The sequence below is a fragment of the Myroides sp. DF42-4-2 genome, from assembly GCF_030326445.1.
In the GTDB taxonomy this organism is placed as follows: Bacteria; Bacteroidota; Bacteroidia; order Flavobacteriales; family Flavobacteriaceae; genus Flavobacterium.
In genome coordinates this window covers 1-40,761 of sequence record NZ_JACAKI010000025.1, presented here as the reverse complement: position 1 = coordinate 40,761, position 40,761 = coordinate 1, and the positions used below count along the sequence as shown (strand labels likewise).

General features: G+C 38.4%; 45 protein-coding genes and 1 tRNA gene. 25 read left to right on the top strand and 21 right to left on the bottom strand.

The window, feature by feature from the left end; genetic code table 11:
• Nucleotides 1-171: 171 nt before the first annotated feature.
• From HX062_RS14595 to HX062_RS14565, 7 genes are all read right to left on the bottom strand, one after another.
• Nucleotides 172-954: an ABC transporter permease gene (locus HX062_RS14595; protein ID WP_286467915.1), complete on the bottom strand. Its 783-nt coding sequence runs from the start codon at nt 952-954 to the stop codon at nt 172-174.
• On the bottom strand, nt 947-1,654 hold the full coding sequence (locus HX062_RS14590) for an ABC transporter ATP-binding protein (protein WP_182626448.1): 708 nt from the start codon (nt 1,652-1,654) through the stop codon (nt 947-949). Before HX062_RS14590 ends, HX062_RS14595 begins: the two co-directional genes overlap by 8 nt.
• Nucleotides 1,638-2,891 carry a nitrous oxide reductase family maturation protein NosD gene (nosD, locus tag HX062_RS14585; protein WP_182626449.1) on the bottom strand — a complete coding sequence of 418 codons (1,254 nt, stop codon included), beginning with the start codon at nt 2,889-2,891 and terminating at the stop codon, nt 1,638-1,640. Before nosD ends, HX062_RS14590 begins: the two co-directional genes overlap by 17 nt.
• Before the next feature lie 27 nt (nt 2,892-2,918).
• Nucleotides 2,919-3,356: a nitrous oxide reductase accessory protein NosL gene (locus tag HX062_RS14580; protein WP_286467914.1), complete on the bottom strand. Its 438-nt coding sequence runs from the start codon at nt 3,354-3,356 to the stop codon at nt 2,919-2,921.
• A gap of 1 nt (nt 3,357) precedes the next feature.
• Nucleotides 3,358-3,966 carry a hypothetical protein gene (locus HX062_RS14575; protein WP_286467913.1) on the bottom strand — a complete coding sequence of 203 codons (609 nt, stop codon included), beginning with the start codon at nt 3,964-3,966 and terminating at the stop codon, nt 3,358-3,360.
• 77 nt (nt 3,967-4,043) lie between these two features.
• Nucleotides 4,044-6,002, bottom strand: coding sequence for a Sec-dependent nitrous-oxide reductase (nosZ, locus tag HX062_RS14570; RefSeq protein WP_286467912.1), 1,959 nt, complete (start codon nt 6,000-6,002; stop codon nt 4,044-4,046).
• Nucleotides 6,003-6,018: 16 nt separating this feature from the next.
• On the bottom strand, nt 6,019-6,534 hold the full coding sequence (locus tag HX062_RS14565) for a c-type cytochrome (protein WP_182626453.1): 516 nt from the start codon (nt 6,532-6,534) through the stop codon (nt 6,019-6,021).
• A gap of 313 nt (nt 6,535-6,847) precedes the next feature.
• Here HX062_RS14565 and HX062_RS14560 point away from each other — a divergent pair, with 313 nt between their 5' ends.
• From HX062_RS14560 to HX062_RS14545, 4 genes are read left to right on the top strand one after another with little or no spacing between them, the layout of a single operon-like run.
• A complete protein-coding gene (locus tag HX062_RS14560) occupies nt 6,848-8,977 on the top strand; it encodes a cbb3-type cytochrome c oxidase subunit I (protein ID WP_286467910.1) in 2,130 nt (709 codons plus the stop codon).
• A gap of 9 nt (nt 8,978-8,986) precedes the next feature.
• The gene (locus HX062_RS14555; RefSeq protein WP_286467909.1) at nt 8,987-10,003 is read left to right on the top strand and encodes a cbb3-type cytochrome c oxidase subunit II; all 1,017 of its coding nucleotides are present in this window, start codon (nt 8,987-8,989) and stop codon (nt 10,001-10,003) included.
• Nucleotides 10,000-10,287 carry a hypothetical protein gene (locus tag HX062_RS14550; protein WP_182626456.1) on the top strand — a complete coding sequence of 96 codons (288 nt, stop codon included), beginning with the start codon at nt 10,000-10,002 and terminating at the stop codon, nt 10,285-10,287. The genes HX062_RS14555 and HX062_RS14550 overlap by 4 nt, the downstream gene beginning before the upstream one ends.
• Nucleotides 10,271-10,681, top strand: coding sequence for a cytochrome C (locus HX062_RS14545; protein ID WP_286467908.1), 411 nt, complete (start codon nt 10,271-10,273; stop codon nt 10,679-10,681). The genes HX062_RS14550 and HX062_RS14545 overlap by 17 nt, the downstream gene beginning before the upstream one ends.
• A gap of 92 nt (nt 10,682-10,773) precedes the next feature.
• Here HX062_RS14545 and HX062_RS14540 read toward each other — a convergent pair whose 3' ends face one another.
• Nucleotides 10,774-11,004 (bottom strand): thioredoxin domain-containing protein, encoded by a 231-nt coding sequence (locus tag HX062_RS14540; RefSeq protein ID WP_286467907.1) that lies wholly within the window; start codon nt 11,002-11,004, stop codon nt 10,774-10,776.
• Between the two features lie 209 nt (nt 11,005-11,213).
• Between HX062_RS14540 and HX062_RS14535 the strand changes: the two genes are divergently transcribed.
• Nucleotides 11,214-11,285 (top strand) — tRNA-Cys (locus HX062_RS14535).
• A gap of 124 nt (nt 11,286-11,409) precedes the next feature.
• On the top strand, nt 11,410-12,075 hold the full coding sequence (locus tag HX062_RS14530) for a phosphatidylserine decarboxylase family protein (protein ID WP_286467906.1): 666 nt from the start codon (nt 11,410-11,412) through the stop codon (nt 12,073-12,075).
• 14 nt (nt 12,076-12,089) lie between these two features.
• Here the strand turns inward: HX062_RS14530 and pdxR are convergent, their stop codons facing one another.
• Nucleotides 12,090-13,523, bottom strand: coding sequence for a MocR-like pyridoxine biosynthesis transcription factor PdxR (pdxR, locus tag HX062_RS14525; protein ID WP_286467905.1), 1,434 nt, complete (start codon nt 13,521-13,523; stop codon nt 12,090-12,092).
• Between the two features lie 204 nt (nt 13,524-13,727).
• Here pdxR and HX062_RS14520 point away from each other — a divergent pair, with 204 nt between their 5' ends.
• Nucleotides 13,728-14,612 (top strand): DUF6268 family outer membrane beta-barrel protein, encoded by an 885-nt coding sequence (locus HX062_RS14520; protein ID WP_430530050.1) that lies wholly within the window; start codon nt 13,728-13,730, stop codon nt 14,610-14,612.
• 77 nt (nt 14,613-14,689) lie between these two features.
• On the opposite strand, the gene HX062_RS14515 is transcribed toward HX062_RS14520, so the two are convergent.
• The 5 genes from HX062_RS14515 to HX062_RS14495 form a co-directional block, all read right to left on the bottom strand.
• Nucleotides 14,690-15,430: a LytR/AlgR family response regulator transcription factor gene (locus tag HX062_RS14515; RefSeq protein WP_286467903.1), complete on the bottom strand. Its 741-nt coding sequence runs from the start codon at nt 15,428-15,430 to the stop codon at nt 14,690-14,692.
• A complete protein-coding gene (locus HX062_RS14510) occupies nt 15,417-16,490 on the bottom strand; it encodes a sensor histidine kinase (RefSeq protein WP_286467902.1) in 1,074 nt (357 codons plus the stop codon). Before HX062_RS14510 ends, HX062_RS14515 begins: the two co-directional genes overlap by 14 nt.
• A 165-nt stretch (nt 16,491-16,655) precedes the next feature.
• Nucleotides 16,656-17,246 carry a porin family protein gene (locus tag HX062_RS14505; protein WP_286467901.1) on the bottom strand — a complete coding sequence of 197 codons (591 nt, stop codon included), beginning with the start codon at nt 17,244-17,246 and terminating at the stop codon, nt 16,656-16,658.
• Nucleotides 17,247-17,377: 131 nt separating this feature from the next.
• The gene (eptA, locus tag HX062_RS14500) at nt 17,378-18,913 is read right to left on the bottom strand and encodes a phosphoethanolamine--lipid A transferase EptA (RefSeq protein WP_286467900.1); all 1,536 of its coding nucleotides are present in this window, start codon (nt 18,911-18,913) and stop codon (nt 17,378-17,380) included.
• Nucleotides 18,900-19,727 carry a phosphatase PAP2 family protein gene (locus HX062_RS14495; RefSeq protein WP_286467899.1) on the bottom strand — a complete coding sequence of 276 codons (828 nt, stop codon included), beginning with the start codon at nt 19,725-19,727 and terminating at the stop codon, nt 18,900-18,902. Before HX062_RS14495 ends, eptA begins: the two co-directional genes overlap by 14 nt.
• A gap of 415 nt (nt 19,728-20,142) precedes the next feature.
• Between HX062_RS14495 and HX062_RS14490 the strand changes: the two genes are divergently transcribed.
• The 5 genes from HX062_RS14490 to HX062_RS14470 all read left to right on the top strand — a co-directional run bounded on the left by HX062_RS14490 (nt 20,143) and on the right by HX062_RS14470 (nt 23,359).
• Nucleotides 20,143-20,340 carry a hypothetical protein gene (locus HX062_RS14490; protein WP_182626467.1) on the top strand — a complete coding sequence of 66 codons (198 nt, stop codon included), beginning with the start codon at nt 20,143-20,145 and terminating at the stop codon, nt 20,338-20,340.
• A gap of 149 nt (nt 20,341-20,489) precedes the next feature.
• Nucleotides 20,490-21,776, top strand: coding sequence for an adenylosuccinate synthase (locus HX062_RS14485; protein WP_286467897.1), 1,287 nt, complete (start codon nt 20,490-20,492; stop codon nt 21,774-21,776).
• Between the two features lie 50 nt (nt 21,777-21,826).
• A complete protein-coding gene (locus HX062_RS14480; protein WP_286467896.1) occupies nt 21,827-22,393 on the top strand; it encodes a Crp/Fnr family transcriptional regulator in 567 nt (188 codons plus the stop codon).
• A 523-nt stretch (nt 22,394-22,916) separates the two neighbouring features.
• Nucleotides 22,917-23,081 carry a lmo0937 family membrane protein gene (locus HX062_RS14475; RefSeq protein WP_286467895.1) on the top strand — a complete coding sequence of 55 codons (165 nt, stop codon included), beginning with the start codon at nt 22,917-22,919 and terminating at the stop codon, nt 23,079-23,081.
• An 83-nt stretch (nt 23,082-23,164) separates the two neighbouring features.
• On the top strand, nt 23,165-23,359 hold the full coding sequence (locus tag HX062_RS14470) for a CsbD family protein (RefSeq protein ID WP_286467894.1): 195 nt from the start codon (nt 23,165-23,167) through the stop codon (nt 23,357-23,359).
• 356 nt (nt 23,360-23,715) lie between these two features.
• Here HX062_RS14470 and HX062_RS14465 read toward each other — a convergent pair whose 3' ends face one another.
• Nucleotides 23,716-24,222, bottom strand: coding sequence for a hypothetical protein (locus HX062_RS14465; protein ID WP_286467893.1), 507 nt, complete (start codon nt 24,220-24,222; stop codon nt 23,716-23,718).
• A 242-nt stretch (nt 24,223-24,464) separates the two neighbouring features.
• Here HX062_RS14465 and HX062_RS14460 point away from each other — a divergent pair, with 242 nt between their 5' ends.
• Both HX062_RS14460 and rlmF read left to right on the top strand, forming a co-directional pair.
• Nucleotides 24,465-25,052 (top strand): HPP family protein, encoded by a 588-nt coding sequence (locus HX062_RS14460; protein ID WP_286467892.1) that lies wholly within the window; start codon nt 24,465-24,467, stop codon nt 25,050-25,052.
• Nucleotides 25,053-25,248: 196 nt separating this feature from the next.
• A complete protein-coding gene (gene rlmF, locus HX062_RS14455; RefSeq protein WP_286467891.1) occupies nt 25,249-26,157 on the top strand; it encodes a 23S rRNA (adenine(1618)-N(6))-methyltransferase RlmF in 909 nt (302 codons plus the stop codon).
• A 118-nt stretch (nt 26,158-26,275) separates the two neighbouring features.
• Here rlmF and HX062_RS14450 read toward each other — a convergent pair whose 3' ends face one another.
• Together HX062_RS14450 and HX062_RS14445 are read right to left on the bottom strand one after the other, a co-directional pair.
• Nucleotides 26,276-26,773, bottom strand: coding sequence for a DUF2480 family protein (locus HX062_RS14450; protein ID WP_286467890.1), 498 nt, complete (start codon nt 26,771-26,773; stop codon nt 26,276-26,278).
• A 51-nt stretch (nt 26,774-26,824) separates the two neighbouring features.
• On the bottom strand, nt 26,825-27,448 hold the full coding sequence (locus HX062_RS14445) for a superoxide dismutase (protein WP_286467888.1): 624 nt from the start codon (nt 27,446-27,448) through the stop codon (nt 26,825-26,827).
• A 197-nt stretch (nt 27,449-27,645) separates the two neighbouring features.
• Between HX062_RS14445 and HX062_RS14440 the strand changes: the two genes are divergently transcribed.
• The 6 genes from HX062_RS14440 (at nt 27,646) to HX062_RS14415 (ending at nt 31,793) form a co-directional block, all read left to right on the top strand.
• On the top strand, nt 27,646-28,272 hold the full coding sequence (locus tag HX062_RS14440; protein WP_286467887.1) for a helix-turn-helix transcriptional regulator: 627 nt from the start codon (nt 27,646-27,648) through the stop codon (nt 28,270-28,272).
• Nucleotides 28,273-28,454: 182 nt separating this feature from the next.
• Nucleotides 28,455-28,784: an ArsR/SmtB family transcription factor gene (locus HX062_RS14435; RefSeq protein ID WP_286467886.1), complete on the top strand. Its 330-nt coding sequence runs from the start codon at nt 28,455-28,457 to the stop codon at nt 28,782-28,784.
• Between the two features lie 61 nt (nt 28,785-28,845).
• Nucleotides 28,846-29,298: a DUF6428 family protein gene (locus tag HX062_RS14430; protein ID WP_286467885.1), complete on the top strand. Its 453-nt coding sequence runs from the start codon at nt 28,846-28,848 to the stop codon at nt 29,296-29,298.
• 17 nt (nt 29,299-29,315) lie between these two features.
• Nucleotides 29,316-29,930, top strand: coding sequence for an arsenate-mycothiol transferase ArsC (locus HX062_RS14425; protein ID WP_286467884.1), 615 nt, complete (start codon nt 29,316-29,318; stop codon nt 29,928-29,930).
• A 3-nt stretch (nt 29,931-29,933) separates the two neighbouring features.
• Nucleotides 29,934-30,968 (top strand): ACR3 family arsenite efflux transporter, encoded by a 1,035-nt coding sequence (arsB, locus tag HX062_RS14420; protein ID WP_286467883.1) that lies wholly within the window; start codon nt 29,934-29,936, stop codon nt 30,966-30,968.
• Nucleotides 30,969-30,980: 12 nt separating this feature from the next.
• Nucleotides 30,981-31,793, top strand: a complete 813-nt coding sequence (locus tag HX062_RS14415; RefSeq protein ID WP_286467882.1) for an NAD(P)-binding domain-containing protein — start codon at nt 30,981-30,983, stop codon at nt 31,791-31,793.
• A 460-nt stretch (nt 31,794-32,253) separates the two neighbouring features.
• On the opposite strand, the gene HX062_RS14410 is transcribed toward HX062_RS14415, so the two are convergent.
• The 4 genes from HX062_RS14410 to HX062_RS14395 all read right to left on the bottom strand — a co-directional run bounded on the left by HX062_RS14410 (nt 32,254) and on the right by HX062_RS14395 (nt 36,946).
• Entirely contained in the window at nt 32,254-34,593 is a 2,340-nt protein-coding gene (locus HX062_RS14410; protein WP_286467880.1) for a TonB-dependent receptor, read from the bottom strand.
• A gap of 895 nt (nt 34,594-35,488) precedes the next feature.
• Nucleotides 35,489-36,415, bottom strand: coding sequence for a HipA domain-containing protein (locus tag HX062_RS14405; protein ID WP_286467879.1), 927 nt, complete (start codon nt 36,413-36,415; stop codon nt 35,489-35,491).
• Complete coding sequence (locus HX062_RS14400; protein WP_286467878.1) at nt 36,408-36,743, bottom strand: HipA N-terminal domain-containing protein; 336 nt, start codon at nt 36,741-36,743, stop codon at nt 36,408-36,410. The genes HX062_RS14405 and HX062_RS14400 overlap by 8 nt, the downstream gene beginning before the upstream one ends.
• Entirely contained in the window at nt 36,743-36,946 is a 204-nt protein-coding gene (locus tag HX062_RS14395; protein ID WP_286467877.1) for a helix-turn-helix transcriptional regulator, read from the bottom strand. Before HX062_RS14395 ends, HX062_RS14400 begins: the two co-directional genes overlap by 1 nt.
• Nucleotides 36,947-37,573: 627 nt before the next feature.
• On the opposite strand from HX062_RS14395, the gene tnpA reads away from it, so the two are divergent.
• The 5 genes from tnpA (at nt 37,574) to HX062_RS14375 (ending at nt 40,716) form a co-directional block, all read left to right on the top strand.
• Entirely contained in the window at nt 37,574-37,714 is a 141-nt protein-coding gene (tnpA, locus tag HX062_RS16255; protein ID WP_430530046.1) for an IS66 family insertion sequence element accessory protein TnpA, read from the top strand.
• 51 nt (nt 37,715-37,765) lie between these two features.
• Nucleotides 37,766-38,428: a hypothetical protein gene (locus HX062_RS14390; RefSeq protein ID WP_286467876.1), complete on the top strand. Its 663-nt coding sequence runs from the start codon at nt 37,766-37,768 to the stop codon at nt 38,426-38,428.
• A 120-nt stretch (nt 38,429-38,548) separates the two neighbouring features.
• Nucleotides 38,549-39,607, top strand: coding sequence for a hypothetical protein (locus tag HX062_RS14385; RefSeq protein WP_286467875.1), 1,059 nt, complete (start codon nt 38,549-38,551; stop codon nt 39,605-39,607).
• Complete coding sequence (locus HX062_RS14380) at nt 39,600-39,941, top strand: hypothetical protein (RefSeq protein ID WP_286467874.1); 342 nt, start codon at nt 39,600-39,602, stop codon at nt 39,939-39,941. The genes HX062_RS14385 and HX062_RS14380 overlap by 8 nt, the downstream gene beginning before the upstream one ends.
• A gap of 79 nt (nt 39,942-40,020) precedes the next feature.
• Complete coding sequence (locus HX062_RS14375) at nt 40,021-40,716, top strand: hypothetical protein (RefSeq protein ID WP_286467873.1); 696 nt, start codon at nt 40,021-40,023, stop codon at nt 40,714-40,716.
• Nucleotides 40,717-40,761 lie beyond the last annotated feature (45 nt).

Here is a 40,761-nt window from a genome sequence, read left to right as displayed (position 1 = left end):
TAAAAACGGTCAACCATATTTAGGGATGTACACCACTCACCACTCACCACTCACCACTCACCACTCACCACTCACCACTCACCACTTACCACTCACCACTCACCACTCACCACTCACCACTTACCACTCACCACTCACCACTCACCACTCACTACTCACCATCTTCAATATTTAAAAATTCTTTTTCTTCCCTGTTCTGTAGATCAACAGAATAGGCAGTACAGTCCAAAGGGCAAGCAGGGCAAAGGATAGTAAGCTACCCAATCCGCTGCCGAAGAACTTTTTAAATACGGCTCCAGTGTAGCCCAATAGAGCAGAAATATCGAGTTTGAGTAAGATTAAAATACGCGATAAGTCGATGGGGTTCAAAATCGTGCCAATCAAGGAGATATTCTCCAATGGATAATCTCCAAACACGAGGAGAATACTCAAAAAGATACCGTCATATACAACGGCTAAGAACAACCATAATAAGATAGCAAATCCGAATCCCTTGATTTTATTTTCGTTTCTCAAACCAATATTATAGGCTAATGCGCTGAATATAAAGGTTAAGAATGCACCTATGCCTAAAAGGAGTAGAAATTCGAAAATAATGTCCGACTCAAAAAGGCCGTAACAAATAAAAGGAATGCCCAAACCGATGAGTAAACTCATGGATAAAGACAAGGCAACGCCCAAATATTGTCCTATGAAAATAGACGAACGCCTGATCGGCAAAGCGAGTAGTAGTTCTGTAAATTCCTTGGAATCATAGTAGTACATAATACCGAAAATCGTACTGATTAAAGGCACAAGAACAATGATCACATTCATCAACGTGATAATGGCTTTTCCAATATCGCGATTGAGAAATAGCAAGACAAATCCAAGGGCAAGATAAAAGAACAAGTAGAAGTAGCTCCATCTGCTGCGCATTAAATCGAAAAAGCTATATTTTAGAATTTTAAGCATAAGAATCAAGTAAAAGGTTAGCAATAGCATGTTCAAAGTTGTCTTGTTTCGTCCTTTCTTTTAGTTCATCTATAGTGCCTTTGAAGTATAGTTTACCTTCAAGAATAAAGATGATCTGATCGGAAATTTCTTCGACAAAGCTCATAATGTGAGAGGTAACGATAATGGTTTTTCCCTTTTTTTTTTCGTTGATAATCAGTTGTTTCAATAGAATCATGGCGGCGGGATCTAATCCAGTTGTGGGCTCATCGAGAATTAAAATTGGATTGTCAAACATAAAGGCCAATAGGATGTTTACTTTTTGTTTAGTACCTCCCGACAGTTTATTGATTTTTTTGTTGAGAAAAGGCGAGAGTTTGAATAAGTCAACCAGGGTTTGGTGGTCTTTTTGGTTGTCATTTCTCAGATCTTTGATCATGTGAATCAATTCAAGTACGGTTAGGGTATTGGGAAAACTGGCTATTTGTGGCAAATAGTCGATATTGCTTCGGTATTTCCATTGCTTAGCGATATTTTCTCCCTGAATTTCTATGCTGCCACAATCGGGATGTACCATAGATAAAATGCATTTATTGAGGGTAGTTTTACCGCTTCCGTTAGGGCCTAAAATAGCGAGTACGCCTTGACCAATTTCGAGGTCAATTCCTTTTAGTACTTGATTCTCGGCAAATTTCTTATGTAAATTAGTTATCGTAATCATGCTGAATTTGTTTAATAAAAGGTTGGGCATCTACTAAGTTATCTGGCGTAAATACGGGAGCTACTTTTTCTGAGAAATCAATGATATCGACAAATAGACTACGCAGAAAAATAATGGATTCAGGCGTTTTATTCACGATATAAGAAAAGAGCTTAATCGGTCGATGGGGAACATCTCCAATGCCGTCTTTGTCTAAATCATAACCCGTATAATTACTCCAATAGTTGTGGTCAAAATTGTTTTGATTGAGTTGACCTTGGTAGAGTAAATCAAATGAATTGTTTAGAAAATTATTGTAGTTTACCGTGTTCTGATAATTGGCTCCTCTGGAATTTAACGCCCATCCATTGCTAATAAAATCATTGTGTAGGTACTGTACGCGGTTGGATCCTTCTATATTAATAGCTGTGGTGTTGTTTTTAAATATATTGCGGCTAATTTCCGTATCATTGACTTCCTTTAGCAACACCCCATAGGCAGCAGATCCCCAATTATCACTGAACAAGTTGTAACTCATTTTCATGAATTTGGAAAACATAATGGCCACACCAGCTCCATTGTTGGTATAAGAGCAATTGGTTACCACATCGTGATTGGAAAACATAAAGTGCAAGCCATAGCGCACATTGTTTTTACTGATATTGTTGTGAATGGTACAGTAATTAGAAAACTCTAAATAAATCCCATCGCGTACACGTTCGACGTAATTGTCTTTGATTTCAATGTTGTTACAATACCACAGCTGAATGCCATTGCCTGAATTGAATTCACTTTTGGCTTTGCCATATATCTTATTGGAGAGGATCTTTCCTTCCTTGGATTTTTCGAGGTAAATACCAAAAAACAGCTCTTTAATGGTGTTGTTTTCAATGATAAAGTGTTTGCTTTCCCTTACGCGTATTGCGGCATAATCTTTTATGTAACTGCTTCCTACATTGATGATGGTAAAGTTTTTTACCGTGACATAATCCGCTTGGATAATAAAGATTTCTCCTTTGTTTTCTCCATCAACGATGGCGTTTTTACTCAGGAGGGTGAGTGGTTTATTTATGTGAATATCCGTTTCTTTATAGGTTCCTGCTTCAACGACAATCAGATCATAGGAATCAGCCATTTCGATGGCTTTTTTGATTGTGTTAATTGCGGAATGAGGTTGAACAGTAATGGTTTTGGCCTTTATATTCCAACCTAAAAGAAGGAAAAGGAGAATACATAGTAGTTCAAGCGTTTTTTTCATAGCGTTAAAGAGGTTAAAGCCTGCTTTTTATTGGTGCGACAGCTGTTGACGTATGGTGGTGAAGGTGTAGTGATCGCCTGTAAATTCGTCTATTAGTTGATCTGCCTCTTCCTTGGTTTGTGTTGCGGAAAGAAAGGCTCCCATTGGACTGGGGATGTTTTTGGATACAATGAAATTCGCCTGTTCAGCGGGTATTAATGTACCGGGATTGAGCACATCAGCAACTAAGAGGTGTGTGTATTCCTTTGCTGGTTTTGCGGTATCGGCAAGGTAGTGCAACATACACTCAATCGCGTCAAATTTGTAGTTTTTGCCTTTGGTTGTTACCAATTGAGCAGCGTGTTTTGCATCTACAATGCCCATTTTGCAAAAGTCACAAGCGTCTGTGCCATATTCAATGGGTTGCACTTTGACTGTACAAGAGACAAACAGAAGGCTTAGCATAAGAAATGTGAGTGGTTTCATACTATTTTTTTTTAGATTTCATTCCAACGAGATAAGCGATAAAGACTAAGACCATACCCAAGGCCATGAGATAGGCGCCTAGGTGAGGGTATGAATAGGCGTCAAAGTTTAGTATTTTTCGATGTCCAAATAGCGGAGGTTCATAGGTTAAGGGGTTGCCGTGGGCATCGACCATTTTCATAATGGCATGAGGATCTAAATCACTTCCGTAGTCGATCAACCACAAGTTGAAATCGTACATTCCGGCAATGCCTAGTATTCCCATAACAAGCAGCCAACCTAAGAAATAGATGGGTTTTACTTTTTTGAAATAACCACCAATGCCCAAGGCAATACCCAGGATAGCCATGGAGGCAATGACAATTGGAAAAACAGTAAACTCCCACATTTGATCCGGCTTAGGAATGGTTTTCATTCCGATATAGTGGTTGAGTCCGTCAATATTTTGAAGATCAAATTCTCCTACGCCCTTAATCCCATCAATATAAATATTCATTCCCAAGGGAATTGGATATTGTGGAGCTCCTAGTTCAATGTTCCAAAGTGGAAAGTAGAATAAGGATAGGAGTAAACACGAGCCCACTATCATTAAAATAGAGGATTTTTTCATACTTTTTTGTTTATAAAGGACAGGAATTTTAATTCCTGTCCTTTAAAGATTAAATGTAAAGCGATAGGTTCTATTCGTTATTCATCGTCTAGTGACCAGGAAAGCTCTAGGTTTGAATCAGCAGGGGATACGCGAATATAACCTTGCATTTCTTGGTGAAGAGCCGAACAGAAATCGGTACAATAGAAAGGCCAAACCCCCACTTGTTTGGGTTCCCAAACAAAAGTTTCCGTTTTACCAGGTGTTACGAGGAGTTCGGATGTATTTGCTCCTAGCATACTGATACCGTGTGGCACGTCAAAATCTTGTTCTAAGTTGGTCACGTGGAAAAATACCTTATCACCGACTTTTACGCCTTCGATATTATCTGGGGTAAAGTGACTTCGGATCATGGTCATGTAGATGTGAACTTCATTGCCCTTTCGCGTTACTTTAGTTTCGGCAGGCGATTTTGTAGCATAAGGGTGTTTATTCTCATCGAGCTTATAGATCTGTCTAGATTTGTGCATGATCTTTTCCGCTTTGATTGCCGCAGCATAGTGCGGTTCTCCAATAGTAGGGAAATCGAGCAATAATTCCATTTTATCTCCTGATATATCGTAGAGTTGAGCGGAGTGATTCAAATCGGGGCCAACAGGTAAGTAGCGATCTTTGGTGATTTTATTCATCGCCACTAAGTATTTGCCATCTGGTTTTCTCGAATTACCACCAGGAATCATCAAGTGACCAACAGAATAATACGTAGGCTTGCGATCGACAATTTCCCAAGTGCCTAATTTCCATTTTACCACTTCAGAAGAGATAAAGAAAGTAGTATAGGCGTTGCCCTGACCATCAAACTCCGTATGCAAAGGTCCCAATCCAGGTTGTTCTACTACACCTGCTAAAACATCTTCAAATTTTAAAATAGGCAAACCATATGCTTCTCCGTCAAATTTCTTTTTCTCAATTGCGTCTAACATTTTCGTAAAAGAGTGTACAGTAAGGTTGGCTGAAAGTTTTCCGTTGCCGATGATGTATTCTCCCGAGGGATCCACATCACAACCGTGGGGTGATTTTGGCGTGGGCAATAAGTATACTAAATCGGGTAGTTCGCTTGCATCGAGTATGAGTACTTCTTCTTTCATGGTGTGCGTAGCCATATGTGTGGCATTGTCAAATTTATTATGAGCATACTTTACAGGCATTTTTTTTCCTTTTCCCGCTTTGATGTATTCTTCGGCTTTTTTCCAATTCACTGCTGCAATGAAGTCCTTGTCATTCTGAGAGGCATTTACTTCTAATAAGCTATGCGCCTCTTCTGTGTTATAGGTAGTAAAGAAGAACCAACCATGTGATTTTCCACGACCAGGGTGGGATAAATCATAGTTAAACCCAGGCATCTGAATTTGGAAAGACAAGTCCATATCCCCTGATTCTTGGTCCACTTTAATAAATGACAGGGTTCCCTTGAAGTTTCCTTTGTACTCTTTAATCGGGATATCGCGTTGGGGTATTGGCACAGAAAAACGCGTTCCCGCTACTACATATTCTGTGTTTTCCGTAACGAAAGACGAACTGTGATTCCCAGCACTGTTTGGAATTTCAATGATCTCAGCGGTACTGAAATCTTCTAAGTCAATGCGGGCAATACGCGGTGTATTATTTCCGTTGATGAAAATCCAACGTCCATCTAGTTCACCATTGGTTTGAGAAATATCCGGGTGGTGAGAATCATCCCAAGGAATGAATCCGTGAGAGGTCATTAACATCGGTTTGGTTTCCTCACTGTATCCATACCCTTTCTCTGGATCTTGAGAGAAAACGGGAATTACTTTAAAAAGCCTCCCTGAAGGCAAACCATATACAGATAGCTGTCCGCTAAATCCCCCCGAAAAAAAACCGTAGTATTCATCGTATTCTCCTGGTGCAACATATACTTTTTCTGCTGCATTGGAAGAGAGCGCTCCCTTGTTATTTTGACCTGATTTTGAACAGCTGACTAAGGTGATGCCCAGCAGACAACTCAATAAGGTTAAATTGATATACTTTTTCATACTTTATAGTGTTAGGTTACAGTGTTCTGAAATATTCTAAAACGGCACGCGCTTCTTCTTCTGTCAAATTCTGATTCGCCATTGGTGCTCCATTGAATTCTTTTAATAAGTCTTGAGCCAAGGGGTCGTTTTCAATCATATTCTCAGGGTTTAAAATCATATTCATCACCCATTCTGGCGTACGACGCTCTAAGATGCCCTTAGGCGCTGGTCCGATAAACTTCTTGTCCGTTTTATGACATGCCGTACACATGGTTTTAAATACTTCTTGCCCTTTAGCTGCCATAGCTTGATCAATATCACCAAGTACCAACGTTTTGATCGGCCCTTTTCCTTTATTTACTAAATCCACGCGTTCCGAAGCAGGCGCATTCGCATCGCTTGAAGTAGCCTTAGTTTCTGCAGCAACTTCTACTTTTCTTTCATTTGTTGTTGTCACTTCTTCTGATGGTGTTTTTACCGTTTTATCTCCACATGAAAGAAGGGTTAAACAGCTTGTAAGTAGCATAAATGATAGCGCTTTTGATTTCATCTTGATATAGTTTAGATATTATTGTATCCCAAAGTTACCTCCATATGCAAGGTTTATTTTATGATTCAAATCACAATTGAGACAATAAAGGAGTTTTTTATCTTTATTTATTGCGTTTGATCTTGTTTGTACGCTAAATAGGGTTTATTGGTCTAGGGTTGTTTGTTAAATCTGAACCAGTAAGATGAGCCAGTTGGTATTTACCTTTGACTGTCAATTCGAAATAGAAGGAGCCTCGAACCCGTCGATCGGAAGATGGAGTAGGAGGATGGGATTGATTTGTCTTTGAAATAAACTGTAATACATAAATAGAATGAAAACTGTCTTTTTTACAACGTGTACGGCTCCCTGTGGTGCCTTTTTTATTACACCAGCAATTGCGATAGAGACACCAAGTATGAAACCCTTGTCTTTTGCGTTTGATTGGAGTAATGGTGTGGGAATACTATTGATTTTAATGGGGGTACTGGTACTCCTTGCTTTTGGTTTTTTGTACTTGGAAGCAAGGGAATTGTTGCATTCCTATCAAGAGCATCAAAAAAAACCTGCGGATGTTAGGCGTTATTTTGCCTATTTAAAATCAGGACAGCTCAAGGTATTGGCGCAATTCACGCGCTCAAAGCAAAGGGTTGTACTCTTGATCTTGGGATTTCTTTTTTCGCAGGTTGCCGAGGCCCAAACAACAATGCGGTTGGAGGATCGTCCACTTTTGAAAGAGCCAGGAATTTGGATTATTATTGTATTAATTGCCATTCCCATTATATTGGGAATTTGGATGATGGCATTTCAGATCTACCACGTGATCAAGCGACAACGACAAAAGTTGCAAAAGCAAGAAGTTGATGACTTGTTGCACTATTTTGAGCATCTATCCGAAGAGGATTTAGAGGTATTCATGCAGCGAAAAGAGGCGTTGGACTATACGCTTTCAAATCGGGAATTGTCGGGTACTCAAGCTGCAATGGATAAGAAAGGATTGCTACAGGCGCAAGAAGGGGATGCTATAGCTGTTGTAGCGGCAAAGAGGAGAAATGACAAAAGCTTGGACATTGATCCCAAGCTTACCCAGCTGATTTTGTGGTTTTTGGGAACAGCTAGCTTTTGGTTGCTTTTTGGTACGACTGTTGGTGAATACTTGGGGCTCAAGTTTATCGCTCCTGATCTAGATCAGACTAGTTGGTTGAGTTTTGGTCGACTGCGCCCAGTACACACGAATGCCGTTTTTTGGGGGTGGTCTTCACTAGGGATGATTGGCTTGGGGTACTATATTGTTCCCAGGGTAAGTAATACCGCTTTAGCCAGTTATAAATGGGCGTGGTATTCCCTTGTATTAATCAATGCTTCTGTGTTAGTTGGATCCCTGAGCTTACTGGCAGGGATCAACAATGGAGGAGGAGAATATCGCGAGTACATTTGGCCGATTATGTTACTCTTTGCCCTAGGATTGTATTTTACACTGCGCAATTACCTTCGAACGATTGCCCAGCGCAAAACAAATGAAATTTATATTTCGAATTGGTATATTGTCTCTGCGGTTATTTTTATTACAATTGTTGCCCTAGTAGGCTATTTACCCCAATGGCAAGATGGATTAGGAGAAACCATCGTACAAGGCTACTATATGCATCAAGCAGTGGGTATGTGGTTTATGCTATTTACCTTGGGTATTGTGTACTACTTCGTCCCTCAACAGCTCAATAAACCCATTTACTCCTACAGCTTAGGAATCTTAGCTTTTTGGACACAAATTCTTTTTTATACGCTAATAGGCACGCATCACTTTGTATTCAGTGCTATTCCGTGGTGGTTGCAAACGGTGGCGATTGTGGCCAGTGTGGGAATGGTTATTCCTGTCGTTGCGGGGACAACAAATTTCATTATGACCTTCAGAGGAGCCTGGCATAAGGTAAGGGATAGCTATACTGTTCCTTTTTTTGTGGTGGGTATTATCTTTTACTTTACAGGCTCGCTTCAAGGAACAGCAGAATCCTTTCGCTTTACCAATTTACTGTGGCATTTTACTGATTTTACGGTAGCGCATTCGCATTTAACCATGTATGGGATTATTGCCTTTTTGCTGTGGGGAGGTATTTATGCATTAGTGCCGCAGTTAACGGGAAAAGAAGCTCCTCAAATAACAGTAGGCGCTCATTTTTGGCTAGCGCTTATTGGATTGCTTTTCTATTCCATCCCTTTGATGTATGGCGGAACCCTACGCGGAATCTTGTGGATGGGAGACGCTGCGTTTATCGAAAGCGTTAAGCTGATGATGCCCTATTGGCTCTGGCGTGCGATAGGCGGTAGTTTAATGTGGGTATCACATTTGTTTTTCGCCTTTAATTTTTACAGGATGACGCGATCAATTCCCCTAAAGGAAACCGCAATCGCAACGCTCGCACTTGAAAAATTACAAGAGCAAATCAAGTCTAGTTCAAATTCTTAATGTTTAGTTATGGAGATCTTCAATAATCATAAAAAATTATACCTCGTTGCCAGTGTTTTGTTTGTTGTATTAACGCTTTTTGTAGCGATTTTACCGGCCTTAGACAATCAGTCGAGGATACAACCATTACCGGATGCGGAACCTTTAAGTGAGGCGGCTATGCGCGGTAAAAAGGTGTTTATTGCCAATGGGTGCGTCGCTTGTCACAGCCAGCAAGTGCGCAATGTAGAAATGGACCGAAAATGGGGAAGTAGGCCTTCTATGTCAGCCGATTATGCGGGAAATAAGCGGATGGACCTATGGACCAATACTGCTACGTTAATGGGAACTGAACGCACAGGACCTGATTTAACAGATATAGGTACCCGACAACCGAGTATCGACTGGCATCTCGTCCATCTATTTAACCCGAGAATTGTGGTTAAAGAATCAGTTATGCCCGCTTATCCGTTCTTGTTTCAATACAAACACAACCCCTCCGATACTGATGTGGTAGTTTCAGTTCCTGAAGGATTTGCCAATAGCGCGAAAGGCCAGGTTATCGCCACGGAAAAGGCACTTGATCTCGTGGCTTATTTGCGGGAATTGAAACAAGCAAAATTACCCGAAGCCACTGTAGCTCCTGAGTTTCTATATCCATTGAAGGATAAAGCGACAACGCAATTTACACAAGGGGAATCAGATACAGGTGTAGACGGCAAAAACCTCTATGCTACCAATTGTGCTTCTTGCCATCAAATGAATGGCGAAGGTTTAGCTGGTGCATTTCCGCCACTCAAAAACAGTCCCGTTGTGCTGGATGATAACCTGCAACTCTTTGTGGATATTATCATGAATGGATACGATGCCCGTGGAGAATACGGCGTTATGCCTGCTGTGGGAAGCAACCTCAATTGGACTGCAAAAGAAGTAACAGCCATAGTCAATTACGAGCGAAACAATTGGGGAAATCAGGCCCCTTTAGTCAGCGTAGAACAAGTAAAAGAAATCATGGATTATATTAACGAAATGAAAGCAAAACAATGAAAGCAAAACAAAATATAACAGCTGGAATACTCACTTTCCTCAGCACCGCTACCCTAATGGCGTGTCCGGTGTGTGAACGCAACCAACCCAAAGTACTAAAGGGAATTGTACACGGATCAGGCCCGGATAGCCAATGGGATTATCTCATTATTGCAGTAGTTGCAGTAGTGGTTGTCCTGACGTTGTTTTTTTCGGTTAAATGGTTGATTAAGCCAGGAGAACGCAATGAGGATCACATTAAGAGAACTGTTTTAAATGCGTTGTATTATGGAACAAAAAAGTAAAGTATACCTCTTCCTTGATGAAGAACCGCAACCTATTGCTGTTTTAGATACGCCCATTACCTTTGCGTTGGATACCCATAAGCTGGTTGATGGCGATCATCTATTGACCATTGTCAGTAAGGATCATACCGGAAAAGAAGGGATTCGAAAAATCCCCTTTATTGTTCGAAATGGCCCTGCCATTGAAGTGGAGGGAATGAAAGAAGGTGGGGTGGTAGATGGCATCGTCAATATTATGGTCAATGCTTATGGAAAAGCTGATCAAAAAGATTTTTTGATCATAGGGAGTGAAACCCCTCAAAGTATACCGTATTGGGTATGGATTACAGTAATTATGGTAATTGCTTGGGGGTTGTACTATATGGTGCGTTACTTGCCCGATGCGGGAGTGTAACCCTATAGCAGAAGTGGTTATAGTGAGAATGGCAGGTGCAAAAAAAAACGCTGGTTTGTGAAACGCAGCGTTTTTTTATGGATGAATCTAATCTACTTCAGATCCTTGATTGAGGCACCAAAGTTGAGGTGTAAGACATTGCCATTGGCCAAGACAATCGCAGGTACAGATTGAACTCCATAGACTTCTGCTTCTTGTATTCTGGATTTTTCTTCCCCAAGGTGTACAATCTCAATTTGATGATCTTTGATCAGATGTAAAAGGTCCTGTTCTGCACTAACACATACTGGACATCCTGCATGATAAAAAAGTACTTTTTCCATTTTGTTGATTTATTTAATTGATTATTATAGAATTGCATCGCAAAAATAGAGTGATTTTTGAAGGTTATACTGGTGCAGAATGGGAATATAGCCCTAGTCCAGCAGTGACAGCTTGTATTGCTATTCCTAAACTGGACCAGCTAGTAAATACCAATTCTGTATGAGTCAGATCAGAAAAAGTGCCCGTATGTTTGTATCAGAAAACAAATGGTTCTGTGGTGAGTGGTAGGCCTAATTCCGCAAGAGTTAGTAGGTTGGTTCGAATCCAACCAGAACCTCCAAACAAACAATATCATCTTAATTTTTTACATCCATCTTGTCTTTTGCTGCGCCTATTCAATGGTGTCATTTTTTTAATTGAATGCAGCAAAGATGGAGATGGCGATTACTTAAAACGAGAATAGCATGAAAATACACAAAGAAGGAAGAGGATCCATTGCGATAGCGAGTATCGTTTTACTCCTAGTTAACGGAGGGGCTTATTATTTAATTAGCGAGAAGTTAGTGCTTGTAAAAGTATTGATTTTGTTGATAACCCTAGGGTTATGGGGGTTAGTCATTTTCTTTTTTCGCATTCCTTCCCGAGTAATGACCAAGGATGAGGGGTGTATAGTTGCACCTTGCGACGGAACGGTCGTTGTGATAGAAGAAGTAGAGGCAGATGAGTATTTCACAGAAAAGCGGTTACAGGTGTCTGTATTTATGAGTGTGTTCAATGTGCATGTCAACTTAAATCCCATCCAAGGGGAAGTAGTGTACAGTCAGTATCACAAGGGGAAACACTTAGTAGCCTGGCATCCAAAATCATCTACGGAAAACGAAAGACATAGCGTGGTCTATCGACATAAAAATGGCCAGGAAGTATTAGCCAAACAAATTGCTGGGGCTTTGGCCAACCGCATTGTCAATTACTTGACGCCAAAGACGGTTGTAGAACAGACGGATCAAATGGGATTCATCAAGTTCGGCTCACGTGTAGATTTACTACTACCTATCAGCTGTAAGGTTGAGGTAAAACTAGGAGATAAAGTGCAAGGAGGCGTCACCCCATTGGCGAAATGGCAAGAGTAGATGTAGACCTTTGACTATTGTGCTCTAAGACATTCTCCTATGATTCGAACACCTCTTTCTAATTCATCGATAGAAAGGGTGCCAAAACTCAATCGCAAGCCATCGGAAGAAGTCGGAGCCCTATAATAATCATTGGGATTGACCAATTGGACGCCTCTTTCTTTTAGTTGTTGTAACAGACGTGTATAGTCTAAGGATTTGTTGGGCTTGAGCCAAAAAGCCAAGCCGCCATCGGGAATTGTATACGTAACAGTATCACCCATGTAGCGCTGGATAAATTCAAGCATAGCCTCTCTTTTCTCTTTGTATAAACTTGTCGCTTTTTTAATATGTTTTCTTAGCATGCCGTCTTCAATTAATTGAAGTACGGCTTGTTCCATAATGCGATCGCCTTGAATGTCAATGATTTTTCTCAATTGTGTAATCGCTTCAATAAGCGCAAGCTGACTGCTAACTAAAAAGCCAATGCGCAAAGCTGGTGCTACGACTTTACTCAGTGTGCCTATATACACATAGTTTTGCAATTCAGTATAACTACACAAGGGGAGTACGGGGCGATAGGTATAGTGAAATTCATTGTCGTAATCGTCCTCAATAACTGTAAAATTATAGGTATTGGCGAGTTGGATAAGCTCCAATCGCCTTTGTAAACTCAAGGTAACGGTTGTCGGAAATTGATGATGAGGGGTGAGGTACACGGCCTTTATATTGGGGTTGTTTTCCAACTGTTGTCGCAGGGCGGTGGTAGAGATTCCCTCGGCATCTACTTCAATGGGGATTAATGTAGCGCCTGCGCGTTCAAAGGCTTGCCATGCCGATTGATATCCTGGGTTTTCTACTAAAATAGCATCTCCTTTTTGGAGTAAACACTGAGCAATTAAGTAAATAGCCATTTGCCCCCCTCGGGTTATACAAACGCGATCTTCTTTGACCTGCATCCCTCTTTGATGGTTGAGCATATGAGCGATATGCTGTATGAATCGTGGATCTCCTTCTGCATTGGCATACCCCATCATTTGCCATTTGGCATTTCGATTAAAAATTTGTCGATAGGCACGTGCTAATTCCTTTATTGGAACAATCTTACTATCGGGATACCCATTGTCAAAAACGAGTGGAGCTGGATGCTGAAAAGGAGCATTTGCAGCTGTTGGACTCGCTTGCTTAGGTTTTTGCGGACGCACTTGCGGCATGGTTTGCGCGATGTAAATCCCTTTGCGCTCTAGCGATATGAGCCATTCTTCATCTAAAAGTACACTCAGCGCTTTCACTATGGTATTGCGGTTCACACCTATTGTACTCGCTAAGGTCCTCGTACTAGGTAATATATCTCCTTTGTGGAGCCTGCCTTGTTGGATCGCCTCAATAATTGCATCTGCAATTTGCAAGTAAATTGGTTTTTCAGCCGTTTGATCTAATCGAATTTCTAAGTTCCAAAGCCTTTTCATGTGGACTAGTTAAGTGGTTAGTATATGCGATAGTTAATAGACCAAATGTAAGCAATATTTAGTGAAGAATCTAGTTTTATGGTAAATGCTCAACCATCTAGTCATCAACAAAATACTACCATTGGTCAAAAGAATGTGGCTTTAGCTTTGGTTTTATAGTTGTTTTGCACCAAAATAACAAATATGAAAACAGCTGTATTTATAATGTACTGTATGCTGATTTTGTGCGGTTTATCGCTACACGCACAGGATCATTTAAGAGGGGAGTTTAAGGTGGATTACGTTCCCTTTTCCAATTATGTCAGACCTATAGACAGTGTGAAAACTCCCGCACAAACAGATTTTAGACGCGTAGAATTAAATATTGAAATACCGTTGTCTACGCGTATGGATCACAGGGGTAAACCGCGCACATGGTCTTTCGTTGCACAAGGGGCCTATGCCAAGATGCAGCATAGGCGTTATGAGGAAGATTTGTTTCCCACGGAATTGTTAAATGCCCAGATTGGATTTAAACACTTCCGATCGATTAGTGACTCGTGGTCTTTATTAATGATGGGAACTGTAGGGGTTTATGCTGATCGAAAAGAAATTAGGTCTGAAGCAATTTTAGGTCAAGGCGGTGTATTTTTTATCAAACACTTTAACGACAATGTCGCTTTGGGGGTTGGTCCAGTCTTAACGAATAGCTTTGGTGTTCCTATGGTCTTGCCTGGAATCTATTTTAGTTGGGAAACCCATGGTGATTTCTTCGTTCGCGTTGCTTTCCCTCAAGGGGCGGAATTTGGTTATAAAGTAAGTGAAATCGTCGATCTGAAAGTAGCAGTCGATTTACAAGGGATGACTGCAATCATTAAGAAAGACGACAAAGATATTTTGTTGGGATTTCAGCAGATTGTCGCGGGATTCCGACCGGAGTTCAAGTTTAACAAAAACCTCACTCTATCACTAACTACAGGTAGTTCGTTGGTACGCTCGTTTTCTTTTAATGAACGAAAAATAAAGAATATTTTTAAGGAGAAGAAAGAAGCAGATCCCCGATTTACTACTACGTTTTATGGAGCAGTTAAGTTGAGGTGGAGTTTGTAAGTGAAGTATTGAAATACAAGGAGTAAAAGGGCTATTTTAAAGTAAAGGTATATTGCTTTAAAATAGCCCTTTTGGTCTTATTTACTCAGTAAATTCTTGTAGATAATATCGTTGAGTAAAGCTTCTTTTCGAAGTCGAGCTAAAGGCAATTGGGTGTTGTTAATCAAAACCCTATTCCCTGAAATTGAACAAATGTGATCGACGTTAATCAAATACGATTTGTGTATGCGGAAGAAGTGTTCTTTGGGAAGTAATTCTTCCAAAGCTACCATGGTTTGGTGAATGACATAACTCTTCTGATGGGTGTGTATTTTCACGTAATTTTGCATGGCTTCAATGTAGAAAATATCGGGCCATTGAATTTTGACAAAGCTATCTTCGTGTTTTATAAACATTGTGCTGTCGGCGAGTCCGACTTCTTCTTTGTTTTGGTTTTTGAGCTCGTATAGTTCTTTGGCTTTTAAAGCTGCTTGATAAAATCGTTTGAACCCAATAGGTTTTAAGAGGTAATCCACGATTTGCAAGCGATAACCATCCAAGGCGTGTTCAGAATAGGCAGTTGTGAAAATTACTAAGGGCGGGTTGCTAATTGATTCTAAGAAGTCAATGCCTGATAAATAGGGCATATTGATGTCTAGGAAGAGTAAATCGAACTTTTCATTGCTAATTAGTTCCTGAGCTTCAAGTGCTGATCCGCAAGAGGCTTTGGTTGATAAGAAATCAACTTTGGCAATGTAATCGACGATAGATCGTCGGGCTAAAGGCTCATCGTCAATGACTAAACAGTTGAGCAAATGGGGGCTTTTAGGTGTTAGCATGGGAGTGATTTAAATTAATTTGAAGTGAAACCGCGTAGTTGTCTTCACCTGTTGTAATGGTTAAAAAGTGTTGATCGGGATATTGAATTTTTAGTCGTTCGGTAATATTGGCAATGCCGATGCCACCTTGTTGTTTTTCTCGTTTAAAACGAGGGTTGTATGAATTTTGAATATCCAAATGTAAGACATTTTGTTTTTCGATACAGCTCATGCGCACATACCCTTGTTGATGGGGTAAGCGGGAGACATGTTTAAAGGCATTTTCAATCAAAGGAACCAACAGTAAAGGCACAATTTTCAGCTGTCTATTGTCAATTTCCCACGTGCATGTAACGGCTAATTCGTCTTGCCAGCGTACTTGTTCGATGGCGACTAAATCTTGTAAATAGCGCATTTCCTGATGAAGGAATACCTGTTTTTGGTTGCATTCATACAGCTGATAACGCAAAATATCGGAGAATTTTAGTAAAACAGTTGACGCGAGTTCAACGTTGTTTTGCATGAGAATGTGAATGTGATTGAGGACGTTAAACATCAAATGAGGGTTGATTTGATCCTGAAGTAGTTTGATTTGGGCTTCTAGGTGTTCTTGTTTCAACTTGGCATTGAGTTGTTCGATTTTGTAGTGTTCTTCATAGAAGCGTATACCACAGGTTGTTGTAACAACGGCCATGGCTGAGGGAAAAGAACTAAATAGGCGATGTACGTAGTACTCTCTCCATGAAGTGGCTTGCATGTCAGCTAACATTGCCGTATCATCAATAAAGTAGGGAAATAGTGTAAAGCACAGTGACATCAATGCGTTGAGAACTAATATACCCACAAAGAATAAGACAATAAAACGCTTCATTTTTCCTTCTTTTAGGGCTTTAGGCAAGGCGACATCGCTCAAGTAATGTGAGATGCTGATGAAACAGAGCATCATCACTGCACATTGCAATAGCCAGTAAAGCGGACGATTATGGGCGTGAACAAACGGCCATACAGAAAGGGCGATTATAGACCAAAAAAGAATAAAAAACAACCTTTTGTGTTTCGTTATATTTATCGTTGGATGCATGAGATCGATCGTATTTAAACTACAAAGGTAAATAAATGATAATCGTTTGATTCACGGAGGTGTAATTTGACCACTGGTGGTTCTAAATTAAGTTTATGGTAGAGGTGAATACCTATTCGCCCCTACCATAAACTTAATTTAGAACCATTCCCTATAGTGCATCGACTATAAGAACATATAACTTAGACCTATTTGTACATGATTAGATTTGGATTTACTATCTTTTGAAAGGTTGTTTAAACTGCGAGAATATTTTAGCTCTACAACAAAATCTCCCACGGTTACGCCAGCGCCAATTTGCGCTTTCACGTTGTTTTTATTGAGGCTATAGTCAAATCGTTCGAGGTTTTCCGTGAGCTTTAGCTGGTCGTCTATGATCTGACTGTAAATTCCTCCTGCTAAAACGTGTACTTTAACTTTTTGTACGTCCAAAAGCGTATAGCCTAAGGCAAAGGGAATATCGATACTCTTCCATTTTGCTCGATGAACAAACGCGTGTTCCACGGGCGATTTTGATTCGCTATACAATAAGTCCGTCTGAATAAAAAGCCGGTCGAAGTGGTACTGAGTGGTAATCCCCGCAGAAAATCCTTGTGCACTAGAGGTACTCAAGTTTTTTAAGTTACCCGCGATATTGGCGTGATTAGAGGAAACTTTCACCCCTAAGCGAAAGGGATGTTGTGCTTTTTGTGCTGAAGCGTCTAAACTGCATAATGCCAGCGTACAAGCACACAAACTAAAGATAGTTGCTTTCATGTTTTACATTTATATTGATGCAGCAAAGAACCTTCAGTTTGAGCAATAGACCAATCTTCTTTGACCTAAGGTCGCTAAGTTTTGATCACAATTCACAAATCGCGGTCCACTGAAATAGAAGGGAATTGTACTTATTCAAAAATATTCATCTGCTCGTCGTATATCGGGCTTTCAAGGTTTAAAAAATGTAGGACACTGTGAAAGACGTGATGTTGAGAAAGCTGGGAATAGGGTTTTACTTTTTGATTGGCGTCGCCTACCCAAACGATAAAGGGAATTTCATACTGTTCTTTAGGGGCTATATGCAGGGGCAATCCATGCATATACAGGCTGTTTTCTCCCAATGATTCACCGTGATCGGATACAAAAATCAGGCTGCGCTTGTAGTCGGGAAAGTCTTTGAGTACTTCAATTACCCGGTGGAGTATATAGTCTGTATACACAATTGTGTTGTCATAGGCGTTGATTAGTTCTTCTTGTGAACAGTTAGCCAGCTCAACACTATTGCATACGGGTTTAAAAACTTCGAAGGCGGGAGGATATTTGCTGCTATAGGTCGGACCATGGCTTGTACTGCTGTGTAAGACAAGTAGTATTTTATCTTTTGTACTGCCTGCAATATCTTCCTTTAATCCAGTTAGGAGTAGTTCATCATATGCACAGGCATCATTACTGCAATTTCGTATCAAGGTTTCTTTGTTTTGGTAGTTGAGAATGTGGAGGGGCGGTTCTCCCCAATTGGTCGTTTTCCAAATAACATCCACCTGATTGCGGTACAAATAGTTGGGTAAGATTTCGTATAAATCATCCGTATCCTTGTAGTCCAAAATGCTTTTTACCCCTGCTGTTGTATAGGTAGCAGACGAATTGGCTTTAAAGGGATAGATATTTTCTGTTTGAGAAAGCAAGGGATTCGTATTTTTGGCGTACCCATAAAGAGAAAAGTTTTGACGTCTTGTGGATTCGCCAATAACTAAGATAACTACTGCTTTTTGCGGGTCATCTATGGCGTTTTGCCTGTTCTTCGCATCGGGTAATTGAATTTCTTTCTTGTTTTTTTGCGCTTGATGTGTGTAATGCAAAGCGGTGTTGACTACGTAGGACCAAGGCATTGCCAAGCCCCCCAATTGCTTAGAATGCTTGTCTATCCAAAGGATGTTTTTGGCATTGATGAACACCATCAACAGCAGGATTGTCAGAGCCGTACCACTGCGCCAAAGTATGATTTGTAGTTTTTCTTTTTTAGTTTTCAGTTTAAAGAGCAAAAAACTAGGTATGCCCCCTAAGAGGAGTGTGTATATCACAAGTTTCCATGAGAAAAAACTGCTAGATTCCTCTAAATTAGTGTTTAATACATTGGAAATCATACTTTCATCTACAAGAATGTGATAGGTGTGAACAAAGTAAACCGCTACAGCGTTCAGTAGAAAAAAGAGGGAGAGTACGATTTTACCCATTCGACGGGAGAGGGAGAACAACAAGTAGAAAGCAAAAAAGTTAGCTGTAAGCATAACCACAACTAAACTAAGGAGGAGTAGTAGCCGGGTGACTATCCCAGATGTAAGCTGTTGATAGGCGAAATCAAAGAATGCAAAGTGAAACAACAAGGTGTTGAGTCCACTCATCCAAAGGGCAATCAGTGAGGTTGTAGGTTTATTTTTGAACATAGACTTTTGCAATTTTATAAGAGGAATAGGTTACGCTCACTAGCGCACAATAGTATATGAATAGGTTGTCCTGGAGAATCCGCACGATGAGGGCGATGCTACAACAAAGCAATAAAAGCAGCAAAAGGGGATAATATCTTTTTTGGTGGATCCAGGGCCATAAGGTGTATTTTTGAGTGATACATACTCCTAGAAGTCCTGATAAATAGCCCAATATGCAACCAATGATCACATCTAAGGGGTAATGGGCTCCAACGGCAACACGCGTAAAGGCAAAGAGCAACCCCATGCTTATCGCACAAATGAAATAGGGAAGGCGGTAGCTTGCATTTTTGGGAACAAGGGTAAATAACAAGACTGTCAGGATCGTAAAAATAGTAATCGAATGACCAGAGGGACAACTAGTAGAACCTATTAATTTTTCGCCAATTATGGTAAACGTTTTATAATCAAATATTTTGGCTGGTCTAGGAATGGAAAAGCTCTCTTTTAATGAAAGGGTTAACAGCATAGAAATTAGTAAAGCCGTGATAATGGATTCCCATATTTTTGGAGCATAACGCAGTAAAAACGTCAGAAAAGATAGAAATATCATGGCATCTCCAATTTGTGTTAAGTTGAAGATCATTTGTGGATGTTCTTTCAAGTAGGCATTGATAAAATAAAACCATTCTTTCTGTATGTAGATATACCCTTTTACCGAAAGTGCATCCCAATGATACAGCAGCAGGGCAATAGCGCACAATAGGAGTATAGGTGCGATAAATAAGATATATCGCGGTTGGTGGGTGGTAGTTGAAATGTATTTGTTCATGTTCAAGAGGTTAGCAGTATTAGTTGTTTCTTTTTCGTAGGTGTACAACTAGCATATGTCCCTATCATCGCTAAATAAGAAGGATAAAACTCCTTTTATTCAGGAGGTATCTTAGTCGTTAAAAAAGAGAAAAAAACATCCAAGCAGACTGAACAAGAGCTATACCACCTTTAGAAGAAATGGAAGGTTTGGGATGAACTGATTTGAATAGTAGATAAGATTGTAGAAAAATAGTTGTTTATTATATATGGCAAACAGTGAATTAGTTCATGGTTGACCCCTCCTTAAAAAACGATATAGTGAATAATGGGATTGTAAATAATAACTATATAGTTCTAATAGGACAGGACTAGGATTGAAACTTTTCTTTTGTCTTTTTTTTTCCTACATTAGGCGGTACTAAATTGCAAAGTACATGAAGTTTACAATCGGATTTGTTGTAGGAGTATTAGCTCTCATTGTTTTTATGAGCACTAGAGCAAATGACTTGAAGAAAGAGGTAGCTAAGCCGTCTTTGGAACTTGTAATGGCCGATTCTTTGCGAGAAACACGTGTAAAAACTCAAGTATTTGACGAGTATTTACGCGTTAAATTTGATCAATGTACACCTTAAATTGTCGTTGATCAGTTCTAAACGTGCTGGTCTACAGTGTTTTATTGTAAAATAGAACAGTATTTCCTTTTTTGTCATTTGACAATTGCCCCCTTCATTAGCCAGCTTATTTTTGTTGTTTAACATTCAAAACAATAAACAAGAGGCATATGGATATTTTAGTTGGACTCCAATGGGGAGATGAAGGAAAAGGCAAATTCATTGATCACATTTGCAGTAGGTATGACGTAATTGCGCGTTTTAATGGAGGTGCAAATGCTGGTCATAGTATCTATTACCACAAGCAAAAAGTAACGTTGAAATTATTGCCATCAGGTGTTTTTTATCCCCAGACCCTCAATGTTATTGGGACGGGTGTTGTGGTTAATCCAATTCAATTGCAAGAAGAGTTAGCTGTATTGTGTAGGCTTGATCCGACTTTAAATGTATCAGAGCGCTTGATGATCTCGGCCAAGGCGCATTTGGTTCTTCCCACCCACAAGTATTTTGATATCGTTTACGAAGAAAATCCAGATTATCGCACAATTGGAACAACAAAAAATGGAATTGCTCCCGCTTATGCCCATAAGATCTTACGTCAGAATTTGCGTGTAGGTGATGTATATAGCGCTCAATTTGAGGCAGATTTCCGTTCTATTACACAGCGCCACTATCGCGAACTAGAGGCTTTCGGTTGTACCTTGCCTGCGTATGAGGATTTGGTAGAGGAGTTCCTATCAGCTGTAGCGTTTGTAAAAAAACTGTCGATTGTTGATACGGAATTGTATGTGAATCAAGCCTTAAACGAAGGAAAAAAAGTGTTGGCAGAAGGAGCTCAAGCCAGCATGTTAGATATTGATCACGGGACGTATCCCTATGTGACGTCTTCGAGTACAATTGCTGGAGGTGCTTGTACTGGATTGGGGGTTTCACCAACCAAAATAGGCGAGATTTATGGTGTACTAAAAGCGTATACCACTCGTGTGGGAGAGGGTATTTTCCCGACGGAAATCTTGGGTGAACAAGCAGAAGAATTGCGCCAAAAAGGAGGAGAGTATGGCTCTAATACCAAGAGACCAAGACGCGTAGGGTGGTTGGACATTCCTGCGTTGAAATACGCGATTATGCTCAATGGAGTTACCCAACTGATCCTTACCAAGTCGGATATCCTAAATGGGAGAAAAGAAGTACCCGTTTGCACACACTATGAAGTAGACGGCGATCTATATCCCTATTTTAGTACGAATCTAGTGGAAAAAAAACTACAACCGCAGTATAAAACGTTTGAGGGTTGGGATTTTGATTTTCAAAACGTCGGTGTAAAGGAAGATTTGTCACCTAACTTTATCGCATTTCTCGCGTATATCGAACAAGCGGTTGCAGTACCGGTTACTTTTTTGTCTACTGGACCTCAAAGAGAAGAAATCATCGAATTATCGGTGTCTACCTATAATTAATTGCCTACATTTATAGGGAGAGAATCAAGCTATATTATAGCCAGCACCACATGGAAGAACTACTGATCTATATTGAGAAATTTGCCAAGCTAACAGAAGAAGAACGCCTGATTATTCAACGCGTATTTACCGTAAGAGAGGTAGCCAAAGGAGCATATTTTACAGCGAGCGGAAAAATAAGCCACCACCTTGCTTTTGTGGAATCAGGCGTGTTTCGATCGCTCTACTACAACAAAACAGGAGACGATTTTACGCGTTACTTCATCTATGAAGGGCGATTTATCGGAGATCTGCACAATTTTTTAATTCAAGCAGCAGCCAACGATTATGTAGAAGCCATTACAGATGCGCGTATTTGGTGTATTAATTATGAGAATTTTCGCCTCTTAGAAAAGGAAATTTCCGTTTGGCCCTTATTGATAGCCAAACTGTATGCATTTGTAACTGAGAGCAAATTAAAAACAGCCAATATGATGCTAAACCTCGATGCTAAAGAACGGTATTTGCTGTTTCTTAGTCATTATCCTGGCTTGGTTAATCGCGTGCCCTTGAGTATGTTGGCTTCCTATCTGGGTATAACCTCATCCTCCTTGAGTCGAATACGCCGAGGGGTGTAAAGACTATAATAGGATAGGTCGGCTTTGTCGATTGTTTAGTGATGCTCCTACCCAATAGTTATAGTTTAACACTAAAATTACTTTTATGTAGTGATTTTTGTGTTATACGGAATAAAGTGTGGATATAATTCGCTTTTTGCGAATTATGTCCACACTTTGTTTCTACAATATGCAGTTTTATGTAGTTTTGAATGCATCGATAAACTTTTTTGCAAACTTTTGCTAATCTAAGGGTAGGCCTTAGTTTACACTGCTTTTTATGTTGTTTTTTTAGTTATTTTTTGAATAATAGGACCCTTTTAGTATGCTTTTTGTCTTATTTTAAGTGTAAAAGCAAGGTTATTACTTAACAAATATCAACGTACTGTATCGCGATGCATTACTAATAGTTAACAACAAATACAAGCGTAATAACTACTTTAAAAAACTGACGAGTCATACACTTGTTGGTTTCCAAATACAGTTGTTCTTCCGCTATTGGGATGACTAAAGAGATGAAGTATAACTATTAAAATCAAAACAGATGAGAGATATTTTTTGGATTCTTGTAATTCTTCTGCTATTAGGTTGGGGAGTTGGTTTTTTTGCCTTTGGACAAGTAGTAGGAGAGCTCATACATATTTTGTTAGTCGTGGCGTTGATTATGCTCGTCATTCGTCTTGTTCAAGGAACAAAGCGCAACGTATAACACGATAGTAAAGGGATTCTCCCCTATAGTTAAGAATTACACAAATAAGATAAAAACAAGTATAAACATTAAATTATAAGCCTATGAATAAGTTAGAACTAGAAGGAAAATGGAAAAGAATTAAAGGAGCTGTCAAACAAAAATACGGTTCGTGGTTTGACGATGAGAAGGTTTTCGCAGAGGGGAAATTTGATGAGGTAGTAGGGAAGATGCAGGAGAAAAGCGGAAAGACAAAAGCGGAAATTGAGGATTTTATTCGAAATTGGAAAGAAGAATAGGAGATTCTGTTTTAATTCAATATACTAAACTTGGAAGAGAAGTGCGCAACAGTTAACCACTGCCAAGGGCTTCTCTTTTACTTAAACAGAACCAGGGATGTTCGCCTGTTTTCGAATGGGCGACTGACTGGTTTTAAAAAATGTAAGACTTTGAGAAAGAAAAATGAAACCCTGTGTATGTGTATGCAGGGTTTTGTTTTTTGGGTTAGCTGACCTAAAGGGGTAAACTAGCAAAACTTAGAAAAGGAGTTGAATATCTTAACTTATTCGGTTGGACAGGCCACAGGAATAGGCAGTTTCTGACTTGTTGATAGGCCTTAGGTAGAGTCAACTAGTGCATTTGGAAAGTTGCCGTACTAGATTTTTGTCTCGATATACTTTAATGCAATAGCAAGTGCGAAAGCAATAACGAGATATAGCCATTGAGGCTTTTTCTGTGTCGATGTAAACAGGGCCCGCACGATGACTTGTACTTTTTTATAGTCGTAGGCTAAGAGGATCAGTGCTATTAGTTGATAGATAATAGCTGATTTTATGGCCATAATATCATAAAAGTAATCTTGAAGGATAATATTCAGTAGTAGTATAGACAGCAAAAGCAAACCAAAGAGACGCGTTCTGTTAAAGAAAAGGGCTAGACCGCCAATTACTTCAAAAAGCCCAATGATTATAGGGTATCCCATTGAATAGCTGTAAAAGGTCCACATTACTTTGTGTCCTTCGGAAACTTGTCCATTTGTTGAGGTTCCAAAGTCTTGGAATTGAATGGGTTTGGCAAGGCCATAGACAATCATAGAGAAGGCTAAGAGTAACAGCAGTGCCCAATATACAATTTCGCTAAATTTTTCTTTGTTTGTTTGCATGACAAGGAGTAAGGTGTGCTTATTTATTTTACAAAAAACGAAGTTATAAATATAGAGAAAATAGGCATTTGATTGGTGTGGATTAGGGCTAATTGCGCATTTTTTTAGCCTAGCTGGAGGGAGGCCTAGAAAAGGCCGCAGGAGACAAATCAAAAAGGCGGGATTCTTGCAAGGTTTCACATTTATTTTAGTCTTTTACTTTTTAGATGTGATATATTTGCCTCCATTAAAAACGCAAACAAATGTCAATCAAAAAAAATAAAGTATACCGCAGAACCCGTTATTTGTTATACAAAGAAACGCTGGTAGATTTTAAAGAACATTTTTGGGCGTTTATCGGTTCCTTTGTTGGTTTGGGTACGATTTGTTACTTGCACTTTGAAGCCTTTTCACAATATGATCTTACCTTGTTAATTGGTTCTTTTGGTGCGAGTTGTGTATTGATTTACGGTGCAATAGGAAGCCCTTTGGCTCAACCGAAGAACTTGTTTCTCGGTCATCTAATTTCAGCTGTTATTGGGGTAACGATCTTCAAATTGCTAGGCGACTACATATGGATTGCGGCGCCTTTGGCTGTATCTTTATCCATCATTGGTATGCAAATGGCTAAGGCACTTCATCCACCAGGAGGAGCAACGGCTCTGATTGCTGTAACTGGAGGAAGTAGCATTACCCAATTGGGCTATGCCTATGTATTTTCTCCTGTACTCACTGGAGTTACCGTTTTGTTTATTGCCGCTTTGATTTTTAATAATATCCCCCATAAACGTCAATATCCCGTAAAATCGTTTATTCGCATCCACAAGTTGCGCAAGAAGAGGATTCGTTAGGTTGCCTTAACTACAGCGGAAATTATCTCGACCATCCCCAGTAAAATAAGTTCAAATCCAAATGCTCCATGACCTATTGTTCTGCAGTGCTTTTGGGTAAAGAAACTAAAATAAGTATGACGCCTGCCAAACTATGCCTTGGGGTAAGTCGAAATAATCACTTAAATAGACTAATTTTGCAACAAAGATTGAGATAATGAGAGACGCTAAGCCAAAACAAAAGAAGTTACACCCGCGCAATAAGCATCAAGAGCGATATGATTTTGACCAGCTAAAAGCTGTTGTACCTGAATTAGAAGCTTTTATTCACAAAAATCCTTCGGGTGTAGATACGATTGATTTTGCCATTCCAGAAGCCGTTGTATTACTCAACAAGGCAATTTTGATGAAGGATTACAAGATGACGTATTGGGAAATGCCTAAAACCAATTTATGTCCGCCTATTCCTGGACGAGCTGATTATATTCACTATGTTGCGGATTTGCTTGCCGAAGGCAATAGTGGTAAAATACCAACGGGAGCAGGAGTAAAAGTATTGGACTTAGGTATTGGTGCCAATGTGATATATCCCATTATTGGAGTAGCAGAATACGGTTGGGATTTTGTGGGATCAGAAGTAGATGTGGTTTCTCTGCAAACGGCTCAGCATATTGTTAGCAATAACCCTCACCTTAAAAACAAAGTTAGCTTGCGTCAACAACCGAGTAAGCGAAATATTCTGAAAAATATAATGAGCGACAAAGCGTACTTTGATTTGGTGATTTGCAATCCCCCTTTCTTTTCTTCCCGAGCCGAAGTGTTGGCTAAAACCACACAAAAGCTGCGAAATTTAGGGAAAGAAGTTGTAGGGAAACCCGTACAAAACTTCAGCGGGCAGAACAATGAATTGTGGTGTGAAGGAGGTGAAAAGGCGTTTATTACCAACTATATCTATGAGAGTAAACACTTTAAGCGCAATGCCGTTTGGTATACCACGCTTGTTTCCAACAAGGATAATTTAAAGCCCTTGCAAGCCTTACTCAAGCGTTCTGAAGCAGCAGAAGTACGCATTATTACCATGGAACAAGGCAATAAAGTAAGTCGCATCTTAGCTTGGCGTTATTAAATAATAGCCCTATGTTTTAATTAGGTCTACCGCGTATGGAATAAAAAAAATAAGATACAATAAGCAAGAGGGTTCTAGCAATGCTAGAACCCTCTTGCTGTATTACCCTATAACATTGTTATTTAAAAATCACTTTGGGCATGCCAATTTCTCCGTATAAGAGCGACTTGACTACTGGTTTTAGCACTTTGGAAGCCTCAATATAAAGAGAGTCTGGAATGTCGGGATTGGCTCGAACCACTACTTTTTGATCCTTGAAAGGAGTGAGGTCTGCTTGTTGTACTTGAGATTCCCACAATTCGAGTGTGAGGGCTTCCACCGTTGAGTATTTAAAGTGAGCCGCTTGATCATATAGCTTATCCGCCAGGACCATGTATACCCATTGTGGAATAATCGCGTCAACAGAGCAATACACCGCAACAGCCTTTTGGTAAAATGCAGTGAAATCTAGTTGAGCAAGCGCAATTCTGAATTCTTTCTCCTTGATAATCATCTCCATGTAGAGCAATTGTTTTATATCTAAACCAACTACTTCGACAGTGGGTTTATACGCTAGTAAATCGAAGGCTATAATACCCGAAGCGGTTACTTTGTTGTGTATCGTTTCTACTGACATATTTTTAGCATTTTAAAAAGCCTTGTTGACAGCAACAAGGCTTTGAGGTTATTATAGTTTTGAAAGTGCTTGCTCATAGTTTTTTTCAACTACAGCCCAGTCCAATACGGACCAGAAAGCATCGAGGTAATCGGCTCTTCTATTTTGGTATTGTAAGTAGTACGCATGTTCCCATACATCTACTCCTAAAATAGGATAGCCTTGTTGAGTTGGGTTGATATCCATCAAAGGATTGTCTTGGTTTGGTGTCCCTGAAACAGCCAGAGATCCGTCTGTCTTAACATAAAGCCAAGACCAACCTGATCCAAATTGTCCCATTCCAGCTTTCGTAATTTCTGCTTTCAAAGCATCCATACTACCAAAAGTCTCGGTGATTTTCGTAGCTAATGCACCTTCTGCTGCTGGTTTTGGCGTCGGTGAAAGTAGACTCCAAAACAAGCTGTGATTGAAATGTCCTCCGCCGTTGTTGCGTACAGCAGCTGAATGTGTACTGATCTCTGCTAAAATGTCTTCGATTGCTTTTGTTTCACTCCCAGTACCCACTAAAGCGTTGTTGAGGTTGGTAACATAGGCTTGGTGGTGCTTGCTGTGGTGAATCATCATCGTTTCTTTGTCGAAGTGAGGCTCTAAGGCGTCATACGTATAAGGAAGGGTTGGTAAATTAAATGTACTCATGGTTTTTAGGTATTAAATTATAATCTGGAAACAAAAGTACGGGTAATTTTTAATAAACCAAGTTTTTACTTGTTTTATTCAGATAAACTCACCACTATACCTTTAGCCTAGATTCACTTTATACGAGGTGAATAGTGTAGTTTGATAAAAAAATAGATACCTTTGTTTGAATAATAAAACAATATTTTGTTTGGTTAATGAAAAAGAGCGCCACAGATCAACTATTGATGCAATTAAAAATGCGAGGTACTGCAAGTGCAGCGGAACTTGCTGATGAATTGGGAATTACAAAAGAAGGCGCGCGCTTGCACGTACAGAAGCTTCTAAAGGAAAACTTGGTAGAAGTAGAATTTAAAAGCGAAGGAGTGGGAAGACCTGTTGCATATTATTCCCTCACAAGTGGTGGGCGCTCCAAATTTCCAGATACGCACGCTCAAGTCACGGTGGAGATGATTGAATCTATCCGTAGACTCTTTGGTGAAAATGCCCTTGATTTGTTGATTACAGATCGAGAAAAGAAAGTCTATGGGCACTATGAGGAAGTGATTGGCACGACTACTTCCATAGAGGAACTGCTAGATCGCTTAACGAATGTACGCACCCAAGAGGGATATATGGCAGAGTGGAAGAAAGAAGCTGATGGCAGTTATTATCTAATTGAAAATCATTGTCCCATATGCGCTGCCGCTACAGTATGCCAAGGATTCTGTCGCAGTGAACTCAAAAACTTCAAACAGCTCATCGGGGAGGACTACCAAACCGAACGCATTGATTACATCCTCGATGGTGCACAGCGCTGTACGTATAAGATTACGAGAAAATGACAGAATTAACGGTTTTTACTCATACGTTTACTAGACTTTGAAGCCCAATATAGAATTTTATACTGCTGTTACCTATACTCTTACTTCCTATTATTCGAGTGATAACTGAGAAAAAATGATAAAACACTTTGTCCATTTAACTATATATCGTAATATTGCGATATGATATAAAGTAAAAGGCTATGGGCGTAACAAAATCAGAATTATTTAGCGATAAAAAGAATAGGTTAGCACTTATGTTTAAGGTTTTAGGGCATCCAGCTAGACTTGCCATTCTCCAGTATATTATCAATCAAGAGGCCTGTATTTGCAATGATTTGGTAGAAGAGTTGGGGTTAGCTCAAGCCACGATCTCACAGCATCTAAAAGAGCTTAAGAATAGTGGGCTTATCAAAGGAACCATTGAAGGTAAGTCGGTTTGCTATTGTATTGACGAGGTAGTATGGAATGAATTTTTTGAGGAATTTAAAGTGTTTTTCGCTCAAAAAATCCAGTCAGAAGGTTGTTGTTAATATTTTTTATTCCCTATCATCGTAATATTACGTTTATAATAAAACCAAATAGAAGTATAGTATGAAATTATCAGAAGTAAAAGCAGTTTTAGGAAATTTAGATCGAATAGATTTTCAATTTGAAGATGGAACGTTTGTCGCAGAACACTACCATGTAACAGAAGTAGGTCAAGTGGTAAAAAAATACATTGACTGTGGAGGAACAATAAGAGAAGAGGTTAAAGTTAGCTTCCAATTGTGGAATGCAGATGATTATGAACATCGTTTAAAGGCAGGGAAGTTACTTAACATCATTAAATTATCTGAGACCAAGTTGGGGATTGTAGATGCCGAGATTGAAGTAGAGGTTCAGGGGAAAGAGACAATAGGAAAGTATTTCTTGGCATTTAATGGAACTCACTTTCTATTAAAGAACACATTGACTGCTTGTTTAGCTGAAGATGCTTGTGGAATTACACCAAGTAATCAGGTAGCTCCAACTAGTTGTTGTGATCCTAGCTCTGGCTGTTGTTAATCATAAAGTGACAGAAGATGTATACAACATTATCAACTACAATTAGCACTAGGCTTGAGTCACAAGGGATAAGTGATAGTAGAAAAAAAGTATTGGCTCCCTTAGTAGCTTATATTCAATCTAAGGTTGATTCAAAATCTCCAATTCGAATCAATTTTATATGTACACATAATTCAAGAAGAAGTCATTTAGCCCAAATTTGGATGCAAGTAGCAGCAAGTTATTATGCAATTCCCAACGTTACTTGTTTTTCAGGAGGAACTGAACAAACAGCGATGTATCCAATGGTTGTTACAGTTCTGAAAGAACAAGGACTTGCAGTGTTTAAAATTGCAGCAGGAGAAAATCCTATTTATGCGATAAAGTATGATGATAATGAAGTTCCTATTATTGGTTTTTCTAAGAAGTACGATGCTACTTTTAATCCAAGTAGTGATTTTGCAGCTGTTTTGACTTGTTCACAGGCTGATGGAGGTTGTCCTTTTATAGCAGGTGCTGAGCGAAGAATTCCGATGACATTTGAAGATCCTAAGGAATTTGATGGAACAGTAAACCAAAAAGAAGGATATTATAATCGGAGTCTTGAAATTGCAAGTGAAATGTTTTACATCTTATCCCAAATTAAAAAGTAAGTGATGCAAGTAAGAATGAAATTTTTAGATCGATACCTAACCCTATGGATATTTTTAGCTATGGGGATAGGTGTCCTCTTAGGAAATCTATTTCCAAGTGTTTCTAATGTGATGGATAAACTGTCTATTGGAACGACTAATATTCCGTTGGCTATAGGGCTCATCATCATGATGTACCCTCCATTAGCTAAGGTGGATTATAATCTATTGCCTCTAGCGTTTAAGGATAAAAAGGTACTGAGCTTATCGCTGTTTTTGAACTGGATTGTAGGTCCAGTTTTAATGTTTGTCTTAGCCCTTATTTTCATGCGGGACGAACCAGATTATATGGTTGGTTTGATTCTTATTGGTTTAGCAAGATGTATTGCCATGGTAATTGTGTGGAATGATTTAGCAAAGGGAAATAGAGAGTATGCAGCCTTGCTGATTGCATTAAATAGTGTGTTCCAAGTACTGTTTTATAGCTTCTTTGTTTGGCTTTTTATCAATGTAATACCTGCCTATTTTGGGTTTGCTGAATATGCTATTTCTATTAAGATGAGCGATGTAATACAAAGTGTGCTGATCTATTTAGGTATTCCATTTTTAGCGGGATTTTTGAGCCATACGTACCTAATTAAAAGAAAAGGCGAAGATTGGTTTAAGCGCAAGTTTATTCCTTTTATTTCACCCTTTACTCTATATGCTTTGCTTTTTACCATTGTGCTGATGTTTAGCTTAAAAGGAGAGCAAATTGTTCAATTACCTATGCAAGTGGTGAAGGTTGCTATTCCCCTTGTTATTTACTTTGTATTGATGTTCTTTGTTAGTTTCTTCTTAAACAAATCCATGCAGGTAGATTATGACAAAAATGCGGCTATTTCTTTTACTGCTGCAGGTAATAATTTTGAATTAGCGATTGCTGTTGCAATTGCTGTATTTGGGATACATTCGCCTCAAGCCTTTGTAGGAGTTATCGGTCCTTTAGTTGAGGTGCCTGTACTGATTCTCCTTGTGCGCGTGAGTTTATGGATGAAGAAGAAGTATTATGCCAAGTAAAATATAACCGTTATGAGAAGTGTTGTAAATGAAAATAAAGTTGATCAAAATGAGTATGATTTAATTATTATTGGTGGTGGTCAAAGTGCTTTGGCTTGTGGGTTCTATTTAAGAAGAACACAAATAAAGTACTTGATTTTAGATCAGCAAGCTCAACCTGGAGGAGCTTGGATTCACGGGTGGGATTCCTTGTCTTTGTTTTCTCCTGCTGAGTTTAGCTCTTTACCAGGCTTTATGTTTCCTAAATCAGAAAACTATTACCCTGTTCGAGACGAGGTTATCTCTTACATGGTTGATTATCAGTCTAAATATGTACTCCCTATACAAAGATCTGTTCAGGTTACAGCAGTTTTAAAACAGGAGGGAGGATTTACTTTAAAAACTTCGATTGGCGATTTTAAAGCAAGAGCAGTAATATCCGCTACAGGAACATGGGCGAGTCCTTTTGTTCCTGTCATTTCAGGTTTAGATCAGTTTAAAAACAAACAATTACATTCTGCTTATTATAAAAATGCTTTAGATTTTATAAACAAGAAGGTATTGGTCATTGGTGGAGGTAATTCTGGAGCTCAAATTTTAGCGGAAGTTTCAAAGTATACGGCAGTTGCATGGTCAACAATAGGAGCACCAGCTTTTTTGCCTGATGATGTGGATGGAAGGGTACTTTTCGATGAAGCAACGCAACAATATAATGAGCAAAAGGCGGGCAACGATCAGGTACAAGCAAAATATAATGTAAGCAATATTGTTATGGTTCCCCCTGTTGTAGATGCTAGAGGTAGAGGTGTTTTACATAGCAAAGGAGAGATTGAGCGCTTTACTTAAACAGGTGTTGTCTGGAAAAGTGGAGAAGAAGAAAACGTTGATGTTGTTATTTGGTGTACAGGATTTAAACCAGCATTACAGCATTTAGAACCTCTGGGAATTGTTCAGGCAGATGGCAGCGTAAACACCAATAATAGCAACAAAGTTGAAGGAATTAATGGTTTGTGGCTTGTAGGGTATGGTGATTGGACAGGTTTTGCATCTGCTACATTAATTGGAGTAGGGAGGTCTGCTAGGAGTACAGTGGAAGAAGTTGCAGCGTTTTTAGAAGTTGAATAAGATGTAGTACTTTACTTTATAAATACTAAAATAATAGTGCAACTTAGTTGCCTTAGATAGAATTAAATCATGACAAACAAAAACCGCAACAATGAAGTTGCGGTTTTTATATTCTAATTCGTTACTAAGAGATGTAAAACTATCGTTTTAACAGGGTATGCATAAAAGAATTGCTTCATGTTTAAAAATTGTATTGTACACTCAAACTGGTTTGTATGCCATTAGCTCTGATGTAATTGTTATCCAAAGCGCGATATTGACTCACAACGGGATAATAAGTAGTATTGAAGAGGTTTTCGATACCAATACTAGCCTTCCAAGTTTTGTTGATTGTATAGGAAGTGGCTAAGTTAAATAGGTTGATCGCTTTGACGACGCCTTCACTGTTTTTGTATTTTCCTTTTTCATCTGCATCAAATCGATTTCGATTCCCGGAATACAACCAATACAGTTGAATGTTCCATTTATCAGTTGGAGTATAGGACACAAATCCTGTTGCTTTAGGAGGAGAAATACGTCCACCATTAAGATAGACTTCACTTCCGTCTTCAAATTTTGCCTTTCCTTCTACATAGGCATAAGAACCACCAAGGGTCCATTGTGGAGACAAAACTGCTTCTGCTGTAATTTCAAAACCGTGTACGCGTTCAGGTTCTCTTTGTGCAACTAAGTATCCATTGAAATCAACCAAATTAGCGCCTAATTTTGATGTGCTGATGTAATAAGCACCTGTAAAATTGAATATAGACCATCTGCTTGAAAAACCTATTTCATAATTATTGGTAATAATTGGTTTTGTCTCCAACTGATCTAATGTATTTTCAGTTGCTCGTCTTAACATACGTCCCAATTCGTTAATAGCAAATCCTTGTGAAAAGCTCACAAAGGGATTAAATACTTCGTATTTGTTATAGCGAAGTCCGACATTGAATAGGGTTGTTTTATATGGAATACGACCTCCTTGCACAAAAATACTTCCTTCATTGTTCGGTCCTGAAGCGATCGTATTAAAATCTTTCACCTCTACCTTGGCATTTTCATATCTGATTCCTCCTTTAAAAATTAGATGGTCTAGCACATCTATTTTTAGCTGAGCATAAGGAGCTATATTCACCATATGCATAGGGGGAATATAGACCCTTCCATCTGTTAAATCTTGATTTGTTTTATCGCTTAATACATCAATTCCATAGGTGATTTCACTTGGTCTGTTGACTAAAATAAAAGGAGTGTTGAGGTTTAGCCTAATTCCTTTTTTAGCTGCGTTCGTTCTTGATTGTCCAGGACCATACCAGGCAGATCCCTTTTCTTGATAGCGATTCATGGAGCGAAATGAATTTATATAGACGGACACATCGACTTGGGTGTCAAGAAACAAATCGCGCTGTGTAAAGCCCAACATAAAATTGTGATTATACGGTGTTCCTCCAGGTTGTCCAGGATCAACACCAGCAATACCTATCGTTGGTTCACTTCCATATTTTCCTACTTTACTGATGTATCTAGCATGTTGGGTGCTAGCATATCCATTGTAAAAAGCGCGAATAGAGGAATTGTCATTGATATCGTAGGTTATTTGAGCGAATACATTTTTTTGATAGGTATTGGATAATCCATCAGTTTGACCGAGAATTACCCCTTCACCATCGCGTTGAACCCCTGTATAATCCAACGAAGCTCCTACAATATAATTCCACTTTTTATACTTGCCCCCCAGAGATTGGGAGATTTTGTACCCTAGGGTACCACTACTGTGTGCAGGATTAAACGAAGTTCCTAAAACAGTAGTCCCTCCAATTACCTGATTGCCTTGTTTTTTCTTGGTAATATAGTTAATTATTCCCCCTGTAGAGCCATTGCCATAGATAGCTGTAGCCCCTTTGATCACCTCCACTCTTTCAAGGGCAAAAGGGGCGATGGATCGAATATCTCTTGATCCATTCATAAGGGGAGTAGATTGAGGAATTCCATCAATTAAAACAAGTAGGGGTCTGCCTCTCAATGTTTGTCCAGTAGAAGCTAGTTTATTGGTAGCACTTCCCAAGCCAGGAACAAGATTGCTTAAAATCATTGCGATATTGGTCGTTACACTCATCTGATTTTCCATTTCCTTTTGGTTGATGATTACGACAGAGGAAGGAATCGTTGCAATATTTTCGGCCCGTCGTCCGGCAGTGATCACAATTTCATCTAAGGCGTATTTATCGCGCTGTAATTGTATGGGTAGTACAGCTTTTAACGCTGATTTTAAAACTGTTGTCAGCTGTTCTTCGTAGCCGTCTGCCACAACCAAAACTGTAGCATCTCCATAAGGCGTCCAGTCGATTGTTAACTCGCCATTTACATCGGTTAACCCTTTGTTGTCTCCATTAATTGAAATTGTAGCTTGTTGAACGGCTTGTAAATCTTGATTGCTAACTTTAATAGTAAGTTGTTGGGCATACACAGCCATTGTTGAAAAAGTAAAAAAAAGCCCGATATAAAAAGCTCTTATTAATTTGTCTTCTTTTGTTATTACCATAGAATGTTTGTTATTTAGAATGAATCTATATTAGTGTGGCCTAATGTAAAATAATTTAGAATAATTCTAATTAATAAGTGTAAATTTTTTATGCTGAATGAATTTTTTGGCAGAAAGGGGGAAGATTAAGTCGTTAACCTAACGGCTAAAAACAGCAAAGAGACAACAACAATAAACGCGTAAACAAATTAAAAGAAAGTAGCATATGAAGTAATCAAAGGAATTGCGATATTTACTTTAAGTTAACGAAAAGATAAATGCAAAAAAGGAAGTGAAGGTGTTGTTGAACAAACAACAAAACACAAAGCAACGGATATTGATAGCGCCTAGTTCATAACCCAACACAATGGAATGTATAGAGGAAGGCACGGATTTTAAATCCGCGCCATTGGGTAGGGTTTTTCTTTTAGTCTTGTTCGAGTCATGTTCGAGTCAGCTTCGGTAAATGGGCGGTAAACCCCCGTAAATACGCAGGTTTACCGAAGAAGACCCGAACAAAAGTAAAACCAAACCAAATAAACAACTGAATAACAGTTGTTTGTGTTGTTTTTTGATGGAGAAACAAGGCCTTTTGTGCTTTTGTTTTACAAATAGTGGAAAAACAGGGAAGGGTGGATTTCATTTTAATTTCAACGGATGTAGGTTTGTATCCTATTCATGTAGCTTGTGCATAGCAAATAACGATTGTAAAAAAATAGGAAACAGTAAACAAAAAAACCAAGGGTACTAGTATACACACCTTGGTTTTAGTTTAATATGATTTGGAGTAAGGACATATGCAATAAATTAAATCCTAGTATTCATAGGGATTTACACCGATTTTGAGTGTTTTTGCACCACACTTTTTTCAAAGTAATTCAAAGGAAAATCAACTGTTTTTTTTAGTATTCGCTTTTTATAGTTCAATTTGTTTCATTTTATTCTGAAGGATCATCGTATAGTTTTCTTTGTACTCATTCGTTAAAAAGCTTCGATCTATTAAATCATATACCTTATTCGTTTGTTTCGAAAAGTCTTTATAGATGTTATTTTTTACAATTTCTGTAATACCTAAACTAACAGCCAATTGATCAAAATCTGCACGTTTAATCTTTCTTTTGCGACCTCCTAAGGTTAACGCTAAATCTTCTTTATCTTCAGGGAAGATTAGATTCACATTTAAAAGATCATATGCTGGTGAAAACAAAATACCTCTATCTGTATGCATCAACGAAAAATTCTTTAAGTGCATGTCGTTGTTACCTGTTAGGAAGCTAAATAAGACAAGTCTAAAGTATTTAATTACATCTAACCCTGAATTGGTAGCATAATGTCTAATAATCTTTCCTACGCGTTCGTATGAGCTTTTGTATTTTTGTTCCGTTAGCAATTCTGATAACTGACATAAATCTTCTACATGAATTTTCTTGCCTTTCACCCGATCAAAACGCTTGGTAATATAAGCCAGGTCTCCTGTTGACGTTCGAATCAAAGCATGGGCTGCAGTATCGATTTTAAATAGCTTGGCCAAATGCATGGTCAAGTCTTCGACTTCAGGCATAAAAGCAAAATTAGGAGACTGGGGCTTGAGGATATAATCTCCCCATAAACCAACTAAAGTCAATCGTTTATGACCGTTTTCACTGTTTAAACTTAAAGATATTTTAGGTTGTACCCCTGTTAATGCCAATCGTTCATTGACTGTAATTTGGGCTAATTGATCTAATTTTTCTTTGTCTAGTTCTAATATCGGAACTTGGGTAGTACCAAAGAATTTCTTTGAACAAGCAGGATGATAGTCGCCTGTTTCGACAGGCTGATAACAAAATAAACAGTTATTCATGATTTGCCGCCTCCATCGGATAAACTGAGACCGCTCCAATCGTGTCTCTACATAAGTTGATTAATAATTCAAAACGATCACGAGGATTGAGCTTCCAATGTTTTTCTCCAATATCCAATAACCAGCCTTCGGGAATTAGTCCATCAAAAAAAGGGAAGAGTACATTGCTTTGGTACGTTTCTTCAGCTAGAGGTAAGGTTAAGCTAATTGGCTTAGAAAAAGGTGTTTTTAGGTAATCTTGATGATAGTAAAACGAATATCCATCATCTCCTTCAAGTAGATAACCAGCTAGTTGATCTTGAAAGTATATTTTCGCTTGTCGTGCCATTACTCTCTTGTTTTATCAATTACACCAACCTCTTTACCAAACAAGGCTAACACATCGTTTACTTTATCTAAGCGAAGTGTTTTCTTCCCTTGTTCTAAATCGCGTACAAAACGCAAGCCTACACCAGCATGTAGTGCTAAATCTTCTTGTGTGAGTTTTAATTCTTTTCGCTTTTGCTTTACAAATCCTTGTATTGAATCCATATCTATACCTTTTCAGGTATAAATATACGTAAAAATACAATACAATACCCCTTCGGGTATAGTTTGTGTTTAAATTAATATTTTATACCCGATAGGTGGTATTTTATGAATAAAATAGAATGTATTTTTCTTTCAAATGGTCTATTTAGATACAAATCCTATTCATTTTTCAAGAATTGTCCATGATTATTCTAGTGACAATAAAGGTTTTAGTAGTTAGAAAGGCTTATTAGAAGAGCGATTGACCTAAAAAAAATCAAATTTATATGCTGTAAATAAGCCTATTTGACGCCTAATACAACCTCTAACTACTTTTTTTATAATACCTTACTATTCATTGAAATTTTTGATTGATAATAAGCTATACACAAGCAAAAGGGGAACTCCTTATTACCGAATAGGAGTATATTTGTGTCAATTCATCATCTATCGGTTCAGGTACAGATGCCTCAAATAGAATTAACCCACCTGAATGGTAAGGAGGAGAACACCCTCATCATTAACAAAGAGGTCACCTCATTGCAAAGAACCATAGCGGTTCAAGAACTGATAAAAGAGATCTAGCTACAATCACAGACGGAACAAATCATCCAGGAATGACCAAATTTGAAAGTAAAATAAGAAATCATGTACTCTCATGTAGAGGGTTGGAAAGCAAGCGGATTAACACAATCAAAATACTGTGACAGTGTAGGGATTAAGCTGGTGACGTTTAGTTATTGGGTGATACGCCTATCTCTCTTTTTGTTTTTATCCAATAAAAAGTAAAACTTTAATGAATATTAAAGATAATATGTATAGAAAAAATAAAGAAGATATATGGCAAAAGTTTTAAAAGAAAGTACAGCGGATTTAAGGGTGCTTTTGAATTCAACGAAGGCACCTGAAAGAAGAAAAGCTGCTAAATTGATAGGAGAGTTTAGAGTAGTTGACCTTGGTGATTCATTATATCAAGCATATCTGAAAGAAAGTAAGAATTCAAAAGCTTGGGAATCCCAGTGTATCATGATAAAAGCAATAGGTAAAATTAAGTATAAAAACGTTTTACCTCATTTAGAGCGTATTTTAGAAGAAAATCAGGTAGATGATATGATTACGCATGAAGTAGCTTTAGCATATGTGAGAATGAATAGAAAATCTATTAAAGATATTTCTCCAATATTGAAATTATTAAAAGAAGGTAATTTATCTGTTCTTTCAGTAGCTTTAGCAGTATTGGCGTTTGACGATATTATTCCTGAAAAAGAAGATATATATACGCTTATTGATGCTGTTAATTTAAAACAAACGCTTATAAAAGAACAGCATGAGGTTGGAAGTTTTGATCCAAGGGAGTATTTGTTATCTGCAATGTCTAAATGGGATAAAAAAGATCCTAAAATTAGTAGTTTTATAGAAGAATGTTCTAAAGATGAGTATTTAGGAAAAAGACATGATTTAATTGAAAAAGTTAAAAAAGGTAAGAAAGTATATGCGGAGTAAGCGTTGAATCCTTTCTTTGTATAGTAAGGCTGCGTATCAAACGAGGTTTACTGTTTTTTGCTTACTTTTATAAAAAAGAAAAACAAAGGACGAGTTCACTTGTCTTTTTTACTTGCTGTTATGAAACAAGAAGAAGAAATATCCCTCTGTATCCAATTAATCAATTGGATGCAAGACTATACCTTGTCCAATGACGTGGTCATATCGCGTATTGATACCCAAGACTTTCTGGCTAAAGCGCTTATTCTCGATCAACAAAGAAAGGGAAAAACGTTAGGGAAATCCTTACAACAGCTCGTTAGACAAGCACTTGAAGTGCTTGAGCAGGCGGATCCAACACTTGAGGTACACAACCAACGGTATCCGTATTCCTTTCTCGATGTGGTCTATCGCTTGTTGCAAGCCTGTGAAAATGAGAACGTATCTACCCAGTCTTTACAAGGCTATATAGAAGCAGCAACAGATGAAATTTTGCAGAGTCGATTGGTCAATTTTACCATTGAAAAACTAGTGTTAGAGGACAATATTGAAACAAGCCTAGCTCTAATTCCTAAAATAAAGGATAAGGCGTATCACTACCGCAGTTATCGATTACTCGCACACTATTATGCTGGTCGTGGAGAAAAAGCAAATTTTCTTCAGATCTTAAAAAAATGTGATGCCCGAAAAGATATCGATGAATTAGAGGAAATCAAGACCATTTTTATCGAAACCTATGCTGCTCAACACCCTTTAGAGGAGGTAATGGCATTAGTTCAAAACAAACCCTTTGGACCTGCGTATTATGTCGCCGCTTTCTTGCCTTTAGTGAAAAAGGAATCGTTTAATACTATTCAAACACTATTGAATGCTCTAGCGTTTGAAGCTCCTAATTTGTACGTGCAGGAAATAATTCTGACCAATGCTTTTCGCTATAACAAAGCCAATCAAACACCTGAGAACTTTGCCCACTTACAACAACTGTTGGATGCAATTCCAGCTAGGGTGAGATGGGCTCCGTCAGACTTTAGTTTAAAAGATAATTTGTGGTCCTTTATAGCTGATGCGTTACTAGCCAATCAACAGTTTGATTTTACTGCTGAATTACTGTATTGCAGCAAGAAAATTAGTGCTAAAATAATCAAAGATAGTCTCAAACGACAACTTAAAACTTACCGTAAAGAAGAAGAAAATGATTGAGTTTTTTCCTTGTATTTTAGTAGAGCACTCCACGAGTTTCTCCATCATTCGCACCAATTTTCACTACTTTGATTCCTTTTTGGTAAAAAAGGTGGCGGTGGATATTGCGTTGAGCAATGGGCAAGAAAATAGGCAAAAAGAACATCAGTTGACTCGCGACATTACCTTTGATAGTGAAGTGGGTATGTCTAGTGTGTCAGCGTCTAATCAGGCTGTCCTGTTGAAATTGAGACTGCATTTGCGCGAGATAACTGGGGGAGAAGAACAACATAAGAGTTGTGATAGTTTAATGCCTAGACCTGTATACCGCCAATTCATCCAAGCGATGATTTAGTATGTATAACCCAGAGGGTAAAACAAGAGTATTGACCAAGGATAGGTCTAAATAGACATGTACATTTAATAGTATAATAATGAAGCAGAGACTTTTTTTTTCAAAGATAAACCAAGAGAATGTTTTAACCTTAGAGGATAAATTAATTAACACATCAAGTATTTGTATAATTAATAAAGATTATGATGTTAAATGCTTGAGGATGCTAAATGAACTTCTTGTCAAGTATTCCGAAATATTAGTACTGTATGAAATCGAAACAAAAAAACTTTTGGAAGAAGGCGATTTAAGTGCATTACAATATCTAAGTAATGTCCAAAATTTATGTATTGCAGTTAATATGGGGATAATTAGTACTCTTGATCAACTTGGAAATATTAAGCATTTAGAAAGTTTAGAACTAATGAATAGGTTTAAAAAGGGTATTTCATTAGAAGTGTTGAATAAATTTACAACGTTAAAATACTTTAGAATTGAGAGCGGGATCACTAATAAGCAACACCAATTTTTAAATATACAAAATAGTTTAGAAATAGTAAGAGTATCTTCATTAGACTTAAGTAAATTATCTATTAATCCTTTTATGAAAATATTACTTATTTCAAAAGAATTAAAAAGTGGAGAGTTATTAAATGCAGTTTTTCCTAATTTAAGGACTTTAATGTTAGAAAGATGTAATAAACTTAATCTTGAAGATACTATTTCAAGTTTAGATTTGAAAGCTATTCGATTGGGACATATTTCTGTAGGCTTCCCTATTTTAGGACACCTCTAAATTCGACAAATAATTCTTATTATGTTCAGATTTGATGAAGAATTT

Bases quoted from the DNA above. Each gene is read 5' to 3' on its own strand.
- HX062_RS14425 (WP_286467884.1), top strand. From the start codon at position 29,316: ATGTATACAACATTATCAACTACAATTAGCACTAGGCTTGAGTCACAA.
- HX062_RS14565 (WP_182626453.1), bottom strand. From the start codon at position 6,534: ATGAAATCAAAAGCGCTATCATTTATGCTACTTACAAGCTGTTTAACC.
- HX062_RS14400 (WP_286467878.1), bottom strand. From the start codon at position 36,743: ATGGCACGACAAGCGAAAATATACTTTCAAGATCAACTAGCTGGTTAT.
- HX062_RS14490 (WP_182626467.1), top strand. From the start codon at position 20,143: ATGAAGTTTACAATCGGATTTGTTGTAGGAGTATTAGCTCTCATTGTT.
- HX062_RS14470 (WP_286467894.1), top strand. From the start codon at position 23,165: ATGAATAAGTTAGAACTAGAAGGAAAATGGAAAAGAATTAAAGGAGCT.
- HX062_RS14515 (WP_286467903.1), bottom strand. From the start codon at position 15,430: ATGCTAACACCTAAAAGCCCCCATTTGCTCAACTGTTTAGTCATTGAC.
- HX062_RS14550 (WP_182626456.1), top strand. From the start codon at position 10,000: ATGAAAGCAAAACAAAATATAACAGCTGGAATACTCACTTTCCTCAGC.
- HX062_RS14475 (WP_286467895.1), top strand. From the start codon at position 22,917: ATGAGAGATATTTTTTGGATTCTTGTAATTCTTCTGCTATTAGGTTGG.
- rlmF (WP_286467891.1), top strand. From the start codon at position 25,249: ATGAGAGACGCTAAGCCAAAACAAAAGAAGTTACACCCGCGCAATAAG.
- HX062_RS14390 (WP_286467876.1), top strand. From the start codon at position 37,766: ATGGCAAAAGTTTTAAAAGAAAGTACAGCGGATTTAAGGGTGCTTTTG.
- HX062_RS14445 (WP_286467888.1), bottom strand. From the start codon at position 27,448: ATGAGTACATTTAATTTACCAACCCTTCCTTATACGTATGACGCCTTA.
- HX062_RS14540 (WP_286467907.1), bottom strand. From the start codon at position 11,004: ATGGAAAAAGTACTTTTTTATCATGCAGGATGTCCAGTATGTGTTAGT.
- HX062_RS14385 (WP_286467875.1), top strand. From the start codon at position 38,549: ATGAAACAAGAAGAAGAAATATCCCTCTGTATCCAATTAATCAATTGG.
- HX062_RS14485 (WP_286467897.1), top strand. From the start codon at position 20,490: ATGGATATTTTAGTTGGACTCCAATGGGGAGATGAAGGAAAAGGCAAA.
- HX062_RS14395 (WP_286467877.1), bottom strand. From the start codon at position 36,946: ATGGATTCAATACAAGGATTTGTAAAGCAAAAGCGAAAAGAATTAAAA.
- HX062_RS14440 (WP_286467887.1), top strand. From the start codon at position 27,646: ATGAAAAAGAGCGCCACAGATCAACTATTGATGCAATTAAAAATGCGA.
- HX062_RS14595 (WP_286467915.1), bottom strand. From the start codon at position 954: ATGCTTAAAATTCTAAAATATAGCTTTTTCGATTTAATGCGCAGCAGA.
- HX062_RS14465 (WP_286467893.1), bottom strand. From the start codon at position 24,222: ATGCAAACAAACAAAGAAAAATTTAGCGAAATTGTATATTGGGCACTG.
- eptA (WP_286467900.1), bottom strand. From the start codon at position 18,913: ATGTTCAAAAATAAACCTACAACCTCACTGATTGCCCTTTGGATGAGT.
- HX062_RS14495 (WP_286467899.1), bottom strand. From the start codon at position 19,727: ATGAACAAATACATTTCAACTACCACCCACCAACCGCGATATATCTTA.
- HX062_RS14530 (WP_286467906.1), top strand. From the start codon at position 11,410: ATGAAAATACACAAAGAAGGAAGAGGATCCATTGCGATAGCGAGTATC.
- HX062_RS14545 (WP_286467908.1), top strand. From the start codon at position 10,271: ATGGAACAAAAAAGTAAAGTATACCTCTTCCTTGATGAAGAACCGCAA.
- HX062_RS14450 (WP_286467890.1), bottom strand. From the start codon at position 26,773: ATGTCAGTAGAAACGATACACAACAAAGTAACCGCTTCGGGTATTATA.
- HX062_RS14480 (WP_286467896.1), top strand. From the start codon at position 21,827: ATGGAAGAACTACTGATCTATATTGAGAAATTTGCCAAGCTAACAGAA.
- tnpA (WP_430530046.1), top strand. From the start codon at position 37,574: ATGTACTCTCATGTAGAGGGTTGGAAAGCAAGCGGATTAACACAATCA.
- HX062_RS14580 (WP_286467914.1), bottom strand. From the start codon at position 3,356: ATGAAACCACTCACATTTCTTATGCTAAGCCTTCTGTTTGTCTCTTGT.
- HX062_RS14575 (WP_286467913.1), bottom strand. From the start codon at position 3,966: ATGAAAAAATCCTCTATTTTAATGATAGTGGGCTCGTGTTTACTCCTA.
- HX062_RS14375 (WP_286467873.1), top strand. From the start codon at position 40,021: ATGAAGCAGAGACTTTTTTTTTCAAAGATAAACCAAGAGAATGTTTTA.
- HX062_RS14555 (WP_286467909.1), top strand. From the start codon at position 8,987: ATGGAGATCTTCAATAATCATAAAAAATTATACCTCGTTGCCAGTGTT.
- HX062_RS14590 (WP_182626448.1), bottom strand. From the start codon at position 1,654: ATGATTACGATAACTAATTTACATAAGAAATTTGCCGAGAATCAAGTA.
- HX062_RS14380 (WP_286467874.1), top strand. From the start codon at position 39,600: ATGATTGAGTTTTTTCCTTGTATTTTAGTAGAGCACTCCACGAGTTTC.
- nosD (WP_182626449.1), bottom strand. From the start codon at position 2,891: ATGAAAAAAACGCTTGAACTACTATGTATTCTCCTTTTCCTTCTTTTA.
- HX062_RS14510 (WP_286467902.1), bottom strand. From the start codon at position 16,490: ATGCATCCAACGATAAATATAACGAAACACAAAAGGTTGTTTTTTATT.
- HX062_RS14435 (WP_286467886.1), top strand. From the start codon at position 28,455: ATGGGCGTAACAAAATCAGAATTATTTAGCGATAAAAAGAATAGGTTA.
- nosZ (WP_286467912.1), bottom strand. From the start codon at position 6,002: ATGAAAAAGTATATCAATTTAACCTTATTGAGTTGTCTGCTGGGCATC.
- HX062_RS14560 (WP_286467910.1), top strand. From the start codon at position 6,848: ATGAAAACTGTCTTTTTTACAACGTGTACGGCTCCCTGTGGTGCCTTT.
- HX062_RS14410 (WP_286467880.1), bottom strand. From the start codon at position 34,593: ATGGTAATAACAAAAGAAGACAAATTAATAAGAGCTTTTTATATCGGG.
- arsB (WP_286467883.1), top strand. From the start codon at position 29,934: ATGCAAGTAAGAATGAAATTTTTAGATCGATACCTAACCCTATGGATA.
- HX062_RS14460 (WP_286467892.1), top strand. From the start codon at position 24,465: ATGTCAATCAAAAAAAATAAAGTATACCGCAGAACCCGTTATTTGTTA.
- HX062_RS14430 (WP_286467885.1), top strand. From the start codon at position 28,846: ATGAAATTATCAGAAGTAAAAGCAGTTTTAGGAAATTTAGATCGAATA.
- HX062_RS14520 (WP_430530050.1), top strand. From the start codon at position 13,728: ATGTACTGTATGCTGATTTTGTGCGGTTTATCGCTACACGCACAGGAT.
- HX062_RS14405 (WP_286467879.1), bottom strand. From the start codon at position 36,415: ATGAATAACTGTTTATTTTGTTATCAGCCTGTCGAAACAGGCGACTAT.
- HX062_RS14505 (WP_286467901.1), bottom strand. From the start codon at position 17,246: ATGAAAGCAACTATCTTTAGTTTGTGTGCTTGTACGCTGGCATTATGC.
- HX062_RS14415 (WP_286467882.1), top strand. From the start codon at position 30,981: ATGAGAAGTGTTGTAAATGAAAATAAAGTTGATCAAAATGAGTATGAT.
- pdxR (WP_286467905.1), bottom strand. From the start codon at position 13,523: ATGAAAAGGCTTTGGAACTTAGAAATTCGATTAGATCAAACGGCTGAA.